Origin of the sequence: Vibrio metoecus (genome assembly GCF_009665255.1) — a bacterium.
In the GTDB taxonomy this organism is placed as follows: Bacteria; Pseudomonadota; Gammaproteobacteria; order Enterobacterales; family Vibrionaceae; genus Vibrio; species Vibrio metoecus_B.
On sequence record NZ_CP035687.1, the window covers coordinates 115,343 to 173,013 of the forward strand.

Sequence of the window (57,671 nt, forward strand, 5' to 3'; positions counted from 1 at the left end):
TACTTGGTTTGCGATCCCTGTATTTTGTGCTGCAGGGAATGATGGATAAATTTTTCTATCTTAAACCAGCATTAGCTTTCATTATGATGTTTATTGGTGTGAAGATGATGTTAGTTGGTTCACCTTGGGCAATACCAACTCCTGTTTCCTTGTGTGTTTTGTTGATCACGATGAGCGTGGCGGTGATTGCTTCATTAGTTCGTCAAAAAGGACAACGTAAAGCCATCATCGGGAAAAATTTATAATAAACAGCACACTCTCCTTATTTACCCATGTGAGAAGAGAGAAACATTTAGTAAAAAAATACAGTAAATGGTTTGTTAAATTATTTGAGTGCGAAAATGGCGCTCAAATAATTATGCGATGAAAATGCTTGATTTTTGATCTTTTTGGTTTGAGATTGCATATCTAACCCGGCGTTTGTTAACGCCTTGTTTCATTAGTTTAACTTATTCGAATGTGTAAAATTAGTCATTTTCTAACCATCAAGTGATTGACTAATATTCACATCAACAAAGTAAGTGACCGATTCAAGAGAGGCTAACATGGCTCATGCAATGCAAATGGGAACAATGACTGTCCCAACCTCTAAGGATAAAAAAACCTATACGGTTAACTTCAAAGGATTGATTGCTCATCTGTTTGACATTTTGTTTGTAGATAATGAACCACGTCATTACTACGCTGCTGAAATGTCAGCACACATCCAAAAAGATGTGGGTTTGTACCGTTAAGCACACAAAAATCGAATTTGAAAAGTCGGCAAATTGCCGACTTTTTTGTTTTTAATTTTGGTTGATGGCATCACCTGATGCTGCAAATAAAGAAAAAGCGCCAACAGCGCTTTTTCTTTATTCATCTCGTTCGAACACTCAATGGTTCATTCGCGATTATTTTTTACGGCAGTATTCAGCAATGATGTACATGCTCTGGCCGTTGACTTTACCTTGAATATGCTTTGGATCTTCAGTCAGTGCGATACCACGAACTGCGGTACCTTGTTTGATCACCATGCTTGAGCCTTTCACTGGCAGATCTTTGATGACAGTAACATCGTCGCCTTTTTTCAGTTCAACACCGTTCACGTCACGTGGCTTTTCTGCATCATCATCCATACCGATCTCAGCCCACTTTGCAGTGTCTTCATCCAGATACATCATATCTAGCAGATCACGAGCCCAAGTTTCTGTTTCAGAAAGGCGTTTGAGTTGGCGCCATGCTTGAACCTGAACAGGTTGCACTTGGCTCCACATGCTGTCATTTAAACAACGCCAGTGATTTACATCCACTGTCTCTGGGTTTTCGATTTGTCCTTTACAGGTGTCACACAGCATCACAGCGTGATCAACAGTGACTAAGGCATGCGGAGCAACCACAAAAGGAGAAAGAGGAGCTGATGCAGCGCATAACTCGCATTGTGATTGACAGCGTTCAAGTAAAGTTGCTTCAGTAGACATAAGTACCCACCTTGTAAATAAATGTAAGCGCGTATTATCCATTTTAAGCTCAAGATTTAAAGGGATAATCGGTAAATTCATCCAAATCACAGATTTTCTTGAGCAACAGGCGCAGCTGGAAATGGGAAATTTCTGCTTCTTTTCAAGGCTTTCGTTATAATACGGCATCTTTATAGCGACCATCGGATTGAAACTTGGAACTGCTTCGCATTGATTATTTAGGCAAACCATTACGACTAGAAGGGTCGATGGCAGGATGGCAACAACTGTTTTGGAATGACATTCTGGTAGCACAGCGTGCTGCTCAGGAGAGCAATGATGGAGAGATTCAGCATCATTTCCAACTGACGCAAGGGGAGACTGCGCTGGATTGTTGTGTTGCGATCCAATTGACTTGGCAACCGTTTGAATTGCGTTACCAAACGTTGCTCAATGGTGACGTTATTTCGCAAGGCGTGCGTAGTGAAAAAGACATTGAGCGCCAAACGCCACATGAAGCGCCAAAAGTGGAACGCAAATTGAGCGTGGTCGGATTGGCTTCGTTGGCGATGAAAGCGCTCAAGAGTGCCAAGATGATCAAGGTGGTGATGGCTTCCGCCAGTCTTGCGGCATATTCATGGCTATTTTCATTTCAGTTTGCCCTCGCGTTGATCGGCTGCCTGGTTTTTCACGAATATGGTCATGTGCGAGCAATGAAGTATTTTGGTATGAAAACCAAAGGAATATATCTGATCCCATTCTTCGGTGGCTTGGCACTCAGTGACGAGAAAATCAATACCCGTTGGCAAGATGTCGTTATCTCAATCATGGGACCCTGTTTTGGTTTTTTGCTTTCACTGCTTTTGGTGGGAGTGTACTGGGTAACCGATTCCCCGTTTTGGGCTGCTCTTGCCGTATTCAACGCATTTTTGAATTTGTTTAACTTATTGCCAGTATTACCACTAGATGGTGGTCATGTGTTGAAAAGCGTGAGTTTTTCAATGAACAGCAAGGCGGGTCTTATTGTCTGTGTACTGGCGATAGCCGGCGGTATTGCACTGAGCTACCGCTTAGGCTTAACCCTGTTTGGATTCCTACTCTTGATGGGGACACTCGATATCATTTTTGAGTGGCGTCAACGTCATCATAGTCATTTGCTACCGCTTAACCGTTATGCGCAGGTAGTTTCTACTGTTTGGTATTTAGGGTTGGTGTGTGGCTTAATCGGAATCATCATCGGGTTTGCTTCCACGGGAGATACACTGTTGAGTCTACCGCTATTAATCTTGGGCACTTAGCTTTTGAGTCAAGCGATAAGAGCCAAATCGTTAGATTCGGCTCTTATGTCGACCCCCCAATCATCATGCTCAATACAGATGATCATTGGGTCATTAACGCCAATCGCTATCCCAGTATTCTCTACCTTCTGGTGCATAGGGTTCATGGCTGGTGACCTTACCGCGCAACTGTTCTAATTGCTGTTCAAGCAGAGTGACAGTTTCTAAATCACCTTCAGAACAAGCAACATAAATTTCTTGTTCAATGGTTTCAATGCGATCACGAATGTTCATCGACTACCTCCTGTGATGGCTCTTGCATGTCAATCATTAGGACATTGCGTTGATGGATTTTTATCCCATCAAGAATAAGTTTAGCCCAAAGCAATGTGGGTTTGTTATGTCAGTTTGACGACAAAACGATGGTTACTGCTAGGTACGAGTTAAGGCTGAGAAAAGATCCCCTTTAAGTGAACTTTTCTTAAAGGGGATAGGAAGGATGAATTAACGATTTTCGAAACGGTTGTAATCGAGCAAGCCAAATTCAATGGGTTGGTCTTGGCGGTACCATTGATGGACTTCATCGCTAAATGCCCAAAATTCGGGGGAACTGCGGCGAATGGCAAAACGATCCAGTAATGCAATATAGTCTTGCTCGGTCTTCATCTGGGCAAGGTGCTGATAAAGCTCTGGAATTTGATTTTCTTTCAGCTTCAAATACGCCGAAGGATAACTGCCCACAACACCTCGTACTAAGGTTAAATCATCGTTTTTGGGATCACGATTATTGTGCTCATCGAATAAGCTGGAAATATTGGTGTGTGCATTGTTATGGATAAGCGTAAACAGCTGCGACTGACCATGCTCATTTTCAACCATTAGCATCATCAATTGCGGGATAGGCAGTAAACCTTCCCCACGTAGATGATCGATCTGGCGTAGTACAAATTCATTTTCGGCTTTCAAACCTGTCTGAGTAACGGTGTAGCGTTGATTCAGCACAGGTTGTACCTGAGCACGAAGTTTTGTAAATAACTCCAGTTTCGGGTTGTCGCTAACATAGTGGACGCTAGTGGGTTGGTCAAAAGGTTTGACGTTGCGTTGCAAGAACGCTGAAAACTGTACGCTTTGGTCTTGGTACCAACTCGATAACTCTTGATGACGCATAGCACGAGGTAGGAGCGCAACAAAATTACTCTCACCTTCCATACGCAGAAAGTCCATAAACATACGCGTAATAAGCTGATGCCCGAAATTGCCGTAAACATCAAAACCGGCAACAAGTAGGTAATGGATACGCTCTAGTAAGGCATAATCCATTACCCAAGCGGTTTTCGGTGGCTCACCAACCAAACCTTGTACTACCGATGCACTATCAAAGTGGCGGAAAATGGTTAGCGCCGCATTCGGGTTAGTCCCTGAACCATCCCAAATAATATCCGTGGTAAGGTGTGTTCCATTTTTAAACCATTGATTAATGAATGCCGATTTAGCTTCAAGGTAACGGCTTTGTTGTAACGAATAGCGCACCCAATTACTCAAAGGAAGGGCGGTATTCTCTTGTTCCGCGGGCAGTTTTAAGTTATCAACTTGTGAGCGATAAAACTCGTTGACCTCAGGCAGATCGGCTTTATCTGGATCAAGGAAAAAGACCCAGAATCGGTCATTTATGACGTTTAAGGCAAGCTGCCCCCGACAAACTGGCCCTTTAATAAACGCCATCACGGTGTTCTGGGCATTATCTAGTAAGAACTTGAAACGTGCTTTCACGGGTAAATCAATAAATGCAGACATTGGGTTTGCTGCAATCTCTGGGGTGTAACTTGGTAACTGTGCAACGTGGTAGTCGGCATCAATAAACCATGTTTTCCAGTTTGCTATGCGTTGTTGATTGAGGGCAAAAGGCATGTGTGTTTTATCCACAATCGTTTCTTGCTCTGGGATCAGGCGATAGTAAACACGCTCAACCTTTGGATCATCATAAGGACGGCGAGTCGCAATCCGCTTCACAGGCTCACTGGGTGGTGTCGCTGAGCGAACCAATTTAAAGAAACGCGGGCGTTCTACGGCGATGTCTGAAAAATAGAGATGTGAGAGAAATAAGTGCTCATAGATATAACGTGCAGTGAGCTGATTTTTACGTGCACTGAAATTCAGCAGAGCTTCATATTCATCCACTAAGGTTTGTTCTTGTTGTGAAAGCGGCAAAGGCTGATTCATGACCGCACCTTGTTCTAGCCAAGAGAGAAGCGTTGCGTATTCATTTGCGGATAAGTTCGGCATGCCAAAAGGCATTCCCCAGTTTGGGTTGTTTTTTTCATATTGCGCCATCTCATTGATCGTTGGACAGGTTTGTTCACGATCGATCGAAAAATCAAATCCCGTCAATTGATCTTGTTTAGGTAATGGGTGGCGCTCTTTTTGCATCAATAAACGAGCCATAACACCCGCATCAAGGTTGGCTTGTTGTATTTGGTCTCGTTCATTCAATACGGGATGAAAACCTGCCTCACGCCATTGTTGAGTAAATTGTGCATCTTCATAAAGACGAGTCGGCGTGGCTGCAGTCAGACGAGTGCCTTGATAAACCAATGCTTTACTCGCTCCGCGATCAATTCCGTCAACCGAGGTCATTTTTAACTGACAAGGGGCATCGTAACAGGCATGGCAAACAACACAGCGATTATCAATGATCGGTTTCACTTCCTTCATGAAATATTGTGCTTGATTTGATTGCAGAGGCACCTGCCGGTTGCGGACATGCTCTGTACCAAACAATTGGTCATAATTGATGCCTGCGTACATAGCACACCCGGAAAATAGAGTCACGAATAGCAGAAGGAGAGAGGATTTAGAGTTCATGTTCACTAAACGAAAAATGAGAATGAGTGAATTAAAGCAAAGGAAGAGGGGAAATGTCCAACTTGCGGCTTTCTCTACTAAGAGAAAGCAGATAAAAAAGAGCCTGACTAGGTCAGGCTCTGAACAACAAGAGAATTTCAGGTTATGCGGTTTGTAACTGTGCTACTTTTTCCGCAGACATCGGCTTAGTGATCAACGCAAGCACAATACATACAGCCATCATACCGGCAGAAATGGTGTAAGCGAGTGTATAACCGCCACCGTGAGTCATTGAGTAGCCGACAACGGCTGCACCAATCGCGCCACCAATACCCCATGAGGTATAAAGTACACCATAGTTAGTGCCGTAGTTTTTCAGACCATAGAATTCTGCGGTGATCGATGGAAAAACGGCCAACAAAGTACCATAGCCAATGGCCGCAATCGCAGTACCAATGATCAAGGTAAACTCAGAGTCGAATGAGGCAAACAGCACCATATTCACGCCTTGTAGTAAGAACGCGAGAAGAAGAGTACGTACACCACCAATCTTATCGGACAGGATACCCGCTGCAATACGGCCACCAGAGTTAAAAATCGCTAAGATAGAAGCAAGGTAAACGGCATTAGGCAGATTGGCCTGAACGCTGGCGATATTGGTGATGTTCCCGATGATCATTAGGCCAACAGAAGCGGCTAGGGCATACATTAACCACAGCGCATAAAATTGTGGTGTTTTCAGCATCGCTTTCCAGCTTAGATTTGCCGCTTTAGCGACAACCTTAGCTTCTTGACCTGCTTTTAGTGTTGGTTCGGCCGGAATATAACCCGTTGGCGGATTATTGATTGTGCAAGCCAGAGGAACGGCAATCACTAATACACCGACACCCAAGATCATAAAACTGGTTTGGATGCCAAGGTGAGTGATCAATGTAGACGTTAGCGGCGCAAGATAAATGGCAGCTAAACCAAAACCCGCAGCAATCAGACCGTTAACCATCCCTTTTTTACTTGGGTGGAACCATTTCATCGCCGAAGGTGATAGGCAAGCATAACCAAAGCCGATACCTGCCCCAGTGATCACTCCAAAAGTGATGTTGAGCATCAGCACAGAAGATGCAAAACCAGAGGCAATCATGCCAAGGCCTGTCAATGTTGTGCCTAGGATCAGGATATTACGAGGCCCCATACGATCTTGTAAAATGCCCGCAACTAAAAGACAGACAGAAAAAGCGATGGTCGCAATAGCATAAGGTGAAGACGCATCAGCTGCACTCCAACCAAAGTCGGTTACTAGGGCTTTGTTAAATACGCTCCAGGCATAAAGAATGCCAAGACAAAGGTTGATACAGAAACCCGCCAGCAGAATGCGCATAGCTTTATCAATCTTGCTCATTATTTGTGATACTCAATAAAAATTAGGATAGACAACCCCATTTACTAGGGTATTTGTTCAAAATAACTTTGCAAAATTCAACGTTTTTGGCAAAGCGCGCGGATTATATCCAATACACTTGTGATTGGAATCACTTTTTTTAGGTCGGCAAAAAATATTTTTTGGGCGTTTCTAGACTGTTGTGTGTCTGGATAAAAAAGTACCTTTATCTCACAGCAAGCAATCAATCGTCGTATTGATTGTGGTCACCCATTAGCAGTATGAATGTTACTGTGTTGTGCCAAACTATCACTGTGCGATATCGGTTTTCGCGTACTCAAAGAGCTTGGTAAAAATAGGGTTAATTTGATTTTTAACCTCTTCCTAAACCCTAAAAAATCTCTATTATCGCCGCCCTTTCCATATGTATAGAGATAGTATGAAACCGCAAGTATTAAAAATGACATTGGTTGCCAGCCTAGGTGTAACCTCATTAACGGGTTGTATGGGGCAAATGGCTGCAACAGGCTTAGTGAATAAGTTCAACTTAGAAGTTGTCGACAACCGCTATGCACGAGAAGGCTTGTTCTTACTACTTTCACCAGTGTATGGTTTAACCAGTACGGCTGATTTGTTTATTTTCAACTCGATTGAATTTTGGACAGGTAAAAACCCGATTTCAGGAAAATCGCCAGCTGTGGTCGATATGCCGGCAAATGCCATTATTAAAGTTAATGGTCAGCTAGATCGCTCACTGACGGAAGCACCTTTACAAACCAATGTACTCCCCATTGAAAAGGCGACAATGCAACAGCTCGATGAAGAAACTCTGCAAATGGAAGTGACTTACGTTGATGGTTCACGCAAAGTCTTACGTGGAGAGAAAGGGCAAAATGATGTCGCTTTCTACCTTGATGACGAACTGCTTACCGTAGTGAGTAATCAAGAGCTGAACGCTTATATCCAAGCAAACAATACTTAACTCGCCCATCTCAAGCCTATTGGCGTGATCGCGCGAATAAGATCAGTATTACCCACGAGCATAAACGGTAGTGAGTGGGTAATTCCTAAGTAGTAAATATCTTTTCAATCAAATGATCTATTCGGTTTGTATTCAACCCCACTCACCGCCATACTTCCTAGTACCTGCATTCATGAAATACGCGTCCCTCATATTGTAAATTAATGAGGCTTATCAAGGATATTATGCGAATGAAGCATCGCTTTTCACATCGATTTTTTCTCATTGTGCTGTGCAGCCTCATCGCGTCTTCGGCTGGCATGGCGGATGAAAGGCAGACGCTTATCATCACGAACTCCAAAGCGTGGAAGCCGTATTCATACCTTGACGATCAAGGAAAACCGTCAGGAATTTTGATCGACTATTGGCTCGCGTATGGTCAAGCGAATAAGGTCAATATTGAGTTTAAACTGATGGACTGGGGGGAATCATTACAGGCCGTGAAATCAGGGCAAGCGGATATCCATGCCGGATTAGTCCGTTCACCTGTCCGTTTACAGTATTTAGATTTTGGAATGCCGTTGCTGGAATTGGATACTGACCTGTTTGTACATCAAAGCTTATTGGGTGAGAAACTCAGTGAATTACTTGCTGGCCAGCTGGATGTTTCGGTGGGGGTGGTAAAAGGTGGATTTGAACAGGAATTTGCTCAACGGCGCTTTCCTGAGCTCACCTTGATTGAATACCTCGACAATGATCTTATGATGCAAGCGGTGCAAAGAGGAGAACTGGATGCCTTTATTGCAGACTCACAAGTGGCCAATTTTTATATTGTGATTGAGAAAGGAGCGAAAGAGTTTACGCCCGCACAATTTCTATATTCAGAGCTATTGCGTCCAGCGGTACAAAAAGGCAATGAAAAGTTACTTAAAGAAATCAATCAAGGCTTCAATAAACTGACAACAGAAGAGAAAAACCGCATTTTGAGTCGTTGGGTTCATATTGAAACCGTCTATCCCCGTTATTTGATCCCAGCTCTCGCTGCAAGCATCGTTATAGCGGCTCTATTTTACACGATTCAACTACGCCGAACTGTTCGTTTACGAACTCAACAGTTAGAAGATGCAAATCAAAAACTTACCCATTTAGCGCAAACAGACAGTTTAACTGGGATTCACAACCGCCACTTCTTTTTTAGTCAATTACGTAAAACACAACAAGAGTCAGGAAGCTTAACGTTGATGGTGTTTGATATTGATGATTTTAAGACGATCAATGATTCCTACGGCCACGGTATTGGTGATAAAGCGATTTGCCTTGTGGCGGCCTGTGTGCGTGAAATCCTTCCCTCTGAAATGCAATTTGCCAGAATCGGAGGAGAGGAGTTTGCCATTTTGATTCGTGCAAAAAGTGCGGCGGAATCACTTCAATTGGCTGAACGAATTCGCCAACGGATTGCGGAGAAAAAGTTGGTGGTCTCTACCACTGAGTTTGTTTCTTTAACCGTGAGCATCGGTTGTGCATTTTATCCATCACCTGAAAATCCATTTACTCTCCATGCAGCAGATAGTTTGATGTACGAAGGAAAGCATAAAGGGAAGAACCAAGTGGTGTTCCGTGAGTTAGTCTAATTTTGCTGGATTAATACTCTATTTTCGACTGTTTGCTCACATCGTAATCAAACAGCATGCAAATGATTAAAAAGAGGTTTTCTTTTCGTGTGAGTGTGGCATATTAGCAGCGTCTCTTCGGTGCGCGGGCATCGTATAATGGCTATTACCTCAGCCTTCCAAGCTGATGATGCGGGTTCGATTCCCGCTGCCCGCTCCAAGTCCTAGCGTTATATCCCTCTGTTCTACCAACGTACAATAGCCCAGTTAATGCAAAACATTTAACGTGTTCTCGTAAACATTTTTACGAGGTGAACAATGGCAAATGTCGCTTTTACTGCCCCACATTTTAAAGCCAGTGATGTCGGTTTAAAGATTCTCCGTCAAGGCGGTACCGCCTGTGAAGCTATGGTTGCAGCTGCCGCAATGATTGCAGTGCAATATCCACATATGAACAGTATTGGTGGTGATGGTTTTTGGCTGATTGCCCCTAAAAATAAGCCGCCATTCTCCATTGATGCTTGTGGTGCTTCTGCCCATAGCCTGTCACCGAGTGATTACAATCTTGTAAATGGTTTACCACAACAAGGTGGGGCTGCCGCTCTCACTATGGCGGGTACATTGTCGGGTTGGCAGATGGCGTTAGAACAATCCTCTTCTGGGATCAGCCTTGGTGATCTTCTTCGTCCGGCAATTTTAGCCGCAGATGAGGGGATTAGAGTGACTCCGAGTCTTGCTGCTGCAAGCCAAAAAACGTTGGCAAGGTTGGCTGAATTAGATGATTTTGCCAATGTCTATTTAAAGCCCAATCGACAGCCTCTGACTGTAGGTGACATTGTCACGCAAAGATCATTGGCGGCAACACTTTCGCATTTAGTGAAAGATGGCCTTGAGAGTTTCTATCGTGGTGATCTAGCGAAACAAATCGCGCAAGAGCTAAATACTGCAGGAAGTCCACTTAAACTCACCGATTTTTCCCAGCATCGTGCACAGATTGGTACCCCCTTAACCTGCCAAATATCACATGGTCAACTATATAACCTTGGAGCACCAACTCAAGGGTTAGCTTCACTACTTATTTTGGGTATGTATGACCGCCTAGTGCATCGAGCGACATCGGTAGCCGATCATGTACATATTCTGGTTGAAGCAACGAAGATTGCCTTCGATGTGCGCAATCATGCGATAACCGATCAAAAAGGGTTACCAACGGCTTTACAAGAGTATCTCGCTTGCTCTGAAATCGATGCCCTGACACAAAAAATTCAGTTACATCAAGCAACGCATTGGCCAAAAGAAACTCAAACAGGTGATACGGTATGGATGGGGGCTGTAGATAAGTACGGTACGATGGTCAGTTTTATTCAGAGTATTTATTGGGAGTTTGGTTGTGGTGTATTACTGCCTTCTAGCGGGATTCTTTGGAACATTCGTAGCCAAAGTTTTTCATTAGATCCTAACAATCTGAATTGTCTTGCGCCGAATAAGAAACCATTCCATACACTTAATCCGGCCTATGCACAGCTCAATGATGGCCGCAGAATGGTTTACGGTACAATGGGTGGCGACGGGCAGCCCCAGACACAAGCCTGTTTAATGAGCCGTTATCTATATCAAAACCAGACTCTTCAGGAGTCGATTGCTAAACCACGGTGGTTACTAGGAAGAACATGGGGAGATAGCTCGACTCAACTACGAATGGAAAGCTTATTAGCCGATGAGCTGAAACCTATTTTGTCTTCGAGGGGACATGCCATTCATTCTGTGTCAGAAAAGAATGAAATGATGGGACACGCTGGGGCAATTGTTTTACATCCTACGGGAGAGGTCGACGTAGCCACCGATCCTCGCAGTGATGGCGCTGGATTACAGGCCTCAATAGAATAATTCCACCAGAACAGTACCTTAAGAGTATTAAGTCGACTATTATCTGCAATCAGTACGTGAGGTAGGTATCAAAATTGATGAAGTTGTCATTACGATTGAGCTGTGGATGTTTTCTTGCTATGTCAGTTCCAGCTGCAGCTGAAAGCTATGATTTTATTCAAGATCAGCTTGAGCAAGCATTTTCGTCAAGCGTCGTTTTATCGGATAGTGACGTATTTACTGCAGGGTTTAACAATTTTGATCCTAACGATTGGTTTAAAACTGATAATGATAACTTGGGTACTGCTGAATCGATTGAAAACCGTAAGAAATACAAATCGAGTACTTTGCCGATCACGCTTTCATTAAGTGACGAAGATGCGTATCACCAACATCAACTATTCTTCCGACTTTCCGCTTCGGTGACCGACGATCAAATAAGTCTTTCCAATCTAAGCTCGGGAGACACGGAGCGTTATCGCCAATCGGTTTTAGGGGGAGCGATGTTTTATCGCTACCAGTACCGCTTAACTGAAAATTGGACCCTTACTCCCGCCGTTGGCACTCATTTGCTTTACTACCAAAATAGTGTGACTTACAACAATCCACAGTTTAAAGCGCTTTTTTCACCTTTCGATGGGATATTGCTGAACACTTATGCGTGGGCAAATCTGATGGAAGCCAATCTAAAGATTCAATATGAGGAAGAGAAAAGCTGGGGACATTGGAAAGCGTCTTCTGCGTGGCACTATTTTGGTGGGTATGGTTGGGGGAAAGCCAACAATGGCGATATTGGCAACCCGGAAGGGTGGTATGTCGCGAATACGTTAACTGGTGTTTATGATTTCACGCAGCTCGGACGTTCGGTGCAATCTATCTATGGCAGCATTAAACGAGTTGATTTGGGAAGTACACCGCAAGAACCCCTTGGAACACCAAACTATTATGAAGTAAGTCTGGGGTGGCTAATGACTCCTCCCTTTGCAATGAAGCTGGTTGATAATATTGGTTTAGGATTAACGTTTAACTATGGTAGTGCCTTCAAAGGGGCAGTATTGTTCTGTTCTTTAACCAAGACTAACTGGCCAATTTAACGCAATTTCGGCCGGCTTGTTTGGCGTTGTAGAGTGCACTATCAGCGGCTTTTAATGCTTCATGGGGATTTCGGTGCAGACTGGAATCACAGACACCAATGCTAATGGTAATTGTTACGATGTCACTATTTGATTTTCGTGACCGCTTCTTAGCACCTTCGTCATCATTTTTAGGGCGCTTTGTGGTGTTTCGGATAACTAATTCATAAGATTCAATATCTTGGCGTAAGTCCTCGATAAAGGTAAGAACCTCGTTTGCTACCTTGCCTTTGTAGATAATCGAAAACTCTTCCCCACCGTAACGGTAAACCCGGGCTTTACCTCCAATCTGGCGTAAGCGAGTTGCCACAAGCTTTAAAACATCATCACCGGTATCATGACCATAGGTATCATTAAACTTTTTAAAATGGTCAACATCCAGCATCGCAACGGTGAATTTTCTACCAATATGTTTGAGATCCTGATCCAAGGCTTGTCGACCAGGAATTTGGGTCAATGGATCGTTGAACGCCATTTCATGACCCGCTGAAATTAGGTAAATTAATATCATCAAGCCAGACAGAGAAAACATGGTTGTGGAAATGTAAGCAATGTGGAACAACACGAAAGCATTCATCGCCAGTAGAATAGCGCTGTATACAACTACATCGAGGATTTGGTTACGAGTTAAAACTGATATTGCTGCAATGCCAACTAAAGCGACTAGGTAAGCGACAACAATCAGTGGTAATCGGGAAATTTGTGGGACGACAAAAAAAATGTTTTCAGTAAGGCTTGAATGTTCGGTCTCACCAATATGCAATTGAGTTAACCAGGCCCAAAAAGCAAACAAGAGCAGAACCGCGAGATAGCTGAAAAATGAGCGACTAAATAAGCCTGAGTTTTTATAGGCATAAGGCAAGAAGCAGGCGACGGGCAGCAATAGGCTCAGCATAATCAGCTCAAGCATGGTTGAACTTTCTGTGAGAGGGATTTGTAAACGAACTTGAATCAACACATAAGCCAGCAGCATAGTCATCGCCACCATAGCAATCCGACTTTGCTTAAAAATATGCGCGACGATTAATGAGACGGTGAAAAGGATATATGGCAGATTCAGTGCCATACCAAGATTCGACTTTATTACCAACACCACATTATCCATGCCTAACCAGATTGCGGCCAATAGCAATAGAGGGAAACCGAAACGGAACCAAGGTGAAGTAACAAAGCTAGAAGACATGAATTCCTGAGGTTCTACATTGAATTAATGATAATTCTACGATTAAAAAACTGTTACCAAGCATACTTTGATTTCATGATTTTCCAAGCTTTTTACTAAACTTCAGTGATGAAAACAGTGCTAATAGCGTAAGTTTATTGTGACAAGCGTGCGCTTGATTAAAGATAAACCACTGTAAATTCGTCTACAGTAATCTCAGTACCGCAAAAACTAGCGGTAAGAGCTATGCTAGATTTCGAGCGCGCAGGCTTTTGGCTGTCATATCGGAGAGATAAAAATGCAATTGAGTGAAGATGTTCACAACTATATGGAAACGTTAGTCGGTCAAGTTCTTGGGCTACCAGAGTATTCAGATGTTTACGGTCAGGATCAATTAGCTGACTTAGCTTGTTTGGCGTTATGTCAATTAAGACCCATCTACATTCGTCACGATATTGATTTTCTCTCTGCACTGCCTGAAACCAAACTGGTAATCCTTAAAGATCATGCATTGATCGCTGTTCAAGCCGCTGAATCCATGATAGTTAATGATCGGCGTCAGAATCGAGATTACGACGTACCGGTGATTTTTACTCATGCTCGCTTCGATGACGATGCCGAATTAGAGTGGTTTGAAACGCCAATCGTTAATAAAGTTCAGCACAATCAATAAGAATAAGGAATATGACAACGTGGGATTATTTTCACGCCTTTTTGGGAAAGCCAAACCGCAAGAATTACCTGAGGTTCAACCATTCGAGTACAAAGGATTCATGATTTATCGAGAGCCCATAGCGGAAAACGGCCAGTTTCGTATAGCTGGTCGAATCACTCAAGAAATCAATGGAGAACTGAAAACCCACCGCTTTATTCGGTCAGATTTGCTGTCAAACAAAACCGATGCGGAAGAGCTTATGCTTAAAAAAGCTCAGCTCTTTATTGATCAAATGTCTGGGCAGATTTTTTCGTAACCAACCTAGATATTGATAGAAATCATGAATGCCTCATGCTCATGAGGCTATGCTAAGTGACTTTTCAAATACTGACATCATGTAACTCACTGTTTTTATGGAACCTTACCATCACTGGTTCGACCTCTGCTTTGTATGAAAACCGTTGTAATTATCTAACAGACTTCACACAATCAGCCTCTACCTGACATTAAAAGTAACCAAGCTTCGTAATTGAATTACAAACAACTTGCAGTTCATGTCATCGTCCGATAAAAACAGTTAATCATTGTGCCAATAGTCAAGGAACCGCTATGCAAATTGGTGTACCAAGAGAACGACTCGCAGGAGAAACGCGGGTGGCTGCCTCACCGTCTTCGGTTGAACAGCTAATAAAATTAGGGTTTGAGGTTTGTATCGAATCTAAAGCTGGTGTGCTTGCCAGCTTCGATGATGCAGCTTATACCGCAGCAGGCGCTAAAATAGTCTCAAGCGAAGAGACTTGGGCTTGCCCACTTATCCTCAAAGTCAATGCACCATTGGAGGAAGAAATTGTTCTTCTCCAAGAAGGAACAACGTTAATCAGCTTTATATGGCCAGCACAAAATCCAGCTTTGATGGAAAAACTGGCAAGCAAAAAGATCAACGTTCTCGCTATGGATGCGGTTCCTCGTATCTCTCGCGCACAAGCTTTGGATGCGCTCTCTTCCATGGCCAACATCGCCGGTTATCGTGCGGTTGTTGAAGCCGCCCATGAATTTGGCCGATTTTTCACAGGCCAAATTACTGCTGCAGGCAAGGTGCCGCCAGCGAAAGTTTTTGTTGCTGGTGCTGGCGTTGCAGGTTTGGCCGCGATTGGTGCTGCAGGAAGCTTGGGCGCAATTGTGCGTGCTTTTGACGTTCGTCCCGAAGTGAAAGAGCAGGTTCAATCTATGGGCGCTGAGTTTCTGGAAGTGAATTTTCAAGAAACGGCAGGGTCCGGTGATGGCTACGCAAAAGAGATGTCGGACGAATTTAATCGTAAAGCGGCTGAGCTTTATGCTGCACAAGCGAAAGATGTCGATATCATTATTACGACGGCTTTGATCCCTGGCAAACCAGCGCCGAAACTGATCACCAAAGAAATGGTAGACAGTATGAAAGCGGGTAGTGTAATTGTGGATCTGGCGGCTGCAAACGGCGGTAACTGTGAATACACAGTCAAAGACCAAGTCATCACCACTGCAAATGGTGTGAAAGTGATTGGTTATACCGATATGGTTGGCCGACTTCCGACGCAATCTTCACAATTGTATGCCACTAACTTAGTGAATTTACTCAAACTGTTGAGTAAAGAAAAAGATGGCAACATCGATATTAACTTCGAAGATGTGGTATTGCGCGGTGTGACCGTTATTAAAGAGGGTGAAGTGACTTGGCCGGCTCCGCCGATTCAAGTTTCAGCGCAGCCACAACAAAAAGTGAAAGCTCAACCTGCCAAAGTGCAGAAAAAAGAGCAAGAGCCAACTTCTCCAGTCAAAAAACTCGCAGGTCTTGCCATTGGTGTTGGAGTATTCGCTTGGGTTGCTTCTGTTGCGCCCGCGGCTTTCCTCGGTCACTTCACAGTTTTTGTGCTTGCCTGTGTGGTGGGTTACTACGTGGTATGGAATGTGACCCATGCACTGCATACGCCTTTGATGTCTGTTACTAACGCGATCTCTGGGATTATTGTGGTGGGAGCCTTACTGCAAATTGGACAGGGGAGTGGCATTGTTACTTTCCTTGCCTGTATCGCTATTTTGATTGCAAGCATTAACATTTTTGGTGGCTTTACTGTCACTAAACGTATGCTTGAAATGTTCCGTAAACACTAAAGGAGTACGCAATGTCTGCAGGATTGGTACAAGCAGCGTACATTGTTGCTGCTGTGTTTTTCATCATGAGTTTGGCGGGTTTATCGAAACAAGAGTCAGCTCGTATGGGGAACTATTATGGTATAGCCGGTATGGCTATTGCTTTACTGGCAACCATTTTTAGTCCAAGTGCACAAGGCGTGGCTTGGGTATTATTGGCGATGGTGATTGGTGGTGGTATTGGTATCCACTATGCAAAGAAAGTTGAAATGACCGAAATGCCAGAGTTGGTCGCTATACTGCACAGTTTTGTGGGTATGGCTGCCGTATTGGTAGGTTTCAACAGCTATATTGATGCTCCTGAGGCGGCAACGCACGCAGAGCATGTCATCCACTTAGTTGAAGTGTTTTTAGGCATTTTTATCGGTGCTGTCACTTTCACAGGATCGATAGTTGCTTTCGGCAAGCTACGCGGCATCATTAAATCGACGCCATTAAATCTTCCACACAAACATAAGCTAAACTTGGCAGCACTTGTTATTTCAGGTCTATTACTCATCCACTTTGTGAATGTCGATGGTAGCCTGTTTGCGTTGATTATGATGACGCTGATTGCCTTTGCTTTTGGTTATCATCTTGTAGCTTCTATTGGTGGTGCTGATATGCCAGTGGTCGTTTCGATGCTTAACTCCTATTCTGGTTGGGCAGCAGCAGCAGCCGGTTTCATGTTGGCTAACGATCTATTGATTGTGACTGGTGCATTAGTGGGTTCATCAGGTGCGATTCTTTCTTACATCATGTGTAAAGCAATGAACCGCTCATTTATCAGTGTTATTGCAGGTGGTTTCGGTCAAGAAGTGGTGATCAGCAGCGATGAAGAACAAGGTGAACATCGTGAAACCAGTGCTGAAGAAGTCGCAGAAATGCTTAAAAATTCGAAGTCTGTGATCATTACTCCAGGATATGGCATGGCGGTGGCTCAAGCACAATATCCCGTGTATGAAATTACCGAAAAGCTGCGCGCACAAGGTGTTACGGTTCGCTTTGGCATCCATCCTGTTGCTGGACGCTTACCTGGCCATATGAATGTGTTGTTAGCGGAAGCCAAAGTGCCTTATGACATCGTATTGGAAATGGATGAAATCAATGACGATTTCTCTGATACCGATACAGTGCTAGTCATCGGCGCCAATGACACGGTAAACCCTGCCGCACTGGAAGATCCAAACAGCCCAATCGCGGGTATGCCAGTGCTTGAAGTGTGGCATGCGAAAAATGTTATCGTTTTCAAACGCTCAATGAATACGGGTTATGCGGGGGTCCAAAACCCATTGTTCTTTAAAGAGAACACTATGATGCTGTTTGGTGATGCAAAAGAGAGTGTCGACGCAATCGCTAAAGCACTTTAAAATCAGCACCATTAAAAGAAGAGGCCAGCATCACGCTGGCTTCTTTGTTGTCATCCCTAAACCACCGCTTTTAGCGGTGGTGAATGTCCCTAGGGGCTTTTGCCCGAAAATGCGCCCATGTTAGAAGACAAACTCTTATTCACCATAAGTAAGAGGATTCAAATAACATGGGCGACTACAGAAGTTCATCACACGTCTATTGGCGTTGCAAATATCATATTGTTTGGACACCAAAATTTCGTTTTAAGATCTTAAAAGGTAATGTAGCCAAAGAGCTAAATCGTTCGATCTACATTCTTTGTAATATGAAAGATTGTGAAGTTTTGGAACTCAATGTTCAGCCAGAACATGTCCACTTAGTTGCGATAATTCCGCCCAAAGTATCGATTTCGACGTTGATGGGAGTTTTAAAGGGTAGGAGTGCAATTAGGCTATTCAACAAGTTTCCACATATCAGGAAAAAGTTATGGGGAAATCATTTTTGGGCGCGAGGCTATTTTGTGGATACGGTAGGTGTAAATGAAGAAATCATTAGACGGTATGTACGGCATCAAGACAAAAAAGAGCTTGAGCAAGAGCAGCAGTTAGAGTTATTGAGAGACTAACAGCGTCGTGGCCCCCTTTTAGGGGGCTTATATTAAAACCGCCTTCTAAGAAGGCGGATTTTTATTTTGGCCATTACCATTATTGACATCAATATAACACTTGAATATCTCTTTACCGGATAATGCGTTATAGTTTTTGCATGCTAGTGAAACCAAGTAATCCTTTGATCAAAGCGCTGAATTTAACATTGGCAAGCTTGTGCTTTGCCATATTGCCGAACATCGTTTATGCCGATTCGCTCCCTGAGCGCATCGATTTGTTCGTATCGCTCTTTGACTACAATTCAGCGACGACGTCTTATGATATTCGTTCAATTCAAACCGATTTTCCAACACGTTTACTGACGCCTGACAGCATGTTACCGCAGACATCGGAATATCCACTTAAAGATATCCAACTGCTTTATAAGCTATCACAAGGTTGTACAGGCAAACTCCCACTAAGTCCGCTGATCACGGAACCATTGGTTTTTACCCGTTCACTGTGTAAAGGTTCTAGTCTTTCTCCTCGTTGGTTTGCTCGCAGCGGTTTGATTCATCCGGGGGGAGGTACTTACGCTTTTCGTTATGCTGAGAAATACCCAGCACAATTTGCCAACTTGCTACCCTATATGCACATACAAGAGCGCCCCAATGCACCCGAAGGTTCATTGCTCTACCATTTGCAGAACATGAGCGAAGACTCGATCAATGCCTTGATTGCAGGTGCATCGATGTTTGGTTCTGGTAGCGAATTGTGGTTGCGAAAAGGGGATATCTACTACCTTTTTAATGAAGAAGTTTGGCTAACCAATGCGAATAAGGCAGGGCTGAGCTATAGCTTATTCTCCACTGACAATACGTGCTTCATCCAACGAGGGAACATCTGTTGGAATGTGGAAGATCATTCTGATCTTTTGCGCACGAGCATGATCATTCTGGTCATCGCGAATATTCTCCTTGTGCTGGGTTGGTCTGGTTATCGTTGGAATTCCAAGCGTCAAGAAATGCGCAGCCGAATGTTGATTTTGCAAATCTTGACCCATGAATTACGTACTCCGATCGCGAGTCTGTCACTCACTGTTGAGGGATTTCGCCGTGAGTTTGAGCATTTGCCAGAATCTTTGTACGATGAGTTTCGTCGTCTATGTGAAGACTCAAGACGTTTACGCCAATTGGCCGAAGCCAGTAAAGATTATTTACAGTCTGATAGTAAACCCTTAGCTTCTGACTGGGTTCCTTCAGTTGAAGAGTGGCTACAATATAAAGTTGAAGAAGAATTCAGTGGCAATGTCGCTTTAAAACTGAACCAAGATGTCGCAGCCAAACTGAATGTGTATTGGTTAGGAACCTGCGTGGATAATTTATTGCGTAATGCTGTCAAATACGGCGTTGCACCCGTCACTCTCGAAGTGATCACTCAAACTAACTCAGTCACCTTTAAAGTGACGGACCAAGGTTCGCTAACACATCGTGATTGGCGACATTTGCGTAAACCGTTTGTAAGTAAAAGCGGACTAGGCCTTGGTTTGACCATTGTTGAATCGATGGTGGGGCGTATGGGCGGCAAAATGTCGCTTGAAGGTCCCCCAACTACTTTTATTTTGGAGATACCTTGTGAAACAGACACTGCTTCTCGTTGAAGATGATAAGAACCTCGCCGATGGCCTATTGGTCAGTTTAGAGCAAGCCGGTTATGACTGTTTACATGCAGAAACCATTGCCGATGTGAAACAGCATTGGGACAAGGCTGATCTCGTCATTCTTGATCGTCAATTGCCTGATGGTGATTCCGTTCAACATCTAATGGATTGGAAAAAACTTAAAGACATCCCTGTCATTTTACTCACCGCTTTAGTTACCGTTAAAGATAAAGTAACAGGGCTTGATGCTGGCGCAAATGATTACTTAACCAAGCCATTTGCAGAGGCTGAATTATTTGCCCGTATTCGTGCGCAGCTTCGTTCACCTGACAATGGGCAAGATGATTCTAAAGTAGTCACGGCTAACTTAACGATTGATAAAGCGACTCGTGAAGTTTTCTTCAACGGTGAATCAATCACGCTTACGCGTACAGAGTTTGATCTCTTGCTATTTTTAGCCAGTAATTTAGGCCGAGTTTTTACTCGTGATGAGCTACTTGACCATGTCTGGGGTTACAACCATTTCCCGACTACCCGAACGGTAGATACTCACGTATTACAGCTTCGCCAAAAATTACCTGGCTTAGAAATTGAAACATTACGTGGTGTTGGCTACAAAATGAAAGCGTAATCATGGCTATATCAGGAACCAATACGTTCTTATTGTTAGGTGTACTATTAAGTACACCTGCATTGGCTGATGCGACGGGATGGTTTGAAAAAAACACGCCCTTAACTCAAGCGCACCAACACTTATTGAATAACGATCTGGAAAATATGTTCAGCTCATTAGTTGAAGTGTGGCAGCTTGAGAAAAATAAAAACCTGAAAAACCATTTGAATGATCTACTGATTCAATCTTTAACGGTGGACTGTGGAAAAAGCCTTGATAACAAGCCATTTCCTGATTGGATTCAATCTGTAACGATTAGACGAGTCGATGTACAAAGCCCAGGGCGGGATGCTTATCAAGTCGCCATCGATACCAAGAGCAAGGTACCAATTGTTGATATTCGCTTAACCAAGTGGGTTGATAAAGTGGTTTCAACCGACAGCTCTTTTACCAATCGTAGTGACAATGTCACATCGTCTGGGATTTATAGCTACGCTCAACGTTACAACTTAACTAGCCCTCTTGGTGCAGGACTATACCGGATTGATGTTACAGCAGCAGATCAAGAATCGTGGAGCTCTTGGGTTGTTTTTGGTGACACCATTGCTAAACAAGTTGTGCGTTGGACATCAAAAGATGAGTGGCAAATTCAGAAAAATCAGTTGCTTAACCCGTATTGCCCATTGCCTAAATTATCTATTTCTGTGTTCGACCATGTGGATGGCAACTATAAACAGATTTGGAGTGAAAGTTACGAATCTGATTATCCCACCAATTTAGAGAATGTATCGCTACCTTCAGATCGTTACATTGTCACAGTGTCTATGATGCATCAACGTTGGCAAGGACCACTGACTATTGAGCAATCGCAGGTTATTAGTAAAACCTACGATGTTAATGTAGAGGAATAGTTGAAGATATTGGACAATATGCCGCTATAAAAGAAAAAGGATGACAGGCTTAATCACTATGACAAAATTCTCTCTTTCTGTTGGTTTTTCATTGGTTTTAATATCGCCATTAGTTTTCAGTGCAAACTATGCCGTTGAAGCACGTGGTGATGCAATGGGGGGCGTAGGGGTAGTTTCGGGAAACTTTCTTACAGGCCCTTTTTACAACCCAGCTCTGGTAGCTATCTATCGTCGTAACGACGATGTGGGGATGATTTTACCAAGCATAGGCTTGTCTTATAACGATCCTAATGATCTGATTACCGATTTAGATACAGTCTCCGAAATCATTAAGCGAGGCTCTGAAAGTAATCTTGGTGAACTTAATAAAAGCCTAACCGCAATGCAAGGCGATGTGTTGAATGCTGAACTTGGCGGTGTAGTAGCCTTTGCTATTCCTAACCAATTTATTTCAGCCAACGTTTTTGGTAAAGCCTACACTGAATCTTTTGTTTCACCGATTATTGATAACACTGTATGTACGGAATCAGATTTTTCATGTCAGCTAGATCGGGCAAAGAAAAGCTCTGTAAATGCCGTCTCTGTTGGTGTTACCGAATTAGGTATTACTTTAGCAAAATATCAAACCTTCCTCGGTCAACATATTGCTTTTGGCGTAACACCAAAGTTACAACGCGTTTATACCTATGTTTATGAAGCTAGTTTAAATAGTTACGATATCAAAGATCTTCGAGACAATGGTACAGGTGAAACGATTTTCAATATGGATGCAGGGGCTCTGTGGTTTTATGGACCTGTACGTATAGGTTTTTCTGCAACCAACTTAATCTCGCGTGAAATAAAAACAAATACCATTACATCCGCTGTGTCCGGAAACCCCATCTCATATACTTACGACATGAAGCCTCAATACACTCTAGGCGCTGGTATCGTTGCTGATTATTTTACCTTGAGTGTCGATTACGATCTCAATGAAGAAGAGCGTTATAAAGACTTCAAGGACAATACTCAAATGATCCGAGTCGGGGGAGAAATCGATATTATGCGCCAACTAAAATTGAGGGCAGGGTATAACAAAAACCTCGCTTACGATAATACGGAAGGAACAGTGACAGCTGGTATTGGTTTGTCGCCACTAAACCTATTCCAATTGGATGTCGGTGCTAGTTATACCAATGAAAATGCTATGGGAGCTTATGTGAACTTTCTTGCGAGTTACTAAGCATCTCTTTATAGTATGGCTCCTTTTTAAGGAGCCTTTTTTATGTTTGATGATCTACCTACCTTAACTCATGCAGAGCAACAAGCTGCAGTTGAACAAATTCAAAAGCTAATGACGGAAGGCGTCAGTACAGCAGAAGCAATAAAAATTATTGCTCAAAAAATCCGACAGGAAAAAGCAAAGCAAGACTAAGGCACTCTATGAGTGCCTTTTTTCATTGTCATCCCTAAACCACCGCTTTTAGCGGTGGTGAATGTCCCTAGGGGCTTTTGCCCGAAAATGCGCCCATGTTAGAAGACAAACTCTTATTCACCATAAGTAAGAGGATTCAAATAACATGGGCGACTACAGAAGTTCATCACACGTCTATTGGCGTTGCAAATATCATATTGTTTGGACACCAAAATTTCGTTTTAAGATCTTAAAAGGTAATGTAGCCAAAGAGCTAAATCGTTCGATCTACATTCTTTGTAATATGAAAGATTGTGAAGTTTTGGAACTCAATGTTCAGCCAGAACATGTCCACTTAGTTGCGATAATTCCGCCCAAAGTATCGATTTCGACGTTGATGGGAGTTTTAAAGGGTAGGAGTGCAATTAGGCTATTCAACAAGTTTCCACATATCAGGAAAAAGTTATGGGGAAATCATTTTTGGGCGCGAGGCTATTTTGTGGATACGGTAGGTGTAAATGAAGAAATCATTAGACGGTATGTACGGCATCAAGACAAAAAAGAGCTTGAGCAAGAGCAGCAGTTAGAGTTATTGAGAGACTAACAGCGTCGTGGCCCCCTTTTAGGGGGCTTATATTAAAACCGCCTTCTAAGAAGGCGGATTTTTATTGTCATCCCTAAACCACCGCTTTCCATAAGCCTACTGATAAAGAAGTGCATACGGAAAATATTCATTTAAAAACAATGCATTGTAGCAGTCTTTTATCCTGATGAAATTTAAGCTCAATCATGTGTCGATACTGTTTTGTAATTAAGTTACATGATGGGAGTCTTGGCTTTTTTGGAGTAGCATAAAATTCCAGTAATGTTGCGGTGTCACAAAAATGCATTGTTGTAGCCCACACTTGGTGCGCATTATGTGGCACGTCATTATGTTGAGTGGTAGCCGTTAGTATCATCCGCAAGCACTGGCTCCATCACACACCACATCATGTTGAGAAAACGAGGCGTTACAAGCAATCTCAAATCGAGCACTTGCAAAGCGTATTGTCCTTTATCGAGATGCAGCCATTACTCAAAGCACACTTGCTGAAAGAGCAGAGTCCCAAGCCTTAAACTAAACCCGCAATAATCGTTCTCAACTGCCATAAATGCTTCAACCACCCCAAAACTAAAATACCTTAGTGCGTATTAGGTATATTATGTTAAATTAAATATTGAAAACAGAAGAACACAGACAGATTTCCCCACCAAGATTACTCACATTAAACATAAACCTATTTACCATAAAATACCTAATAATCATATTTATCATCTTCTATGCTAAGTATGATTATTAGAGCGCAATTGCTAGCTAAGTATTCTTAGTCGTGAATTTCAGACATAAAAAAGCGGGTTAACCCCCGCTAGTTTAACTTTGAACCCTTTAGCTTCAATTAACGTTTTGAGCTGTTCTCGCACGTCACCTTGAATCTCGATATCACCGTCTTTCACTGCGCCGCCACACCCACATTTTTTCTTCAACTCAGCCGCTAATAGTTTTAGTTCAGTATCATCGACATCTAAGCCTTTAATGAGTGTTACACCTTTACCTTTGCGTCCCTTAGTTTCGCGTAAAAGACGCACTATGCCGTCGCCTTTCGGACGTTCAATTTTTATTTCTTCAGGCTTAATTCGCCCAACTTCTGTTGAATAAACCAGTGTCATAATTCACTTTCTATCTTTTATGTTGTGCTTGTTGTTGCATCGCTTTTTGTCGAGCAACAATATAAGCTTCGATATGTTTTTGAATGGCAATTTTAGAACCTTTGATTAAACGGCCATTGAAAAAGCAATACCACTCGTTAGCTTCACCTGTATCATTCTTGATGGTAAAACCATTGAATTGCTCTTGAGCACCTGCTGAAACTTCGCGCTTCTGGCCGATAGACTCAAACTCTTTAGGATCTATGATCGATGCGGTATCACAAAACCAGTCAATACTTTTCTTTACTGCAGCTAAATTGCCAGTTAGTACTCGGTTTTTGATCCTTACTTGCCACACTTCAGCCGAATTATCCGCAGACTGAAGATTAAAACCTCGATAAATTGCAACAGCCATATACACTCTGCTTTTTTGTTGACGTTACCTAAATAATAATTCTATATCTCAGGTAATCAAGTTTATTGTCGCTAATTCGTTAGCTTACAGAGAGTTATCTCATGCTTGTTACGGCACTTATCAGGTGATAATCGCCTTCCTCTACTTATAGTTGAAAGGCGATTATTGGTGACGATGTCATATTGGATCGGTGATTATTTAGCCTTGGCTACCAATGTGCTCGTAACGCATTCTGCTAAAAATGCACTAAACCGATGGCCATTGTGTTCTAACATTTTGGGAAACATTGAAATCGGAGTCATACCAGGGAATGTGTTTACTTCATTGAGATAGATATGATTGTCTTGCGTTAGGAAGAAATCAATACGCGATAGATGGCGTAATTTCATATGAATGAAAACACGCTCTGCGCATTGTTGAATTAGTTCATGCTGTTCATTGGTTAAGTTATCCGCTTCAATTACAGTACGAGAATGACTGCTTTCACTGTATTTTTCTTCATATGAGTAGAATGCATCTTCTGGTGCGATGATTTCACCAGGTTTTGAAATATGCAGCTGACCATTCATCTCATAGGCAGCGACTTCAAGCTCTCTTGGTTTTACTGCTTTTTCAACTAAAACTTGTTCTGAAAAACCGAATGCAGCTTCTATCGCTGGGGCAATTTGTTCTTCTGCTGTCACTTTATAACATCCAACGGAAGAACCTTGACGAGCAGCTTTAACAAAAATACTGCCCCACTCTTTGAAAGCTTGTTGAGCTTTTTTGATCGAATCAGACGTATTTTGGGTTAAAAACAGATACGGAGTATTTGGAATGTCTAACGCGTCATACCACAGTTTTGATGTGATTTTATTAAAACTATTTGCACTGGCTTCAGGACCACAACCTAAATATGGAATACCCGCAAGTTCAAGCATGGATTGGATGTCTCCCGTTTCTCCGGGGAAGCCATGAATACAAGGAACCACGAAATCAATCGGGGAAGAGAAACTTTCACCATTTAACGTTGCGCTGTTGGTATCGAGATAAACTAGCTCACCTTGCTCGGAAACCCACCCTTCTTTTTTCATCTCGACACGGATCACCTTGAATTCAGGTGTCAGTTGGAGTTGTTGTTGGATGTAGTTAGCTGATACCAGTGAGATTTCGTGCTCAGAAGAGCCACCACCACACAAAAGTAGGATTGTCGTCTTAGTCATTGATCTTTCCGTGACACCGAAGTAGTAATTGATGGCTATGATAGTCCATTCGAAATGAACTTACAGTCAATGTTATCGTTTATCACGAAAACCGTATTCAACTGGTCATAGAACAAACAAAAAAGGGGCTAGAGGCCCCTTAAAGAAAAGGTTAGTTTAACTTGTTGAGTGTTGGAAACTCAGAATTTTTAATGGAATCGATGCTTTTGACAAATGGCTTCATCCCGCGAAGTTCACTCGGTAGCATGGTAATAGCCTCCATTGCTTCTTGACGAGTGGCGTAATCACCATAAAGCACGGTGTACCATTTTGTACCATTGACCATTTTGTAATTTTCCCAAATAGGTTGACCATTTTTAGGAAGTTTAGAGGCAAATTGATCGACTTTGCTTTGTGCACCAACGGCAACGACCTGAATGGTGAAACCATAACGAGGATTCATAGCAACTTGTTTTGCCGTTGGCGGTGTGATCGAGACTGCAGGTTTGGCCTGAGGACTCATTTTCACCACTTTCTTCTCGTTATCTGTTGGGGTCATCTTAATGACGTTTTGTTCAACATTCTGTTCAGAAATGCCTTCTGCTGCCCCGTTTTCTGAAATGATCGGTTGTTCAACCGCTGCCACAGCGAACTCTTCGCGATGGCTTTCTGTCTTGACGTCCGTGGTGTAATCACCAGATGCGCAAGCTGCAAGAAGTGCCGATAGCCCAATAACTGCGATTTTTTTCATAGCTTTAGTCATGCCTTAGGTACAAAGTGCTTTAAATCATGCACATTGCAACCGAGAGAATCAAGCATACAGCGCCAATATATGCATCTATCCTGTGATTTATGGCACAAACTAGTTAAAGGGAACTGTAAACTCGATCACAGAGGTCTATTCCTGACCAACAGAGCTCACAAGAATTGGTTACCATATAAACAGACAATCAATAAGGCTAGCAGCGTATGAATCACTTGAATCAACTGCTTAAACCCAAATCCGTTGCGGTCATCGGCGCTTCTATTAGGCCTTTTCGAGCTGGCAATATCGTCATGAAAAACTTACTGCAAGGTGGATTTGATGGTGCCATTATGCCCGTTACCCCTTACTACCCTTCAGTTTGTGGTGTGTTAGCTTATAAAACGATCTCTGACCTACCTATTGTCCCTGATATCGCCATTCTTTGTACGCATGCTTCGCGTAATGTCGTTCTGTTTAAGCAATTAGCCAATAAAGGGGTTAAACAGGTTATCGTTTTGTCTTCCGACATGTATTCATTGGATGCACAAGGCGAAGAGTACCAAGCACAATGTATGGCAGTGGCTAAGTCTGTAGGAATGCGTATTCTTGGACCTAACAGTTTAGGTTTAATGTTACCGTGGATTCAGTTTAATGGTTCATTTTCACCCGTTTCAGCACTTAAAGGTAACATTGCTTTTATTTCACAATCGGCGGCAGTGTGTACCACCATTCTGGATTGGGCCAATGACAAAGGGATAGGTTTTTCAGCTTTTATCTCTTTAGGTAATGCAAGTGACGTCGATTTTGCTGACTTATTGGATACATTGAGTACCGATAAACATACCGATGCGATTTTACTTTATGTAGATACGATCCGTGATGCGCGGCGCTTTATGTCTGCAGCCCGAGCGGCATCACGCAACCGCAGAATTTTAGTGCTAAAAGGTGGACGTACTAAGGCGGGAAGAAAAGCCGCGCAAATGCACACTGGGGGCGATGATACGCTCGACATTATTTACGACTCCGCCATTCGTCGTACAGGTATGTTAAGGGTAAATAACACCCACGAACTGTTTGCTGCCGTTGAAACCTTAACTCACTCTGTTCCATTACGAGGAGAGCGACTCGCGATCATTACTAATGGAGGTGGGCCTGCGATTATGGCTGTCGATGCTCTATTGGAGCGCGGCGGAAAATTGGCTCAACTCGAAGATTTCATTTACGAAAAACTGAACCAAACACTTCCACAAAGTTGGTCACACAGTAATCCGATCGATATCGTCGGCGATGCGGATCACCAGCGTTATGTCGCTACACTTAATATTCTGCTGGAAAGCGAAAATATTGATGCCATTTTAATCATGCATAGTCCCTCTGCGATTGCTCACTCAGAACAGACAGCACATGCATTAGTTGAGGCTATTCAAAAACATCCGAGGACTAAACGCTTTAACATCCTTACGAATTGGTCTGGTGAGCTCTCGGCTAAACCTGCACGCAGCATTTTTAATCAGGCAGGAATCCCAACATATCGCACCCCAGAAAGTGCGGTTACCGCATTCATGCACCTTGTTGAGTACCGGCGAAACCAAAAACACCTAATGGAAACGCCAACTACCTCTGAAGTTGTGCACGCTTCCGAAATGGAAACGGCAAAATTGTGGATAGAGGAACATTTGGGGGAATATGAATGCCTCAATTTAGATACGCACCAAATTGGCACCTTATTGAAATGTTTTAATTTTAATGTGTTACCAACATGGATTGCTTCTGATAGTACGGAGGCTGTTCATATCGCGGAGATGATTGGCTACCCTGTTGCTGTGAAATTACGTTCTCCTGATATCGTCCATAAGTCGGATGTGCAAGGCGTTATGCTGAATTTACGCAATAGAATTGAAGTGGCAAATGCGGCGCAAGCAATTCTCGATCGAACCCAGCTCTCTTACCCGTCTGCCAATATTCATGGTTTGTTAGTTCAAGGCATGGCTAAGTTGGCAGGAGGCGAAGAGCTCAGGATCAAAGTAAAAACAGATGCGACTTTTGGCCCTGTTATTTTATTGGGTCAAGGGGATCAGAATGGGATGAGTCGCTTGATGCCGCCGCAGCTCTACCACCACTCAATACAACCTTGGCTCGTTATCTGATTGTACGTGCCATTCGCAGTGGCAAAATTCGGCTGCAAAAACTTCCTGTGCCTATTGATATTGAAGGGCTATCGGAGTTTTTAGTGCGCATTTCACAGATGGTGATCGAGTGTCCAGAAGTGCATGAACTTGATCTCCATCCCTTGCTGGTCAATGGAAATCAATTCACTATTCTCGATGCTAATCTCGTGTTGCGTAAATTTCATGGAGATGCTCAAAACCGTTTGGCGATTCGCCCATATCCAACCGAATTGGAAGAACGTTGCCAAGCTCGTGATGGTGAGTGGATTATGGTGCGCCCGATATTGCCTGAAGATGAGCCCAAACATGCCTCTTTCATTAAGAAAGTGTCTAAAGAAGACCTCTACAAGCGATTTTTTTCTGATGTGGGCGAATTTAATCATGAAGCATTAGCTAATCTGACCCAAATCGATTTTGACCGAGAAATGGCTTTTGTCGCGATTAGTGGTGAGGGAGAAACATCCGAAATCATTGGTGTCTCTAGGGCTTTAATCAATCACGAAAATACCGACGCAGAATTTGCGATATTGATTCGATCTGATTTAAAAGGCAAAGGACTAGGCAAAATCCTGATGCGTAAAATCATCGATTATTGTCGTTCGAAAGGCACACTTCAGATGTCTGGTATGACGATGCCCACAAACCGCGGAATGTTAACCCTAGCGCAAAAGATGGGTTTTGACGTTGAAATCCATTTTGAAGATGGAACGGCGGATATGGTTTTGACGTTAATGTAATGCCAGAAGTGACAGAGGATCTTGCAGATCCTCTGTCACTTCAAATGATCTATGACCAATCCCAGTTCTTTTTGAGATATTGGATACACCATGATTTGGCTTCGCCCATTTGGTTGCGTCGCCAAGCAAGAACAATTTCCATATCTAAGTCTTCAGAGCCGTTGATACGCTGTAGTTCACCTTGTTCAATATAAGTTTTTGCAACTTGTTGCGGCAAAGTTCCTATTCCTAAACCCGCAACCAAAGCTTTACATTTAGCGTCTAAGTTACTCACCGTTAAGCGAGGCTGTCTCTGTAAAATATTCACGCTCATCGCCGGTTGTTCTCGGGCAGTATCAGCAATCGCAATGGCTCGGTATTTTTCTCTTGCTTCTTCATTAAATTCGCCAACACGTCGATGTACGTAATGTGTTGGTGCGGCGACCCAGATCATTTTCATCGTGCCAATCGTTTCTGCTTTCACATCTTGTGGCAATGCTTCGATACGAGGACAAATCAGGAGATCTGCACGCCCTGTTGCTAACGCTTCCCAACAACCTGCCAAAATTTCATCTTGAATACGGACTCGCGTTTTACTGATATTCCCTAGTGCTTCGACCAAAGGAAAAAGATTCGCTGCGGGCACAATACCATCCAGTGCAATCGTGATATCGAGCTCCCAACCATTGGCCAGTAACGTCGCATCATTGACCAATTTTTCGGTCGCAGCCAAGATAGCCCTGCCCCGCTCTAAGATAAGTTTGCCCGCTTCAGTGAAGTTGGCCCTATGTCCAGAGCGATCAAAAATCATCAAGTCCAAGTCTTGTTCGAGCTTTTGGATTTGATAGCTCAATGAACTTGGTGCTCTGTTTAGCTCATTGGCAGCGGCGGCAAAGCTTCCCCGACGTTCTATTGCATCGAGAATGTGCAAGGCTTCAAGCGTAATTGGACTTAACAAGACTCTCTCCATCTGGTCATTAACACACAATTTAATGTGATAGAAATCACAAATTATCACATTAAAAGTATTGAAGATATAAATCTAACTATATGAATATTATGAACTTATCTTTATAACTTGTCTTTCTTTCATTTACTCAAACGAAAGATAACAAATGCAAATGATAGCAATTATCATTAATGTTTATTAGAATTCCTGCGTTTATTCAACATGGAAACCGCAGGTAGTTCAAATGTATAAAAAGTCTCTGCTCTCTAGCGCAATCATGCTAGCACTGGTGCCTTCAGCATACGCTGAACAACAGTCACAATTCAATGAAGTTGTCGTAACGGCAACGCGCTCTGCTCAAAACAAACAAGATGTTGCAGCATCGATCAATACGGTTAACGCTCAAGATATTGATAATTCAATCGCAACTGATGCAAAAGAGGCACTCAAATACACCCCAGGTGTAGAAGTGAAATCTGGTAGTCGTTTTGGTATATCAGGTTTTAACATTCGTGGCATGGAAGATAGCCGGATATTGACAGTTATTGATGGCGTTCAGCAACCAGTAGGTTACAACTCAGGTGCAAATACGCAGAGCAAATACAGTAATGGCATTGAAGTTGATACTTTACAAGCGATTGAAGTTAACAAGGGCCCCTCTTCGACTCTATATGGTTCGGATGCATTGGGTGGTTTAGTTCAATTTCGTACCAAAAACCCACGTGATGTGTTAGTGGGTGACGATGATGGCCATCGTTTTGGTATTAAGTCAACCTACACGTCTGTGGACGAGCAGTTCAAAAACACTCTGACTTGGGCAATGCGCGAAGGCAAACTCGAGACGTTAGTAATGGCCACTTATGCACAAGGTCACGAAACTCAGTCTCACGGTTCAGGCACTGACATTGAAGGACCTAAACGCGGTGCAACTAACCCTGCGGATACGGATCTAGGTAATGTCTTAGCTAAAGCACAATATCAAGTGAATGAGGCTCATCGTGTAGGTTTAACCTTAGAACACTACGTTAAAAATTATGATGAGAACAAATTAAACTATAACGGTTATTCAATGGGAGGGGTAACTTACTCAAATGCATATACTGAGGATACGAATGATCGCACTCGTGTATCCCTCGACCATCAATGGTTAATGAATAGTTTGCTGGTAGATGAAAGTAAGATTTCGTTGAGTTACCAAGAATCAAGCGCTTTGAACAAAAACTATGATACTACTGTAAAGTATGGTTCTCGTATGCGCGAGCGAGATACAGAGGATAAGTCAATCCAAGTTGATGCTCAATTTAATAAGTTAATTGAGAAACAAGGTGTCTCTCACGACATTTCCTATGGTGGAAGCTATTTAAACAACGACTTTAGCATCAATAACGTTGACCATTTGTACCGGACTGGTACTTCTAATCCTGTTCAAGCCGAGATGCCAGATGCGGATGTTCAGAAATGGGGGATATTTGCTCAAGATCAGATGTACCTAATGGATGAGCAATTAATTCTGACCGCGGGTTTACGATATGACTCGTATGAAGCTACACCAAAAACAGACGCAGGTTTTACTACCCAATATCAACCAAATAAAGACAATTCCTTTACTGGGAAGCTTGGCGCAGTTTACCACTTAAAAGAGAACCTCGCGCTGTTTGGTCAGATCAGTCAAGGATTTAAAGCTCCAACAGTTTATGACCTTTATTACTTCTACAGCCGCGGAGCGATTATTGAAGCTAACCCTGATTTAAAAGCTGAACGCAGTATCTCGTATGAAGTGGGAACTCGTGGGAATAATGCGTATGGCAATATGGAATTTGCATTGTTCGTCAATGATTACCAAGATTTCATCACCCAAACCAAAACGGGCGAATCTGGTGGTAAAGATGTGATCAGCAAGTACAACATCGACGAAGTTCGTATTTACGGTGCAGAATTCAGTTCTACCCTATTACTGGATACGGTATCTCCTCTTCCACATGGTAGCTATGCTCGCCTAGCGGTCGCTTATGCGCACGGTGAAGATAGAGCAACGGGTAAAGAAATTGATACCGTTGCGCCATTAACCAGTGTGTTTGGGCTAGGTTATGATCAAACGAACTTCGGTTCAGCACTCAATGTGAAAATGGTGGTCAGCAAAGATGACTGGCAACTTGATAACAACCTCGATGTGGCGGGTTATACCGTAGTTGACCTTACTGCGTATTATGTTCCAGTAAAAGATCTCACGGTTCGTGCTGGACTGTTTAACTTATTTGATAAGAAGTACTGGCACTACTCGGATATTTCTGGGAAAACAGGAACCGAGGCGTTCAATATTGACTACCAATCTCAACCGGGACGTAACTGGGGTATTTCGCTCGATTACCAGTTCTAATCCACAGACAAAAAGCCAGCTTACGCTGGCTTTTTTCTTAAAGAACACTTCATTCAAAAGGAATTTAAAAAGTGATGAAATGAATTATTTGTTCTCTGCCATCTCTTTTTTTACCATCACTGCAGCAGCAACGATAAAAGCAATAATCAAGGCCAGTTCCACTTATCCTCCTAAGAGTCACAATCAATTTTGCCGTAAGTCTAGCACTGAGTTGTGGGCTAAGCAGGGTTTATTTTGCAAAACTGATTGATTAGCGATCAAGATCAAACTGAGGCTAAGCGGGATGAGTCGAAATATCGGGCTTCACCCAAACTTGGCTAAAGTCAAACCAACCGAGTGCATTGCATTTAGCATTCTGTAGAGCACCACACTGATCTTTGCTAATCCCAAGCCAGCAGTGAAACATTGGGATCAATTGATGCTTTTCGACCAAAGACTTACCTAATTCTTTGGCTGGAAACACGGCGGATGGATCCGCTCGCCAACCATCAATTAAGCTCTCCCATTGTTTGAAATCTTCATTTTGGCTCAAAAACTCAATATCTGAATAGTTCAGTAACCAGCCAGCTAGCGCATCATCACGATGATTGGCGATACCCATTGGTTTAATCCAAATATCCACATTGTCTGTATCAGAGACTGTATGTTCATACTTGATGATGTTGACACTAATCCCATCTTGGTTGAGCAATTGCTTTATCGCACTAGCTACGGTTGGAAACATAGGGTGTTGGGCATGATACGCAATCGTCAGTTCTTTTGTTTCTGGTGGAAATGTTCTGTGCTGTGCGGTTGAATGATGATACCACCCTGGCTTTAAGCCATACGCAGGTAAAACCCCAAGCTCAATAATTTTGTCTTCAGGGAGAAGCCTAAACAGATTGAGTGCACTGAGTTTTTCGGATAAATAACGTGCCCAATGTTCATTTTTGGCTACCCCTGTGCGACGATTCAGTAGTAAATAGGTACATCCGGGATCCAGTTCTACATCTTCAGTAGATGAACCGCGAGCCGATTTGATCGGATTAGACAGACTAGGAAAAACCATCGAAGAATGCACTTCATCGATGACCCAAACCTCCACACGATCCAGCAGTGGGCGAAAACCAAAATAGCCATCAAATGCTTGTAAAACTAAGCGTTTTTCGTCATTTATGACTACCTTGTAAGGACCGGAACCGACCGGCATCAAATCAAAATCTGGGTTACGATCCGCTTCTGCTGGAAGAATTTTCGCACAAGCCTCAGACAGCATTAAAGGTAGATAGGCATCCGGCTTTTGCAAATAGACATCAACCGCCCAAGGATAGGGAGAATCGACACGATCAATATGCGCAAATAAATTCAGCAAACGTAACTGCCAGAGATTTTGTACCACCAGTTCGGTGGTAAGCAGATTTCCGTTATGAAAACGGACTCCTGGGCGTAAGTAGAATCGCCAATGTGTTTCTGAAATAGCTTGCCAAGCGTGTGCTAAATCGGCTTGTAATTGTTCATCTTCGTCAAGACGAGTCAACCCACTAAACACTTGTCGAGCAATATGCTGCTCTGAACGACGCATCGGTTTTTGCGGGTTCAACATTGAGAGCTGGCGGTAGTATGGAAGCCTTACCACTTGTAGCCCTTCTTGGTGTTGAACGCCCAGATAACTTTCAATGACTTGGGTTAATTTTGCGGCATCTTGATCAAGAACCGCAAAGGCTTGACCAATTTTTCCTTCGTTAAGATAACGACGAGCGAGGTTTTCACTCACGTCAGCACGGCTACGTTTAAAAATGAGCTGCGAAAGTTTGCCGCGCCCAGCAGCAGGATGCCATTCGATCCACCCCTCTTCTTCCATTTTATTCAGTACAATCCGTGCATTACGGCGAGTACAAAATAAGATGTCTGTAACATCTTCAAGCTGGGTTTCAACGTCTTGGCCTTGAAAGTGCTCAAAGAGCGTTTCGAACTGAACACGTAAACGGGGGCTACTCATAAAGAGGAAAACTCATAACGATTCTATTTTTAGGCAGTTTCCTTATTTTTTATGAATTGAGCAAGTCTCAAGAAAAAACTTTTAGAGCACATCACAACCCAGCGTTTGGGCTATGGTACGCAGTTGCGCTTCATCATCCAATTTGAGTGACCATTTAGCTTCACTGCCATTAGCGACTAATACATTTGCCCCATTTCCCATCAGAGTAATGGCATCTGAATGTGCTTGTAGAGTTACCATGTTTTCACTCCCCAAGCGGACAACCACTTCATGTGGAGTGAGGATGATTTTGCCGCCTTTAAATTGAATAACCACTGAAACCTCTCATGACTGCTGGTTTTTTTGTACGCGTGCTCGTTTGACGGCAACGGTAAGTCGGCTGATACAAACCAAATGCCCTTGCTCGTCTTTGATTTCGATTTGCCAAACTTGGGTTGAAATACCCATATGCAATGGTGTTGCTGTACCAATAACCCTTCCCTCTCGCATCGCGCGGACATGGTTGGCATTGATGTCCAAACCTACGCAATAAGCCTCTTCGCCAACGCTAAAATTAGCCGCAACGGAGCCCAAAGTTTCAGCCAAAACGACAGATGCACCACCATGCAACATTCCTAATGGTTGATGCGTGAAATGACACACTGGCATGGTTGCAGAGATACTATTGTCCGTTAACTCGGTATAAACGATATTTAAATGTTCGATGAGTGTATTTTTAGAAGTCGCATTTAGTACTTCTAACGTAATAGGTTTGTTCCAGATGGCCATGACAAAATCCTAAGAGAATCGGCTAAAAGCGCATTGTACCGACTCGCGCGTACTTACACAAAATGAGGATCCTCGTCGGGCTTCAAGCGAGTGAAAGATGTAACATTATGATTGCTTGATGGTAATATTGATGGCACTCATCAGTCGCCACAAAATGAAGGAATAGACAATGAATAAGGCTCGATTGGCGCTCGCTTTATTGATGACGATAGGCTTAACCGCGTGTACTGCATCCCCAACCGGTAGAAATCAATTACTCCTGTTTTCTGATAATGATATGAGCCAGCTTGGCTCACAATCTTTTACGCAGATGAAACAAGAAATTCCCGTTAATAAAAATGTAAAAACTAACGCCTATGTGCAGTGCGTTGCAGATGCAATTACGGCTCAAGTCCCGACACAAAAAGGCTTTTCTCAGTGGGAAGTGGTCGTTTTTGAAAGCGATCAAGTTAACGCTTTTGCATTACCAGGCGGAAAAATTGGGGTTTACACAGGGCTGTTGAAGGTGGCGGTTAACCAAGATCAATTGGCAACAGTTCTAGGGCATGAAGTTGCTCATGTTCTTTCTAATCACAGCAATGAACGTTTATCACAATCACAGTTAGCGAATGCGGGCTTACAATTAACCGATATTGCTATTGGTGCATCAGAATACAGTCAATACCGTAATTTGACGATGGGAGCACTCGGTGTGGGCGTACAATATGGCGTTATTCTACCCTACGGGCGAAGCCAAGAATCTGAGGCTGATGTATTGGGGTTAGCGTTGATGGCCAAAGCGGGATTTGATCCAGCCCAGAGCATTGAGCTTTGGAAAAATATGGCAAAAGCATCCGGTGGTAAGCAGCCGCCAGAGCTTCTATCTACTCACCCATCGCACAATACTCGTATCACGGATTTGAGTGCGGCAATCAGCACTCTCCCACCTTATCAGGGAAAGAAAGCACACTGCTCTTTGTAACTGAATTATCAAACAAGGGTTCACAGCTAGACTGACACATCAGTCTAGCTGTATTTGCGACACTGTCACGTCAGAAGAAGCGGATAGCACTGCGTCCTGAACTCGCTACGGAGTCACTGCTTGCCGATTCTTTTTCTCCTTTCGACTTGTTTTGTTTTGTCTTCGACGAATTCTTTTGAGCTTTCTCTTTCTTTTTAGAGGATGCTTTTTTACTTGATGGAGCCGCTTCTGCCGCATTTTTTACTGACTTTATCGGCGCTGCTACACTAGGTACGGATTCGGTGTTAGTCACTGGGACATCACAAATCACGACGTAAAACTCTTGGTTAAATTCAATGAGATCACCGTCATAGACTTTACGACGCTTACGAGTTTCTTCTTCACCATTGACAAACACATACCCTTCACTGATCACGTGTTTTGCCTCTCCACCACCGCTGATGGCGTTCGCAATTTTCAGCACTTTATACAGCTCGATAGGTTGGCTAGAAACTTCCACACCGATAGCTTCAATTTCGACTTCTTTATCTTGTGGGTTGAATTGTTCGTCTGTCATGACATTACTCTCAAAAAATTTTACGCAGTTTAGCTTTTTCAAACGTAATTACCAACGTCAATGCAAACAACCACTAAACTAAAGATTATGAACGCCCCCTTTGATTAGGCAACTATGCGTATTGATGTACTCTTGATGTGCTCTTGGATAATCTCAGCCTCTCTCGATGCAAAGCCAATCAGCGTGACCATTTTCACGGATGACGCTTATCCTCCTTACAGCTATGCCAAGAACGGCCAAGCCCTGGGGATTTATCCTGACATTGTGCGCTCAGCCGATACCTTGATGGAGGAGTTTGAGATTATTTTACAGCCTATTCCTTGGCGACGTGGTTTAAAGTTACTTGAAGCGGGGCGAATTTTTGCCCTTCTCCCTCCTTATTATTACCCGAACAAGCGCCCTTATATCCAACCTTACTCAGATCCTATCCTCGATGAAGAGGTGGTCGTGTTTTGCCAAAACAAATGGTTAAATCATAAAAACCTGACCGAATGGCCAACGGATTTTTATGGTTTAAAAATAGGTATCAATGATGGATTTAGTGTCGGTGGGCAGGCTTTTTGGCAAGCGGTAAATGAAAAAAAGTTTACTGTTGAAAGTGCAAACAGTAATAGGGTTAATCTTTTAAAGTTACGCGGTGACAGAATTGATTGCTACATCAATGACCACATTTCTATTTTGTGGGAATTATCACAATTAAAACGAGAAGGAGCGATTGAAAATGCCAATTTTTCGATCGCAGCGAAGCTGAGCATTGAACAAGGTTACATTGGTTTTACCAATCAAAATCTTGAACAATATCCTTATCAGAGCAAATTTGTTGCTGCATTTAATGTTGCATTAGCTGAGCTAAAAAGTAGCGGCCAACTGGATAAAATTGTTAGCCGCTATATTGAATAAGGTGGGCGTTATCGTGTGACCATATTGCGGATCTGTTTCGCGCGCTCTTCATCACTTACAGTGCTTGGGGGTGGAACCGTTAAACCTTTTATTACCGCCGGACGTTGCGCAATTTCATTCATCCAACGTTGTAAATGGGGTAAGCCATCGATTGAGATCCCACTCCATTCGTGAATTCGTACCCATGGGAATGTCGCGATATCGGCTATCGAGTATTCATTACCTGCCAGATACGCATTTTGTGTCAGTTGCCCGTCCATCACTTCGAATAAGCGTCGACCTTCTTTTTGGTAACGATCGATCGCAGGCTGGATTTTTTCAGGGAAATAGCGGTAAAACACATTGGCTTGCCCCATCATCGGGCCGACACCGCCCATCTGGAACATTAACCACTGGATCACACGTGAACGAGCTTTGCTTTCTTGTGGCAAGAACATGCCTGTTTTTTCTGCCAGATACAGCAAAATAGCCCCCGACTCAAAAACGGCAAAATCATCGTTATCACGGTCAACTATCGCAGGAATTCGACCATTGGGGTTAATCGCGGTGAATTCAGGTTGTTTTTGCTCATTACTGGAAAGATTAAGCGCATGAGTAGTGTATTCCAGCCCCATCTCTTCCAATGCAATCGCAATTTTATGGCCATTGGGTGTTGCTGCAGTATAAAAATCAATCATGGAAATATTCCTTATTGAAAAGCTGGGCGTTGAGCCACTTGCTCATACCAGCGAGTAATGTGCGGATAATTTTCTGCTACAGGCAATTCGAGTGCTTTTTGGATAAAGCCAATAAAAATGTAGGCGGTGATATCAACAATAGTGAAACGATCCGTAGCAATAAATGTAGACTCGGCCAGACGTTGTTCAAGTTGCGGTAAGAAGGCGGCAACTCGTGCTTTACTCTCTTCCCCCCAAGCATAAACGCAGTTTTCGCGGTCTTGGTAGATACCTGTCAAATTACGAAACGCTTGAAACCCGGCGTAGAGCCCCTGAAGCTCAATCACTCGATGCCACATTTCTATTTGAGCTTGTTCTAGAGGTGAGCGGCCAAACAGTTGCTGCGAATTAGGATAGGCTTGATCAAAATAGCGACAAATAGCCACACTTTCACACAAGGTCGTCCCATCATCTAGTTCAAGTAGCGGCACTTTGCCATTAAGACTTTTACTGCGAAACGTATCGGACAAGTTTTCTCCGCTACGAATATCCACATGAACACGTTCAACATCCAACCCCAATTCTTTAAGAAAAATCGAAACTCGGCGGCTGCTGGGTGTCATAGCGGTTTCATATAATTTCATTCTGCTGTCCTTATTTTCTTTTTCTGAACGATCGTTCTGGTTATACTCTACGCAGTTTCTGAACGTTCAGTCAAGAATATATTTTTCAGTAGTAGAGTTTCGAATGGCAAGAAAATGCAACTTTGATCGAGAAGAAAAATTGCACGAAGCAATGCGGTTGTTTTGGCAAAAAGGTTACGCCAATACCGCCATTTCTGATTTGGTTGATCACCTACAAATCAACCGATTCAGTTTGTATAACGCCTTTGGTGATAAGCAGACGCTGTACTATGAAGCGCTTGATCACTATCTGGCGTTGATGAGTGGTCCGACGTTAAAAGCACTTGAGCTTGAAAATGCGGGCTGGGAAGAGTTGAAAGCCTTTCTTGAAGGGTTTGCCGATTTGCAGAAAACCTCTAAAAACGGTTGTTTTATCCAAAATGCTTTAGTTGAGCACGCGGGGGCTGATCACGAAGTTCTCAGCAAAGGTCATGCCCTTTTCGACCGATTACTCGGATTGATGACCCGAGCTCTCAATAATGCCATGAAGCAAAAACAGATATCGACCACTTTACCTGCTGATGCCATCGCCAAATTAATTCTCACCCAAATGCAAGGGATGCGAGTGTTGGGTAAGGCACAGCGTCAGACGGATCTTGAACAAGGTTTAACGGTGTTAACTCAGTTAATTGAGGGGCGAGCATGATTGAGCTTATTGCGGTTCGTCTAACTCAGGGCGATGACCTTAAACAACAGATCACTCACCTGGTAAAAAAGCATGGCATTCATGCTGGATCGATTGCCTCTTGCGTTGGGTGTCTTTCAAACCTTAATCTGCGTCTAGCCGATAGCGTCTCTCTGATGCAGGTGAGCGCACCGTTTGAAATTCTTTCTCTCGCTGGCACCCTAACCTATGACCACTGCCATATACACATCACGGTTGCAGATGCACAAGGGCGTGCTTGGGGCGGCCATTTACTTGATGGCAACATCATCAATACCACTGCAGAATTGATGATTCACCACTATCCACAACAACGTTTTTCTCGCCAATTTGATCCCAATACGGGATATGGTGAGTTAGTGATTGAGTGACGATAACTGGACTAGCTCTTGAGTGTAAGGATGATGAGGTGCCGTAAAGAGCATTTGAGTTTCACCTTGTTCAACCACCTCCCCGGCTTTCATCACAATGGTGTGATGACAAATGGCACGGATCACCGCCAAATCATGGCTGATAAACAGATATGTGAGGTGATGTTTTTGCTGCAGATCTTTGAGTAAATCCAGAACTTGTGCTTGAACGGTGCGATCGAGTGAGGATGTGGGCTCATCAAGCAAAATAAACTCAGGCTTGAGCACCAGAGCACGAGCAATGGCGATGCGCTGCCTTTGCCCACCCGAAAACTCGTTGGGGTAACGATGCCGTGTTTCACAGTCTAGCCCCACTTCGTGCATCACTTCGCAAATTGCTTGATCAATTTGTTCATCATTGAGTTGAGTGTGTACCCGTAACCCTTCACCAATGACTTGCGCGACTGACATTCTCGGGTTGAGTGCTGAGTATGGATCTTGAAATACGACCTGCATTTTACTGCGAAAAGGCAACATTTCGTGCCGTTTGAGCGGTTGCAGATCTTCCCCTAAATAGCGAATCACGCCCTGTGACGATAACAGCTTTAAAATTGCCATTCCCGTAGTCGATTTCCCTGAGCCACTCTCACCGACTACACCCAATGATTGCCCTTTGAGCAGCGTAAAGTTCATATCGGTGACGGCTTTGATATAAGCCTGTGTACGCCTCAATAACCCACCTTTAATTGGGAACCAGACCCGCAAATTTTCAGCTTGCAGCAAAGTCGGTGCGTCAGGAGTAACTGGCACAGGCGTGCCTCGCGGATCGGCATTAATCAATTGTTGGGTATACGGATGCACAGGGGAATGAAACAAGGCTTGGCACTGATTGGTTTCAACCAATTTACCCTGTTGCATCACGGCCACTCGATCAGCAATGCGTCGTACAATGCTCAAATCATGGGTGATGAACAACATGGCCATGCCCAGTTCTTGTTGCAATGATTTAAGCAAATCGAGAATCTGAGCTTGTACCGACACATCTAACGCTGTCGTTGGCTCATCCGCAATCAACAGTTCAGGTTCATTAATCAGTGCCATCGCGATCATCACGCGTTGGCGTTCGCCACCAGAAAGTTCATGTGGATAAGCGTTGATCTTCATTTCTGGATTACGAATCCCTACCTTTCCTAACCATTCAATCGCTTTTTGCTCCGCGATTGTTGCTCTTATACCGCGGTGAATCGCCAATGTTTCTAGCAGTTGTTTACCAATTTTGTGCAGTGGATTGAGTGAAACCATCGGTTCTTGAAAGATCATGCCAATTCGACCGCCACGGATCCCACGCAACGCTCGTTCTGAACAACGTAACGTATCAATATCGGCAAATCGAATTTGGCCACTCAAATAGTGTGCTGAACCTTTGGGAAGTAAACGCAAAATAGCATTGGCCGTCACTGATTTTCCTGATCCACTTTCACCGACTAACGCTAAGGTTTCCCCGCGTGCCACTTGCAAAGACACACCTTCAGTCACTGGGCGAGCTTGCCCTGCTACGCCAAATCCCACTGAGAGGTTATCAATTTCTAATACCCATTCGCTCATGAAGTACTCCGTTGCAAGTGTGGGTCAAAGGCATCGCGTACCGCTTCTCCGATAAAGACTAATAGCGTCAGCATTGAGGAAAGTACCACAAAGGCTGAGATGCCAAGCCAAGGTGCTTGAAGATTGGCTTTGCCTTGTGCGAGAAGTTCACCGAGTGACGGCGACCCCGCTGGCAGGCCAAAACCAAGAAAATCGAGTGAGGTAAGAGTGGTCACAGAGCCTGAGAGAATAAACGGCATCATAGTTAATGAGGCCACCATCGCGTTAGGCAGCATGTGACGTAAAATAATACGCATATCACTCACGCCCATCGCTTGTGCGGCACGCACATAATCAAAATTTCGACAGCGCAAAAATTCCGCACGTACTACCCCCACTAAGCTCATCCAACTAAACAGAACCATGATGCCAAGTAGCCACCAAAAATTAGGCTCCACAAAGCTAGATAAGATAATTAAAAGAAACAGGGTTGGCATACCTGACCAAACTTCAATAAAGCGCTGACCAAACAGGTCGAGCCAACCGCCGTAGTAACCTTGAGTGGCACCAACCAGCACACCAATGAGTGAGGAGATCACCGTTAACACAAAACCGAAAAGCACGGAGATACGAAAACCGTAAATAATCCGAGCTAAAACATCTCGACCTTTATCATCCGTGCCTAACCAGTTCACTGAATCCGGCGCAGAAGGCACACTGCCGGTGATATCAAAATTGATGGTGTCATAATGAAAACGGATCGGCGGCCAGATGATTTGCCCTTTCTCTTCAATCAAGCCAACCACATAGGGATCGGTGTAATCCGCTTCAGTATCAAATTCCCCCCCGAACTGGGTTTCACTGTAACGCTGCATAATCGGTGTATACCAACCACCGTTGTAATGAATTAACAATGGCTTATCGTTGGCGATCAGTTCAGCAAACAGGCTCATCACAAACAGCAGTAGGAAAATCCATAATGACCAGAACCCACGCCGGTTGGATTTAAATCGAGCCCAGCGAGCTTCAATCAACGGGTTGGGCGCGCGCTTGTTACGTTGCCACATCATGTTTAGCGAGCCTCAAAATCAATGCGGGGATCGACCCACATATAAGTCAAATCCGATAGGATACCGAGCAAGAGCCCTAATAAGGTCATGATATAAAGTGAGCTGAACACTAAGGGATAGTCACGCTGAATCGTCGCCTCAAAGCCGAGCAAACCAATCCCTTCAAGAGAGAACATCACTTCAATCAGCATTGAGCCGGTGAAGAAAATACTGATAAATGCACTAGGGAATCCGGCAATAATGATTAACATGGCGTTACGGAAAACGTGCTTGTAGAGAATTTGTCGTTCATCCAACCCTTTGGCTCGGGCGGTGACTACATATTGTTTGTTGATTTCATCCAGAAAGGAATTTTTGGTGAGCATACTTAACGTGGCAAAACCGCCAATCACCATGGCAAGGGTGGGTAAAGTTAAATGCCAGAAATAGTCGATGATCTGCGCATACCAAGGTAAAGCAGCAAAGTTATCGGAAACCAACCCACGCAATGGAAACCAACTGAAGTAGTTGCCACTGGCAAACAGAATGATCAAGATAATCGCGAATAGAAATCCAGGAATGGCATAACCAATAATCACTACGGCACTTGACCATATATCGAATCGCGAGCCGTGATGAATTGCTTTACTGATCCCAAGCGGGATGGAGATCAAATAAATCAGCAATGTGCTCCATAAGCCCAATGATACTGACACTGGCAACCTTTCAATAATCAGATCAATCACATTGCCGCCTCTAAAGAGACTTTCGCCAAAATTAAAGGTGGCATAGTCTTTCAACATCTGAAAATAGCGTTCATGCAATGGCTTATCAAAGCCAAAGCGACGAGTGATTTCTGCCACCACTTGTGGATCGAGTCCTCGTGAACCTTTATAGCCCGAAACCGGAGCATCTGTCGTCGGCGTAACCTCTTGCCCACCACCGGAAAAACGCTCCATCAAGCCCGACGTATTGCCTTCAAGTTGGGCAATCGCCTGTTCAACCGGACCTCCCGGCGCGATTTGGATAATAAAAAAGTTGATGGTGATGATCGCCCACAACGTGGGTATCACCAGTAACAAACGGCGCAGAATATAGCTGAGCATTGCGCCTCCTAACGCCGTTTTTCTGGAAGCCGCGCGGCTTTTTCTTGGTCAACCCACCAAGTATCCAATCCTAACGAATATTTAGGTAATACGTCTGGCCGACGGAACTTATCCCACATGGCCACACGATAAATGCTTAAGTGCCACTGAGGAATAATGTAAAACTTCCATTGCAATACGCGATCTAATGCGCGACCTAATGCCAGAAGTTTTTCGGTATCTTGTTGGTTTTTGGCAATTTGTTCGGTTAATGCATCAATCACCGGATCATTTGCCCCTGCGGCGTTGTAGGTAGAATCCATATAGTTTGAGTTCCACACAATCAACAGATTAGGGCTTGGATAAGGATTGGCACCGTAGCCGTGTGAGATCATATCAAAATCGCGATCACGCAGGCGCTTAGTATATTGGGTGGTATCAACGGTGCGGATTTTCATTTCAATCCCCATCAACTGCAGATTTTTTTGCAGTGGGATGGCAATGCGCTCCGTGGTTGGATTGTAAATCAGTAGCTCAAAACTCAGTGCTTCCCCTGTTTTCACATTAGTCATCACCTTGTTTTTCAGCTCCCATCCGGCCTCTTTTAGCAGAGCAAAAGCTTCGCGCATTTGATTGCGGATACGCCCGCTCCCATCTGTTACAGAGGGTTGATAAGTCTCTGTAAAAACGCGTGTTGGAACTTGTCCTTTATATGGAGACAACACCGCTAACTCCGCCGCATCGGGGAGACCTTGAGCCTCGTATTCGGTGTTTTGGAAATAGCTGCGGGTTCGTTTGTATTGATCATAGAATAGGTTTTTGTTCATCCATTCGAAATCAAGCGCATAATTTAACGCTTCACGAACACGAACGTCTTGGAAAACAGCTCGCTGAGTGTTGAAGATAAAACCTTGCGTAGATGCGGGGGCTTGATGGGCAATCTCTTCTTTTTTGATGAAACCCTGATCAAAGTGAGTTCCGGTATAGGAGGTAGCCCAGAACTTCGCTTGGCTTTCTTGGCGTAAATCAAACTCGCCGGCTTTGAACGCTTCAAGCATTACCGTGTCATCGCGGTAATAATCGTATTGGATCTGCGCAAAATTGTTCCGCCCGACGTTGACTGGTAAATCTTTTGCCCAATAGTTAGGGTCAAGTTTATAGGTCACACTTTGGCCTGGTTTGAAATCGACGATTTGGTAAGCGCCGCTGCCTACCGGCGGTTGATTCAGTGGCTCTGCCAAATTTTTATCTTGCCAAAAGTGCTTGGGCAACACTCGCGTTGATTGCGCTAAGCTGAACAGTTGTTCTCGATTAGGCTGTTTCATTTCAATTCGAACGGTTTGTTCAGAGAGTGCTTTAACCGACTGCACATCTTTGTAGTAAACACGATATTGCGGAACACCTTCGGTCATAAATTTAGTAAAGGTGAATTCCACATCCTGTGCGGTGATAGGTTTGCCATCATGAAAACGTGCTTTTGGATTGAGGTCAATTTCCAACCAGCGATAGTCATCGGAATAACGAATTTTACTGGCGATCAAGGGATAGTAAGAGTCAATTTCATCGGCTGGTGAAAACATTAACGGATCATACAACTCTTCTGTGTTAGCCGCGGATACGCCACGCGAGGCAAAGCGGTTAAAATTGTCGTAAGTTCCTAGCTCACCAAAGGTGACTTTGCCATATTTGGGGGCATGCGGATTGACATAATCAAAGTGGGTAAAGTTTTCTGGGTACTTTGCTTCCCCGAATCCGACTAAACGGGTGGTTTCCACCACTGCAGCCCAACTTAATTGGCTGGATAATGCAAAGGTAATACCCAGTGCGATTGGCTTCCAATTGCGCATAGCTCTCTCCCTGATAACACGTCATCCAATAGTGTATGTACCTAATTTCTGGCTTGGACTAGGACAATACAAAAAATTGATAATTCAGTAATTTGAATAAGTATATAACCAAACTACTGTAAGTTGCCGCTGAGCAGCAAGAGGGCTCAGGGGAAATTATTCCCCTGAAACGTGATCAATGAAGGGTTTTAGCAATCAAACGTAAAAGATAGGTTTCACGCTCAATGCTCATGCCTTTGCGTGGATCGTTAAGCAGTGTTTGTTCATTGTGAGCAATCGCCTCATGAATATTCACCCAGACCGGTTTCATTCCGTTGCGTTGTTCATAACTTTCCAACTGAGGTGAACCTAACTGAGCATCCACTTCACAGCGATAACAGTAAGACACCATATGGATCACATCGACATCTTGTTGCTTGTCCCATGGACGAAACTCTTGATATAAACCAAACGGTTCAATGTTACGGATATTTTGTGCACCCGTTTCTTCTTGCAGTTCACGAATCATGCCCATAAGGACATCTTCGTCAGTCTCCAAACCGCCACCCGGTAATGAATAGTCATGGTAGCGCTCGGTATACAGCAGCAAAATTTGCTCACCTTGCATTGCAATCGCTCGTGCGGCCTTACGTTGCACGATACGCTGCTCATTCAAAGGTTTAATCTCTGGGTGTACGGCGACATATAACGGTTTCATCGGTTCTCCTTTTCCAACGGTTTTGAGCGATGCTAGCACATCAAAAACTTGAAGACCCTGATAAATCAGGGTCTATTTGCGCTGAATCAAATTTAACCGTCAGCATTGATCTTGGTGATCAGCTCTTTTTCGACGCGATCCGCATCTTCAAGCGCAATCTGGCAGGTACCTGCGGCAGCATGACCACCACCACCATACTTAAGCATCAACTCACCGATATTGGTTTTCGAACTGCGATCGAAAATAGACTTCCCAGTGGCAAAAACGATGTTTTGCTTTTGAAAGCCCCACATCTTATGAATGGAAATATTGCACTGCGGAAACAGCGCATAGATGATGAAACGGTTACCTGCGTAAATCGTTTCCTCTTCCATTAAATCAAGCAGAATCAAATTCTTATAGACTTTACTACAACGTTGGATTTGCTCTTTAAATCGAATTTCATGCTCACGGTATAAATCCACGCGCTCTTTAATATCGGGAAGTTCGAGAATTTCTTCAATACTGGCATGAGTACAGTGATCGATCAGTGCCATCATCAAGTTGTAGTTAGAGATCCGAAAATTATGGAAACGCCCCAAACCGGTTCGCGCGTCCATCAGAAAATTCAGTAAATTCCAACCGGTAGAGTCCAAAACTTCATCACGAGTAAATTGGGCAGAATCGCCTTTATCGACGGCAGACATCATTTCAAGCCATTCGAATGGAAAGGTTTTTTGGCCACCGTAATAATCCCATACCACGCGAGCGGCAGATGGAGCATTAGGATTAATGATGTGGTTAGAACGCTCACCTTTGTTGCGTAACGTTTCAGATAAGTGATGGTCAAAAACTAAGTGAGCATTTGCAACGTAAGGCAAGTTAGTGATGATATCTCGCTCCGTAATGGGAACTTTGCCATCTTGCATGTCTTTAGGATGGACAAACTGAATATCATCAATCAGTTCGATACTTTTGAGCAAAACTGCGCACACCAAACCATCAAAATCACTGCGTGTCACTAATCGATACTTAAGTGATGACATGCTATCCCCCCTTAACAGGTTAGAAATCAAGAAAAATCAGACCAAAAAGGCTGTTTAATTAAGCTTTTCTTAATTGTAGACAGCATCGATCTTTTGACAAACCTGTCATATGGCAAAACCTATTTTTTGTAGAATACTGATATGCAACCCGTAACCCAATGGAGACAGTATGAACAAGGTAGCCCTATTACTAGCCAGTTTCCGTCTGACTGTTTAGCGTTTCCACCAACGACCCGTTCGGTCTAGCTCGGGATCACAAAAACGGTTGAGTAGCGTTAGCTCTGTATCGAGGATGGCTAACATATCACCGACACTCGCCGCTGTGGTTAAAACTACCTCAGATTCAACAACTGTCGCGATAAGATCAAGCATCGCCAGCATGATAGGCTCATTCTCGCAATGTCGCCGCAATTGAGCGAGCGCGGTTTGAGCGATTTGGTATGGTGCTTGGCGAACTTCCGCAAGGTTTTTTTGAAAAGCGTTAACTGCTACACCTTCCAGGAAAACACGATAAGTCGTCAGCTCATCAACCCACAAAAAGCGAATGCCTTGCTGGCTGTGATGCGGATATGGCACGCTAATATGTGCATGCAGATCACGAGAGATATTCAGCCGAACCCCAGCCTGTTGGCAACGTTCATCTAACGTGCGCAGTAACCCTTGTTCATCCATCAGTTGCTGAATCTCAAAAATTCGTTTGAGATGGTAGTCATTAGAAACCAAGGTCAGCGTCAGCGTATCACCAACTCGAAGGTGGCCACTGGTGAGCAATACTTGGGTGACATGCTCGATATTTTCTACTGTGCTGGTGGATTGTTTCTCCAGCAATACTTGAATTTGTGGCAGTGAAAGTGCCAACTGTTGGCATCGCGCTTGGAAATATTCATACATTCGCTGCGCTTCTGATGTTGATTGCCGTTGAGTCACCCCGCCGCAAAACACCACTAAAGCCGTTTGATTTTCATGACACTGTAACGCAGAAATTAATCCCTCTACCCGACTTTTTCCCTCTAGCGTCAATTGGTCCGCATTTAAACGTTTACCCAGTACGATAAAAATGGGTCGAGTGGTGGGCATGACGATCTTCCTTGTTTGATGTTTCTGATAAACAGAATTTCATATTTTTTAACAGGATGTAAAGCTCTACACCATCAAGGCATTCTCTGATTTCAGAAAATGAGTACATCACGGATTTTTTCTGCCATAATCGCGCCCTTAATTTTATTAGATGCTAGCGTATTAAAGATATTTAGTTTTATACGCTATCAGGCAATGTCGAAATAGACCGATATGTGGAATAAACTCAACAAATCAATGATGTTCTGCCAAATGATGTTTGGCCTCTCGTTTTACGGTGTGATGGTGATCCTGACCCGTTTCTTCTTGGAAGATCTCAACTACAGTGAAGCCGATACCATGATGGTGGTTGGAGCATTCTCCTCGATTGGCCCCTTGTTTGCCATCGCTGGAGGCTTTATTGCCGATAAATTTCTTGGTGCCTATCGATCACTGGCCATTTCTTATTTAACTTTTGCGGTTGGCTACGGCTTGTTGGTTCTCGGGGCTTCTTCGACCAACGTGCCTCTGAGCTTGGTGGGCAGTGCACTTGCCAGCTACGCACGTGGGTTGATGTCCCCTTCCTACCCCAGTTTGTACAAGCGCACTTTCGCCAGTGAAGAAGATTTCAATAATGGCTATCCCGTTAACTATTCGGTCAACAACGTCGGCGCACTTTTGGGACAGTATTTATTCCCGATGTTGGTACTGCTGCTTGGTTTTCACGGCAGCTTCGCGCTTTCTGCATTAATGGCAACCTTAGCCACCATCACCCTAGTGGTGATGCGCCGTCCACTGATTGAAGTGGCCAGCGAGAAAGATCAGCAATCCGTCAGCATGGGCAATTGGATGGCGTTCACCCTACTTTCACTGGCGATGGTTGGGTTGGTTTTCTTCATGTTTTCCAACATGGCGATTGGCCAAAACATCGTGTATGCGATTGGGCTTGCGGCGATTGTCTATTTCATCAGTTTGATGTTGAAAGCTCGCCGCGCGGAAGCTCTCAAAATGGGCACCATCTTGATTGTGACGGTGCTGACCACCTGCTTCTTTGTGTATTACGGGCAAATGATGACCTCGATGACCATGGTCACGATTAATACCATGCGCGGCGAGCTGTTTGGCATCATCCCGATTGCGCCGGAAGCCTCGATGGCCATGAATCCACTCTGGTGTATTGTGGCAGGCCCTGCCATTTCTTATCTGTTTTCTACACTAGAAAAGCGTGGCATTACCTTCTCAACCGCAACCAAAATCGCGTTTGCCTTTGTGCTAACCGCTATTTCATTTGGCATTCTGACGTTTGCCGTTTCCACCGTTGGTGAAGAGGCAATTATCCGCCCAGAAGTGTTCTTGGTGATCCATTTCTTCCAAGCGTTTGCCGAAGTCGTGGTGGGGAGCTTAGTGGTGGCGTTTATTCTGTCCGTTGCCCCCAAGCAGATTGAGAACTTCTCAGTGAGCTTGTTTTATATTGCGATGGCGCTCAGTGGCATTATTGGCGCAGTCTTCTCCACCTCCATCGCGTTAGAAAAAGGCCAAGTAGTGACTCAGCAGATCGTACAGATCATTTACGGTGATTACTTCAAACTGCTGACCATGCTAGCGGTGGTCATGGTTGGTGTTGCTTTATTGGCTTCAGTCCTTGTCCGTAAAATGCTTGCTGCAGCAGATGCGAATTCACCAAGTATCCAAGATAAGCAAGCTTAACGCGGCAGTGAATCAAACCATCGCACAAACCAGAGATGGCAATTCGACTGCTGATGATTGATGAAATGGCCTGCGGGCCATTTCTTTTATCCCGTTTTTCTTATCTGGCGAAGGCAACAACCAACCCTGCCACAATCGCGCTAACGCCGAGTAAACGAGTTACGTACCAACGCTCTCCAAGAAATGCGATCCCCATAAACAGTCCAAACACGATGCTAGTTTGACGCAGTGCGACAATAAAACTGACGTTTTCGGTCAACGTCATGGCATAGAGGACCAAGCTATAAGTTCCCCCCATCATCAATCCCGCGAGGGTCGCGGTATAACGAATGCGCCATGCTTCAACAAATGGAGCACGTTGGCCAGTGAACAAATACCAGATCGCCAGTGGTATGCACATTGCCCAAAATTGAATCCCCAAATAAAGCACGGCAGAGTAACTGGCAGGCATTTGTGAGCCTACGGTCTGTTCTATGATCGCCAGCGCTTCTTTATCGATAATCGAATATCCTGCCGTACCTAGCGCCGCCACCAGAGCCCACACAATGCCGAGGTTGGCATAATCGGCGAAACGGAACTGACGAAATTTTTGCAGCGGGATCATCAAGCAGCCGAGCGTGATCAACGCAAATCCCAGCCACTGATTAAGCTGTAAGTCATAGCCCAGCATCACAGTGCCTGCACCAACCAACAATACGGGCAATCCGCGCGCTAAAGGATAAGCAATGCCGATATCCACTTTGCTGTAAGCAAAGGCCAGCCCCAGCATGTACACCATCTGGCTCAGCCCACTCACAACCAAGAGTAACCAAAATTGTGTCGGCAGCGTTGACCAACCAATCTTAGTGAAATACCACAAAATATAAGGCGTGAGGAGCAGTGAGGTCGCTGAAGTGGCACCAAGGAAGAAAGAAGGCCCCGAGCTTTGGTAGCGCTTGCCGATGATATTCCAACCGGCATGCAACAGTGCAGAAAACAGTACTAAGATGATAGGCACAAAAGACATACGACAACCTTGTCAAAAAGCCCTGTCATAGACAGGGCAAGCAATCTGCGCTTTCGCGAAATGAATTAACGCTTTAATTCTGCGATGGATTCAATGGTAATGGCATCGTGACGCCAGTATTCAATGTCACAATCAATCAACTCGCCTTTCTGGTTATAGTTGACCCGCTCCACCACCATTGCCGGTGTACCTGACGTTGCGCGCAGGGCTTGAGCCATTTCACCCAGTAACGAGCTGGTGGATATACGGTAGTGAATCGTCTGGTATTGTGTCGCATAGTGTTCACGATACAGATCGGTGAGTGACTGCGACAGATCAAAATCAAGCAGGTTTGGAAACAGCTCTGGGCGAATGTAGTTGGTGACATATACCACAGGTCGGTTATCCAAATAACGCACACGGTCTACGCGATACACATCCGAAAACGGTTTGAGTTTTAAAAGACGAGTCGCCTGCTTGTTGGCGATCACCGCTTTGGCAGACACCAGCTCCGTTTTCGGCTGGCGATTTTGCGCCAGCGCCATATTAGTAAAGTTGAGAGTTTGAGTGGGGTCATAGCGTAAAGGCGCGGGCGAAATAAACCAACCACGGCGATCTTCGCGATAAATCTTTCCTTCAGCTTCGAGCAGTGAAAGCGCCTCACGCAAGGTGACTCGCGTAGTATCAAATGATTCGGCTAACTTGCGCTCAGCGGGGAGCTTTTGGCGCGGCATCAGCATGCCGGCATCAATCTGCTCTACGATGGCATCTTTAATTTTTACGTATTGCACTTGCGATCCTATTGCCTCTTTCCACTAACGCTTGCGCCAAGCTTGCAGGCGGCCAAACAATCCAAACTCTAATCCCACATGCAGTAATTTGGCTAACGCGGCCGAGAGCATAATCATCACCGCCATGGCAGCGGCGGCGCCCGTCTGTCCGGCATCATCCATATTCAGTACCGCAACCGATGCGGGTACGGTGTCGGTTGAGTAGAGGAATACTACCGCAGAAGTGGTGGTTAATGCATTAATAAACAAATAGCTAGCAATGTCCAATACCGCAGGTAAGGACACAGGTAACGTCACTTTCCACAGTAAGCGGTATTGCGGCAGCTTGATGGAGGCCGCCGTCGCCTCCAATTCAGGTGGCAACTGTTTAAGCGCGGTAACCGCCGTCATATGCCCCACCGTGTAGTAATGCACCACGGTATTAATCACCAAAAGCAGCATGCCACCGTACAAGCCATTGAGCGGATTAGACGCGTGATTGAAAAAGAAGATGTAACCCAAACCCAGCACTAAGCCGGGAACCGCCATCGGTACCATACTCAGCATCTGCATCGCCTGACGCAGCGGCGCGAACACTCGCCCTTTTTCAATACTGTAAGCGCCGAGAAAAATGATCACTGTCCCACACAGTGCGGTTAAGCTGGCTAAGGTGAGTGAGTTAAAATACGGGCTCCAACCATAGGCACTGGTTTCGGCAAATTGGTAATGTTTGAGGGTTAGCGCTGTATTCCACGGCCAAAACGTCACCAGTGAGCCGTACACCGCCGTGGCTAATACCGCCACAATCGCCACGCAAATCAGCACACAATAGAGCAGACATAAACCATCACGCAGCCGATGTGGCGCTGGTTGGTAGGCCACAGAACGGGTATCAAATAGGCTTTGCTGTTTTTTCTGCACCCAGCGATCGGCAATAAACGCAAACACGGCGGGTAGCAACAGAACAATACTGGTCACCGCGCCCATCGCGAAATTTTGCTGCCCCACTACTTGCTTGAAAATATCCGTTGCAAGCACGTTATAGCTGCCACCAATCACTTTCGGTACGCCGAAATCACACACCACCAAGGTAAACACAACGATCAAGGCGCTGATTAACCCATACTTGGCTGCCGGTAGCGTGACAATAAAAAACGTTTTGATGGGGGATGTTTTCAGCGCCCTCGCCGCTTCATACAGACGAGCATCTGAGGTGCTCAGCGAGGTGGTCAGAATCATCAAAGCATGCGGAAATGTCCAGAAAATCAACCCGAGTGTAATACCTAAGCCACCATAAATGGATTCACCGCCGAGCCAACTCTTGAGCATGCCTTGATTACCAAATAGGAAAATCAGACTGATCGCGGGCAGTAATGAAGGCGCGAGAATCGGCGCACTGCCTAACACTCGAAACAGATGTTTTCCCGGCATGCAGGAGCGCGTTAACGCATAGGCGTAACCAAACGCGAGGATACCGACAATCGCCGTCACACTGATACCAAGCACTAAGGTGTTGCGCAAGGATTGCCAGAGTGCGGCCGAGGAAAAATATTGGGCGAAGTAAGCGAGTCCGACAAATTCACCCTGCTCATTTTGCACGCTTTTCACCAACATAGCGGCCAGCGGCGCAAAAATAAACAACAGCATCAGTGATAGCAGGATCAATAAGGTGATCGATAAAATCAGGCTATCGCGGCTCCAATGCGGCAATATCCGCACTGAAAAAGTACGAGCGATATTCAACATACTCTTCTCCTTATGCCGCATAAGCACAGCTGGCTGTAGCTGCTGGCGTTGTGGACATGACCTTACGACGGTACGCACGCAGCTGCCCTGCCCTCAGTGCTAAATATCGAACATCGCCCGTTTTTAAATGCATAGTTTGTACCTGTGTGATCGGTAAATCGACATACACGGGCGGAGCCAAACGCTCACCTTGAAACACACATTCGACTCGATAAAACGCGCCAAGAAACTCCAAATGGCGAATGACGACTGGAATGGCCTCGTTGTAGCGCGTAACCAGTTCTAGATTTTCAGGGCGCACAGCCAAATCAAATTGCTCACCTTGGCAAGGCGTATAATTTTCGATTTTGGGCAAAGCAATAAGGGATTCAGCAATACGCAGTTGCTGGGAACTCGCCATGGAAACGGGAATAAAATTCATCGTGCCAACAAACCCAGCCACAAAACGGCTGGCGGGCTTTTGGTAGATCTCTTGCGGCGTACCAACTTGCTCAATCACCCCGTGGTTCATCACCACAATGCGATCCGCCATGGTTAACGCTTCTTCTTGATCATGCGTCACCATGATGGTGGTAATGCCCAATTTACGTTGCAGTTGGCAAATTTCTTCGCGCAAATGCGTTCTTACCTTGGCATCGAGAGCGGAAAGCGGTTCATCAAGCAGTAATAACCCCGGCGATAATGCCAAAGCACGCGCTAACGCCACCCGCTGCTGCTGACCGCCAGAGAGCTGGCTTGGGTATTTTTGTGCCGATGTGGCGAGCCCGATCATCTCCAACCACTGCTCCACTTTCTCTAACGCATCACGGACTGACATGCCTTGATTACGCAAACCGATGGCGATGTTTTCTTCCACCGTTAAATTGGGAAATAGAGCATAAGATTGGAACACGATGCCGAAATCACGCTGCTCGGGTGGTAAAAAAGTAATCGCTTGCTGGTTTTGGTGGATGGTGCCAGAGGTGGGAAGATCTAACCCTGCGATGGCGCGCAACAAGGTGGTTTTGCCACAGCCAGAAGGGCCAAGAAAGCAGACAAACTCGCCTTTTTCAATCGACAAACTGATCTCTTTCAACGCGGTAAATGAGCCAAACTGTTTTACCACATGACGAATATCGAGGTAGCTTCTGCTGATCGCTTGAGGTTCATTCTGCTGCTGTAAATTAGGATGATGCATGGTCATAAAAGTCACCTTTAATTTGGTATAGTCCAAAATTAACAAGACTTTATTGCAATGCGGTGACAGTTTTATCGCTGATACGTGACCATCTTATGACAGAAGGATAAAAAAGGAGGCTTTCGCCTCCTTTGATGAACAATTTAAGATTTGGGTTCCGATTTAGCATCAAACTTTTCAGACCAGGTTTGCAGCACGCGGGCACGATCACTTCCCATTTGCGTGAAGTCCATCTTCGCCATCACTTTTTCAACATTCGGATAATTCGGCACTTGCTTGCTGACGTCCTGATGGCCAACGATAGGATAGCTCTCAATATACAGCTCATTTGCCGCTTTCGAGACAGACCAATCGACCACGCGTTTTGCCGCATCACTTTCTTTGACTAGCCCTACCGCTTCGGATTCCCAGCCAATACCGTTTGGTACAATCACATCCAACGGTGCGCCTTGGGTTTTGAGTTTTGCGCCACGCGTTGCCATTGATATGCCGATCGCAACCTCTCCCATCCCCGCTTGAACACAAGGTTTTGAGCCAGAATGTGTGTAATGGGCAATATTTTGATCAAGGCGTTGCATGTAATCCCACGCTTTATCTTCGCCCATGTTTTGCAGCCATGCGGAAACTTGCATGTACCCCGTGCCGGAAGATGCAGGGTTAGGCATCGCAATGTGGCCTTTGTAGACAGGGTTGGTCAAATCTTCCCAACTCTGTGGCTTAGGTAAATTCAGCTGTTTGGCCACCGCTTCGTTAAAGCATACCGCGTTAAAAAAAGCATCGTTGCCATACCAAGCTTGCTGCGCTTGCGGATCGTTCAAATTAGCTCGTAGCTCGTTCGCTCCTTTGGGTGTGTAAGGTTTTAGCACTCCTTGATCTTTGAGGAGAGCCATTGACGATCCAGCCAATCCCCACACCACTTGCGCACGAGGGTTGTCTTTTTCAGCCAGCAGTTTTGCCGTCATGATCCCGGTCGAATCACGCACCCACTTAATCTCAATATCTGGGTTCTCTTTTTCAAAAGCACTTTTGTATTTCGCCAAGAGATCGGTTTCAAATGCGGTATACACCGTGACTTCTTGCGCCGCAAACACATGAGCAGATACAAGTGCTGCGATCGCCGTTAAGGTTCCTTTCAATATACGTGGGTTCATCATCCTCTCCAATTGATTAAATTTGGTATGTACCAGAATTGGTATTTACCCTACCCAGTCTGTGTGACGATTCGATGAAGAAAAATTGGCAGTTTCACGACGTTTTTAGGTTCTTTTTATGCCATTTTTCCTGCATGTGCGGTTATGAAACTTTTATGAAATTCGCCTTCGAAGGGTTTACCGCGTGCATTTCTCGTTGTTAGATAGCGTTAAATTTATTGGTATAGTCCAAAAAGGAATGAACATGAAGAATGCTTATCTACTGCTGACACCGGGACCGCTTTCCACCTCAGAATCCGTGCGTGAAGCCATGCTTAAAGACTGGTGTACTTGGGATGATGATTACAACTTAGAGATTGTTGAAGTGATCCGCCGCAAACTCGTCACACTGGCCACCACACAATCCGGTTACACCTCCGTGTTGATGCAAGGCAGTGGCACCGCTTCTGTCGAAGCCACCATTGGAAGCGTGATGTTGCCCACCGATAAGCTGCTCGTGATTGACAATGGTGCTTATGGGGCACGCATCGCACAAATCGCACAATACCTGAATATCGCATGTCGTGTTATTGCTCCCGGAGAAACGGTGCAACCAAATCTTGATGAGATTACCGATCTGCTGACCCATGATCCGGCAATTACGCATGTGGCGATTGTGCACTGCGAAACCACCACTGGCATGCTGAACCCGATTGCCGAGGTGGCTAAGCTCGCTAAACAGCATGGCAAGCGTGTGATTCTCGATGCGATGTCGAGCTTTGGCGGTATTCCGATGGATATTGGTGCTCTGGGTATCGATTTTATGATCAGCTCAGCCAACAAATGCATTCAAGGGGTGCCGGGATTTGGTTTTGTGATTGCCAAACGCAGCGAGCTTGAACAGTGCCAAGGCCGCGCACGCTCACTTACTTTAGATCTGTTCGACCAATGGCAATGTATGGAGAAAAATCACGGCAAGTGGCGTTTTACCTCTCCCACTCATACGGTTCGTGCGTTCTACCAAGCGTTACTTGAGTTGGAAAACGAAGGTGGCATCGCGGCGC

The 57,671-nt window shown here is 44.3% G+C and carries 53 protein-coding genes, 1 tRNA gene and 3 pseudogenes (2 of these 57 running past the window's edge); 29 read left to right on the forward strand and 28 right to left on the reverse strand.

Going from position 1 to position 57,671, the window contains the following annotated elements; all coding sequences use genetic code 11:
- Both EPB59_RS14065 and EPB59_RS14070 read left to right on the forward strand, forming a co-directional pair.
- Positions 1–245: the final stretch of a TerC/Alx family metal homeostasis membrane protein gene (locus EPB59_RS14065; protein ID WP_154173368.1), read on the forward strand. It extends 712 nt beyond the left edge of the window; the window shows 245 of its 957 coding nt (coding positions 713–957); the start codon falls outside the window, past its left edge; its stop codon occupies positions 243–245.
- A gap of 300 nt (positions 246–545) precedes the next feature.
- Positions 546–734, forward strand: a complete 189-nt coding sequence (locus EPB59_RS14070) for a hypothetical protein (RefSeq protein ID WP_055034040.1) — start codon at positions 546–548, stop codon at positions 732–734.
- A 156-nt stretch (positions 735–890) separates the two neighbouring features.
- Here the strand turns inward: EPB59_RS14070 and EPB59_RS14075 are convergent, their stop codons facing one another.
- The gene (locus EPB59_RS14075) at positions 891–1,457 is read right to left on the reverse strand and encodes a PhnA domain-containing protein (protein ID WP_055049841.1); all 567 of its coding nucleotides are present in this window, start codon (positions 1,455–1,457) and stop codon (positions 891–893) included.
- A gap of 194 nt (positions 1,458–1,651) precedes the next feature.
- Here EPB59_RS14075 and EPB59_RS14080 point away from each other — a divergent pair, with 194 nt between their 5' ends.
- Positions 1,652–2,734 (forward strand): site-2 protease family protein, encoded by a 1,083-nt coding sequence (locus tag EPB59_RS14080; RefSeq protein ID WP_154173370.1) that lies wholly within the window; start codon positions 1,652–1,654, stop codon positions 2,732–2,734.
- 93 nt (positions 2,735–2,827) lie between these two features.
- Here the strand turns inward: EPB59_RS14080 and EPB59_RS14085 are convergent, their stop codons facing one another.
- From EPB59_RS14085 to EPB59_RS14095, 3 genes are all read right to left on the reverse strand, one after another.
- Positions 2,828–3,007, reverse strand: coding sequence for a hypothetical protein (locus EPB59_RS14085; RefSeq protein WP_055049843.1), 180 nt, complete (start codon positions 3,005–3,007; stop codon positions 2,828–2,830).
- Positions 3,008–3,217: 210 nt separating this feature from the next.
- A complete protein-coding gene (locus tag EPB59_RS14090; protein ID WP_195707153.1) occupies positions 3,218–5,575 on the reverse strand; it encodes a fatty acid cis/trans isomerase in 2,358 nt (785 codons plus the stop codon).
- Between the two features lie 142 nt (positions 5,576–5,717).
- Positions 5,718–6,950 (reverse strand): L-lactate MFS transporter, encoded by a 1,233-nt coding sequence (locus tag EPB59_RS14095; RefSeq protein ID WP_154173373.1) that lies wholly within the window; start codon positions 6,948–6,950, stop codon positions 5,718–5,720.
- A gap of 418 nt (positions 6,951–7,368) precedes the next feature.
- Between EPB59_RS14095 and EPB59_RS14100 the strand changes: the two genes are divergently transcribed.
- From EPB59_RS14100 to EPB59_RS14120, 5 genes and pseudogenes are all read left to right on the forward strand, one after another.
- Positions 7,369–7,911 (forward strand): DUF3332 domain-containing protein, encoded by a 543-nt coding sequence (locus EPB59_RS14100; protein WP_055049846.1) that lies wholly within the window; start codon positions 7,369–7,371, stop codon positions 7,909–7,911.
- 230 nt (positions 7,912–8,141) lie between these two features.
- A complete protein-coding gene (locus EPB59_RS14105) occupies positions 8,142–9,521 on the forward strand; it encodes a transporter substrate-binding domain-containing diguanylate cyclase (protein ID WP_055049847.1) in 1,380 nt (459 codons plus the stop codon).
- 124 nt (positions 9,522–9,645) lie between these two features.
- Positions 9,646–9,720, forward strand: a tRNA-Gly gene (locus tag EPB59_RS14110).
- A 98-nt stretch (positions 9,721–9,818) separates the two neighbouring features.
- Positions 9,819–11,387: a gamma-glutamyltransferase family protein gene (locus tag EPB59_RS14115; RefSeq protein WP_154173375.1), complete on the forward strand. Its 1,569-nt coding sequence runs from the start codon at positions 9,819–9,821 to the stop codon at positions 11,385–11,387.
- A 119-nt stretch (positions 11,388–11,506) separates the two neighbouring features.
- A pseudogene (locus EPB59_RS14120) lies at positions 11,507–12,447 on the forward strand (Solitary outer membrane autotransporter beta-barrel domain).
- Here EPB59_RS14120 and EPB59_RS14125 read toward each other — a convergent pair.
- Positions 12,444–13,682, reverse strand: coding sequence for a GGDEF domain-containing protein (locus EPB59_RS14125; RefSeq protein WP_154173377.1), 1,239 nt, complete (start codon positions 13,680–13,682; stop codon positions 12,444–12,446). The pseudogene EPB59_RS14120 and the gene EPB59_RS14125 overlap by 4 nt on opposite strands.
- A gap of 277 nt (positions 13,683–13,959) precedes the next feature.
- On the opposite strand from EPB59_RS14125, the gene EPB59_RS14130 reads away from it, so the two are divergent.
- The 12 genes and pseudogenes from EPB59_RS14130 to EPB59_RS18925 all read left to right on the forward strand — a co-directional run.
- The gene (locus tag EPB59_RS14130; RefSeq protein ID WP_154173379.1) at positions 13,960–14,334 is read left to right on the forward strand and encodes a late competence development ComFB family protein; all 375 of its coding nucleotides are present in this window, start codon (positions 13,960–13,962) and stop codon (positions 14,332–14,334) included.
- Between the two features lie 19 nt (positions 14,335–14,353).
- Complete coding sequence (locus EPB59_RS14135) at positions 14,354–14,632, forward strand: HlyU family transcriptional regulator (RefSeq protein WP_154173381.1); 279 nt, start codon at positions 14,354–14,356, stop codon at positions 14,630–14,632.
- Positions 14,633–14,925: 293 nt separating this feature from the next.
- Complete coding sequence (gene pntA, locus EPB59_RS14140) at positions 14,926–16,464, forward strand: Re/Si-specific NAD(P)(+) transhydrogenase subunit alpha (RefSeq protein ID WP_154173383.1); 1,539 nt, start codon at positions 14,926–14,928, stop codon at positions 16,462–16,464.
- Between the two features lie 11 nt (positions 16,465–16,475).
- Positions 16,476–17,852, forward strand: coding sequence for a Re/Si-specific NAD(P)(+) transhydrogenase subunit beta (pntB, locus tag EPB59_RS14145; RefSeq protein WP_154173385.1), 1,377 nt, complete (start codon positions 16,476–16,478; stop codon positions 17,850–17,852).
- A 167-nt stretch (positions 17,853–18,019) separates the two neighbouring features.
- Positions 18,020–18,457: an IS200/IS605-like element IS1004 family transposase gene (gene tnpA, locus EPB59_RS14150; protein ID WP_142740806.1), complete on the forward strand. Its 438-nt coding sequence runs from the start codon at positions 18,020–18,022 to the stop codon at positions 18,455–18,457.
- Between the two features lie 140 nt (positions 18,458–18,597).
- Entirely contained in the window at positions 18,598–20,079 is a 1,482-nt protein-coding gene (vxrA, locus tag EPB59_RS14155; RefSeq protein ID WP_241666248.1) for a sensor histidine kinase VxrA, read from the forward strand.
- Complete coding sequence (gene vxrB / locus EPB59_RS14160; RefSeq protein ID WP_000815042.1) at positions 20,054–20,710, forward strand: response regulator transcription factor VxrB; 657 nt, start codon at positions 20,054–20,056, stop codon at positions 20,708–20,710. Before vxrA ends, vxrB begins: the two co-directional genes overlap by 26 nt.
- 2 nt (positions 20,711–20,712) lie before the next feature.
- Positions 20,713–21,603 (forward strand): DUF2861 family protein, encoded by an 891-nt coding sequence (locus EPB59_RS14165; protein WP_154173389.1) that lies wholly within the window; start codon positions 20,713–20,715, stop codon positions 21,601–21,603.
- A gap of 58 nt (positions 21,604–21,661) precedes the next feature.
- Positions 21,662–22,825 carry a conjugal transfer protein TraF gene (locus tag EPB59_RS14170; RefSeq protein ID WP_154174234.1) on the forward strand — a complete coding sequence of 388 codons (1,164 nt, stop codon included), beginning with the start codon at positions 21,662–21,664 and terminating at the stop codon, positions 22,823–22,825.
- A 42-nt stretch (positions 22,826–22,867) separates the two neighbouring features.
- Complete coding sequence (locus EPB59_RS14175) at positions 22,868–23,017, forward strand: YoaH family protein (protein WP_154173391.1); 150 nt, start codon at positions 22,868–22,870, stop codon at positions 23,015–23,017.
- 145 nt (positions 23,018–23,162) lie between these two features.
- On the forward strand, positions 23,163–23,600 hold the full coding sequence (gene tnpA / locus EPB59_RS14185) for an IS200/IS605-like element IS1004 family transposase (protein ID WP_142740806.1): 438 nt from the start codon (positions 23,163–23,165) through the stop codon (positions 23,598–23,600).
- Positions 23,601–24,013: 413 nt separating this feature from the next.
- Positions 24,014–24,117 (forward strand): annotated as a pseudogene (locus EPB59_RS18925) (DNA polymerase III subunit alpha); the annotation flags it as partial.
- Between the two features lie 256 nt (positions 24,118–24,373).
- Here the strand turns inward: EPB59_RS18925 and yciH are convergent.
- The 4 genes from yciH to EPB59_RS14205 form a co-directional block, all read right to left on the reverse strand.
- On the reverse strand, positions 24,374–24,703 hold the full coding sequence (gene yciH, locus EPB59_RS14190; RefSeq protein WP_154173395.1) for a stress response translation initiation inhibitor YciH: 330 nt from the start codon (positions 24,701–24,703) through the stop codon (positions 24,374–24,376).
- Between the two features lie 10 nt (positions 24,704–24,713).
- Positions 24,714–25,097: a DUF3319 domain-containing protein gene (locus EPB59_RS14195; RefSeq protein WP_154173397.1), complete on the reverse strand. Its 384-nt coding sequence runs from the start codon at positions 25,095–25,097 to the stop codon at positions 24,714–24,716.
- A 194-nt stretch (positions 25,098–25,291) separates the two neighbouring features.
- Positions 25,292–26,299: a D-alanine--D-alanine ligase gene (locus tag EPB59_RS14200; RefSeq protein ID WP_154173399.1), complete on the reverse strand. Its 1,008-nt coding sequence runs from the start codon at positions 26,297–26,299 to the stop codon at positions 25,292–25,294.
- 151 nt (positions 26,300–26,450) lie between these two features.
- Entirely contained in the window at positions 26,451–27,029 is a 579-nt protein-coding gene (locus tag EPB59_RS14205; protein ID WP_000717547.1) for an SPOR domain-containing protein, read from the reverse strand.
- Between the two features lie 305 nt (positions 27,030–27,334).
- Between EPB59_RS14205 and EPB59_RS14210 the strand changes: the two are divergent.
- Positions 27,335–29,304 (forward strand): annotated as a pseudogene (locus EPB59_RS14210) (acetate--CoA ligase family protein); the annotation flags it as partial.
- A 156-nt stretch (positions 29,305–29,460) separates the two neighbouring features.
- Positions 29,461–29,928: a GNAT family N-acetyltransferase gene (locus tag EPB59_RS18670; protein ID WP_241666262.1), complete on the forward strand. Its 468-nt coding sequence runs from the start codon at positions 29,461–29,463 to the stop codon at positions 29,926–29,928.
- Between the two features lie 49 nt (positions 29,929–29,977).
- Here the strand turns inward: EPB59_RS18670 and EPB59_RS14215 are convergent, their stop codons facing one another.
- A complete protein-coding gene (locus EPB59_RS14215; protein ID WP_055049860.1) occupies positions 29,978–30,865 on the reverse strand; it encodes a LysR substrate-binding domain-containing protein in 888 nt (295 codons plus the stop codon).
- A gap of 235 nt (positions 30,866–31,100) precedes the next feature.
- Here EPB59_RS14215 and EPB59_RS14220 point away from each other — a divergent pair, with 235 nt between their 5' ends.
- The gene (locus tag EPB59_RS14220) at positions 31,101–33,233 is read left to right on the forward strand and encodes a TonB-dependent hemoglobin/transferrin/lactoferrin family receptor (protein WP_154173401.1); all 2,133 of its coding nucleotides are present in this window, start codon (positions 31,101–31,103) and stop codon (positions 33,231–33,233) included.
- A 274-nt stretch (positions 33,234–33,507) separates the two neighbouring features.
- Here EPB59_RS14220 and EPB59_RS14225 read toward each other — a convergent pair whose 3' ends face one another.
- From EPB59_RS14225 to EPB59_RS14235, 3 genes are all read right to left on the reverse strand, one after another.
- Positions 33,508–35,211 (reverse strand): SgrR family transcriptional regulator, encoded by a 1,704-nt coding sequence (locus EPB59_RS14225; protein WP_154173403.1) that lies wholly within the window; start codon positions 35,209–35,211, stop codon positions 33,508–33,510.
- Positions 35,212–35,292: 81 nt separating this feature from the next.
- Positions 35,293–35,526 carry a DUF3389 domain-containing protein gene (locus EPB59_RS14230; RefSeq protein WP_055049863.1) on the reverse strand — a complete coding sequence of 78 codons (234 nt, stop codon included), beginning with the start codon at positions 35,524–35,526 and terminating at the stop codon, positions 35,293–35,295.
- A gap of 9 nt (positions 35,527–35,535) precedes the next feature.
- Entirely contained in the window at positions 35,536–35,979 is a 444-nt protein-coding gene (locus EPB59_RS14235; protein ID WP_055049864.1) for a hotdog fold thioesterase, read from the reverse strand.
- Between the two features lie 169 nt (positions 35,980–36,148).
- Here EPB59_RS14235 and EPB59_RS14240 point away from each other — a divergent pair, with 169 nt between their 5' ends.
- Positions 36,149–36,940, forward strand: coding sequence for a M48 family metallopeptidase (locus tag EPB59_RS14240; protein ID WP_154173405.1), 792 nt, complete (start codon positions 36,149–36,151; stop codon positions 36,938–36,940).
- Positions 36,941–37,010: 70 nt separating this feature from the next.
- Here the strand turns inward: EPB59_RS14240 and EPB59_RS14245 are convergent, their stop codons facing one another.
- Positions 37,011–37,496: an RNA-binding S4 domain-containing protein gene (locus EPB59_RS14245; protein WP_154173406.1), complete on the reverse strand. Its 486-nt coding sequence runs from the start codon at positions 37,494–37,496 to the stop codon at positions 37,011–37,013.
- A 114-nt stretch (positions 37,497–37,610) separates the two neighbouring features.
- Between EPB59_RS14245 and EPB59_RS14250 the strand changes: the two genes are divergently transcribed.
- Positions 37,611–38,396, forward strand: coding sequence for a substrate-binding periplasmic protein (locus tag EPB59_RS14250; RefSeq protein WP_154173408.1), 786 nt, complete (start codon positions 37,611–37,613; stop codon positions 38,394–38,396).
- Between the two features lie 8 nt (positions 38,397–38,404).
- Here the strand turns inward: EPB59_RS14250 and EPB59_RS14255 are convergent, their stop codons facing one another.
- Together EPB59_RS14255 and EPB59_RS14260 are read right to left on the reverse strand one after the other, a co-directional pair.
- Positions 38,405–39,073 (reverse strand): glutathione S-transferase family protein, encoded by a 669-nt coding sequence (locus EPB59_RS14255; protein ID WP_154173410.1) that lies wholly within the window; start codon positions 39,071–39,073, stop codon positions 38,405–38,407.
- 11 nt (positions 39,074–39,084) lie between these two features.
- Positions 39,085–39,696: a glutathione S-transferase family protein gene (locus EPB59_RS14260; RefSeq protein ID WP_154173412.1), complete on the reverse strand. Its 612-nt coding sequence runs from the start codon at positions 39,694–39,696 to the stop codon at positions 39,085–39,087.
- Positions 39,697–39,799: 103 nt separating this feature from the next.
- Here EPB59_RS14260 and EPB59_RS14265 point away from each other — a divergent pair, with 103 nt between their 5' ends.
- Positions 39,800–40,381, forward strand: a complete 582-nt coding sequence (locus EPB59_RS14265; RefSeq protein WP_154173414.1) for a TetR/AcrR family transcriptional regulator — start codon at positions 39,800–39,802, stop codon at positions 40,379–40,381.
- Positions 40,378–40,770 (forward strand): PPC domain-containing DNA-binding protein, encoded by a 393-nt coding sequence (locus EPB59_RS14270; protein WP_055032846.1) that lies wholly within the window; start codon positions 40,378–40,380, stop codon positions 40,768–40,770. The genes EPB59_RS14265 and EPB59_RS14270 overlap by 4 nt, the downstream gene beginning before the upstream one ends.
- Here the strand turns inward: EPB59_RS14270 and EPB59_RS14275 are convergent.
- The 7 genes from EPB59_RS14275 to EPB59_RS14305 all read right to left on the reverse strand — a co-directional run bounded on the left by EPB59_RS14275 (position 40,756) and on the right by EPB59_RS14305 (position 49,113).
- Positions 40,756–42,354, reverse strand: a complete 1,599-nt coding sequence (locus tag EPB59_RS14275; protein WP_154173416.1) for an ABC transporter ATP-binding protein — start codon at positions 42,352–42,354, stop codon at positions 40,756–40,758. The two genes, EPB59_RS14270 and EPB59_RS14275, sit on opposite strands and share 15 nt — an antisense overlap.
- A complete protein-coding gene (locus EPB59_RS14280; protein WP_431355119.1) occupies positions 42,351–43,403 on the reverse strand; it encodes an ABC transporter permease in 1,053 nt (350 codons plus the stop codon). The genes EPB59_RS14275 and EPB59_RS14280 overlap by 4 nt, the downstream gene beginning before the upstream one ends.
- A 2-nt stretch (positions 43,404–43,405) precedes the next feature.
- Complete coding sequence (locus EPB59_RS14285; protein WP_055032848.1) at positions 43,406–44,488, reverse strand: microcin C ABC transporter permease YejB; 1,083 nt, start codon at positions 44,486–44,488, stop codon at positions 43,406–43,408.
- Between the two features lie 8 nt (positions 44,489–44,496).
- Positions 44,497–46,314, reverse strand: coding sequence for an extracellular solute-binding protein (locus EPB59_RS14290; RefSeq protein ID WP_055049872.1), 1,818 nt, complete (start codon positions 46,312–46,314; stop codon positions 44,497–44,499).
- 175 nt (positions 46,315–46,489) lie between these two features.
- Positions 46,490–47,011: an NUDIX hydrolase gene (locus EPB59_RS14295; protein ID WP_195707154.1), complete on the reverse strand. Its 522-nt coding sequence runs from the start codon at positions 47,009–47,011 to the stop codon at positions 46,490–46,492.
- A gap of 92 nt (positions 47,012–47,103) precedes the next feature.
- On the reverse strand, positions 47,104–48,036 hold the full coding sequence (locus tag EPB59_RS14300) for a hypothetical protein (protein WP_055049874.1): 933 nt from the start codon (positions 48,034–48,036) through the stop codon (positions 47,104–47,106).
- A gap of 213 nt (positions 48,037–48,249) precedes the next feature.
- Positions 48,250–49,113 (reverse strand): YdcF family protein, encoded by an 864-nt coding sequence (locus tag EPB59_RS14305; protein ID WP_055049875.1) that lies wholly within the window; start codon positions 49,111–49,113, stop codon positions 48,250–48,252.
- Between the two features lie 213 nt (positions 49,114–49,326).
- On the opposite strand from EPB59_RS14305, the gene EPB59_RS14310 reads away from it, so the two are divergent.
- Positions 49,327–50,799, forward strand: a complete 1,473-nt coding sequence (locus EPB59_RS14310; RefSeq protein ID WP_154173420.1) for a peptide MFS transporter — start codon at positions 49,327–49,329, stop codon at positions 50,797–50,799.
- A 100-nt stretch (positions 50,800–50,899) separates the two neighbouring features.
- Here the strand turns inward: EPB59_RS14310 and EPB59_RS14315 are convergent, their stop codons facing one another.
- The 5 genes from EPB59_RS14315 to EPB59_RS14335 form a co-directional block, all read right to left on the reverse strand.
- Entirely contained in the window at positions 50,900–51,805 is a 906-nt protein-coding gene (locus EPB59_RS14315; protein ID WP_154173422.1) for a DMT family transporter, read from the reverse strand.
- A 65-nt stretch (positions 51,806–51,870) separates the two neighbouring features.
- A complete protein-coding gene (phnR, locus tag EPB59_RS14320; RefSeq protein ID WP_001200476.1) occupies positions 51,871–52,575 on the reverse strand; it encodes a phosphonate utilization transcriptional regulator PhnR in 705 nt (234 codons plus the stop codon).
- Between the two features lie 24 nt (positions 52,576–52,599).
- Complete coding sequence (locus EPB59_RS14325; RefSeq protein WP_195707155.1) at positions 52,600–54,300, reverse strand: putative 2-aminoethylphosphonate ABC transporter permease subunit; 1,701 nt, start codon at positions 54,298–54,300, stop codon at positions 52,600–52,602.
- A gap of 10 nt (positions 54,301–54,310) precedes the next feature.
- A complete protein-coding gene (locus EPB59_RS14330; RefSeq protein WP_195707156.1) occupies positions 54,311–55,483 on the reverse strand; it encodes a putative 2-aminoethylphosphonate ABC transporter ATP-binding protein in 1,173 nt (390 codons plus the stop codon).
- A 137-nt stretch (positions 55,484–55,620) separates the two neighbouring features.
- Positions 55,621–56,631: a putative 2-aminoethylphosphonate ABC transporter substrate-binding protein gene (locus EPB59_RS14335; protein ID WP_195707157.1), complete on the reverse strand. Its 1,011-nt coding sequence runs from the start codon at positions 56,629–56,631 to the stop codon at positions 55,621–55,623.
- 241 nt (positions 56,632–56,872) lie between these two features.
- Between EPB59_RS14335 and phnW the strand changes: the two genes are divergently transcribed.
- Positions 56,873–57,671 carry the 5' portion of a 2-aminoethylphosphonate--pyruvate transaminase gene (gene phnW / locus EPB59_RS14340; protein ID WP_000786496.1) on the forward strand. 305 nt of this gene lie beyond the right edge of the window, so the window shows 799 of its 1,104 coding nt (coding positions 1–799); its start codon is at positions 56,873–56,875; the stop codon falls past the right edge of the window.

What these genes read in the sequence shown, in the direction of transcription:
- EPB59_RS14070 (WP_055034040.1), top strand. Translation starts at nt 546, where the DNA reads ATGGCTCATGCAATGCAAATGGGAACAATGACTGTCCCAACCTCTAAG.
- EPB59_RS14075 (WP_055049841.1), bottom strand. Translation starts at nt 1,457, where the DNA reads ATGTCTACTGAAGCAACTTTACTTGAACGCTGTCAATCACAATGCGAG.
- EPB59_RS14085 (WP_055049843.1), bottom strand. Translation starts at nt 3,007, where the DNA reads ATGAACATTCGTGATCGCATTGAAACCATTGAACAAGAAATTTATGTT.
- EPB59_RS14090 (WP_195707153.1), bottom strand. Translation starts at nt 5,575, where the DNA reads ATGAACTCTAAATCCTCTCTCCTTCTGCTATTCGTGACTCTATTTTCC.
- EPB59_RS14095 (WP_154173373.1), bottom strand. Translation starts at nt 6,950, where the DNA reads ATGAGCAAGATTGATAAAGCTATGCGCATTCTGCTGGCGGGTTTCTGT.
- EPB59_RS14100 (WP_055049846.1), top strand. Translation starts at nt 7,369, where the DNA reads ATGAAACCGCAAGTATTAAAAATGACATTGGTTGCCAGCCTAGGTGTA.
- EPB59_RS14105 (WP_055049847.1), top strand. Translation starts at nt 8,142, where the DNA reads ATGAAGCATCGCTTTTCACATCGATTTTTTCTCATTGTGCTGTGCAGC.
- EPB59_RS14115 (WP_154173375.1), top strand. Translation starts at nt 9,819, where the DNA reads ATGGCAAATGTCGCTTTTACTGCCCCACATTTTAAAGCCAGTGATGTC.
- EPB59_RS14125 (WP_154173377.1), bottom strand. Translation starts at nt 13,682, where the DNA reads ATGTCTTCTAGCTTTGTTACTTCACCTTGGTTCCGTTTCGGTTTCCCT.
- EPB59_RS14130 (WP_154173379.1), top strand. Translation starts at nt 13,960, where the DNA reads ATGCAATTGAGTGAAGATGTTCACAACTATATGGAAACGTTAGTCGGT.
- pntA (WP_154173383.1), top strand. Translation starts at nt 14,926, where the DNA reads ATGCAAATTGGTGTACCAAGAGAACGACTCGCAGGAGAAACGCGGGTG.
- pntB (WP_154173385.1), top strand. Translation starts at nt 16,476, where the DNA reads ATGTCTGCAGGATTGGTACAAGCAGCGTACATTGTTGCTGCTGTGTTT.
- tnpA (WP_142740806.1), top strand. Translation starts at nt 18,020, where the DNA reads ATGGGCGACTACAGAAGTTCATCACACGTCTATTGGCGTTGCAAATAT.
- vxrA (WP_241666248.1), top strand. Translation starts at nt 18,598, where the DNA reads ATGCTAGTGAAACCAAGTAATCCTTTGATCAAAGCGCTGAATTTAACA.
- EPB59_RS14165 (WP_154173389.1), top strand. Translation starts at nt 20,713, where the DNA reads ATGGCTATATCAGGAACCAATACGTTCTTATTGTTAGGTGTACTATTA.
- EPB59_RS14170 (WP_154174234.1), top strand. Translation starts at nt 21,662, where the DNA reads ATGACAAAATTCTCTCTTTCTGTTGGTTTTTCATTGGTTTTAATATCG.
- EPB59_RS14175 (WP_154173391.1), top strand. Translation starts at nt 22,868, where the DNA reads ATGTTTGATGATCTACCTACCTTAACTCATGCAGAGCAACAAGCTGCA.
- tnpA (WP_142740806.1), top strand. Translation starts at nt 23,163, where the DNA reads ATGGGCGACTACAGAAGTTCATCACACGTCTATTGGCGTTGCAAATAT.
- yciH (WP_154173395.1), bottom strand. Translation starts at nt 24,703, where the DNA reads ATGACACTGGTTTATTCAACAGAAGTTGGGCGAATTAAGCCTGAAGAA.
- EPB59_RS14195 (WP_154173397.1), bottom strand. Translation starts at nt 25,097, where the DNA reads ATGGCTGTTGCAATTTATCGAGGTTTTAATCTTCAGTCTGCGGATAAT.
- EPB59_RS14200 (WP_154173399.1), bottom strand. Translation starts at nt 26,299, where the DNA reads ATGACTAAGACGACAATCCTACTTTTGTGTGGTGGTGGCTCTTCTGAG.
- EPB59_RS14205 (WP_000717547.1), bottom strand. Translation starts at nt 27,029, where the DNA reads ATGAAAAAAATCGCAGTTATTGGGCTATCGGCACTTCTTGCAGCTTGC.
- EPB59_RS18670 (WP_241666262.1), top strand. Translation starts at nt 29,461, where the DNA reads ATGGTGCGCCCGATATTGCCTGAAGATGAGCCCAAACATGCCTCTTTC.
- EPB59_RS14220 (WP_154173401.1), top strand. Translation starts at nt 31,101, where the DNA reads ATGTATAAAAAGTCTCTGCTCTCTAGCGCAATCATGCTAGCACTGGTG.
- EPB59_RS14225 (WP_154173403.1), bottom strand. Translation starts at nt 35,211, where the DNA reads ATGAGTAGCCCCCGTTTACGTGTTCAGTTCGAAACGCTCTTTGAGCAC.
- EPB59_RS14235 (WP_055049864.1), bottom strand. Translation starts at nt 35,979, where the DNA reads ATGGCCATCTGGAACAAACCTATTACGTTAGAAGTACTAAATGCGACT.
- EPB59_RS14240 (WP_154173405.1), top strand. Translation starts at nt 36,149, where the DNA reads ATGAATAAGGCTCGATTGGCGCTCGCTTTATTGATGACGATAGGCTTA.
- EPB59_RS14245 (WP_154173406.1), bottom strand. Translation starts at nt 37,496, where the DNA reads ATGACAGACGAACAATTCAACCCACAAGATAAAGAAGTCGAAATTGAA.
- EPB59_RS14250 (WP_154173408.1), top strand. Translation starts at nt 37,611, where the DNA reads ATGCGTATTGATGTACTCTTGATGTGCTCTTGGATAATCTCAGCCTCT.
- EPB59_RS14255 (WP_154173410.1), bottom strand. Translation starts at nt 39,073, where the DNA reads ATGATTGATTTTTATACTGCAGCAACACCCAATGGCCATAAAATTGCG.
- EPB59_RS14260 (WP_154173412.1), bottom strand. Translation starts at nt 39,696, where the DNA reads ATGAAATTATATGAAACCGCTATGACACCCAGCAGCCGCCGAGTTTCG.
- EPB59_RS14265 (WP_154173414.1), top strand. Translation starts at nt 39,800, where the DNA reads ATGGCAAGAAAATGCAACTTTGATCGAGAAGAAAAATTGCACGAAGCA.
- EPB59_RS14270 (WP_055032846.1), top strand. Translation starts at nt 40,378, where the DNA reads ATGATTGAGCTTATTGCGGTTCGTCTAACTCAGGGCGATGACCTTAAA.
- EPB59_RS14275 (WP_154173416.1), bottom strand. Translation starts at nt 42,354, where the DNA reads ATGAGCGAATGGGTATTAGAAATTGATAACCTCTCAGTGGGATTTGGC.
- EPB59_RS14280 (WP_431355119.1), bottom strand. Translation starts at nt 43,403, where the DNA reads ATGATGTGGCAACGTAACAAGCGCGCGCCCAACCCGTTGATTGAAGCT.
- EPB59_RS14285 (WP_055032848.1), bottom strand. Translation starts at nt 44,488, where the DNA reads ATGCTCAGCTATATTCTGCGCCGTTTGTTACTGGTGATACCCACGTTG.
- EPB59_RS14290 (WP_055049872.1), bottom strand. Translation starts at nt 46,314, where the DNA reads ATGCGCAATTGGAAGCCAATCGCACTGGGTATTACCTTTGCATTATCC.
- EPB59_RS14295 (WP_195707154.1), bottom strand. Translation starts at nt 47,011, where the DNA reads ATGAAACCGTTATATGTCGCCGTACACCCAGAGATTAAACCTTTGAAT.
- EPB59_RS14300 (WP_055049874.1), bottom strand. Translation starts at nt 48,036, where the DNA reads ATGTCATCACTTAAGTATCGATTAGTGACACGCAGTGATTTTGATGGT.
- EPB59_RS14305 (WP_055049875.1), bottom strand. Translation starts at nt 49,113, where the DNA reads ATGCCCACCACTCGACCCATTTTTATCGTACTGGGTAAACGTTTAAAT.
- EPB59_RS14310 (WP_154173420.1), top strand. Translation starts at nt 49,327, where the DNA reads ATGTGGAATAAACTCAACAAATCAATGATGTTCTGCCAAATGATGTTT.
- EPB59_RS14315 (WP_154173422.1), bottom strand. Translation starts at nt 51,805, where the DNA reads ATGTCTTTTGTGCCTATCATCTTAGTACTGTTTTCTGCACTGTTGCAT.
- EPB59_RS14325 (WP_195707155.1), bottom strand. Translation starts at nt 54,300, where the DNA reads ATGTTGAATATCGCTCGTACTTTTTCAGTGCGGATATTGCCGCATTGG.
- EPB59_RS14330 (WP_195707156.1), bottom strand. Translation starts at nt 55,483, where the DNA reads ATGACCATGCATCATCCTAATTTACAGCAGCAGAATGAACCTCAAGCG.
- EPB59_RS14335 (WP_195707157.1), bottom strand. Translation starts at nt 56,631, where the DNA reads ATGATGAACCCACGTATATTGAAAGGAACCTTAACGGCGATCGCAGCA.